The 52,872-nt window shown below is 64.8% G+C and carries 64 protein-coding genes and 1 other RNA gene (1 of these 65 only partly in view); 39 read left to right on the forward strand and 26 right to left on the reverse strand.

Going from position 1 to position 52,872, the window contains the following annotated elements; all coding sequences use genetic code 11:
• The first annotated feature begins 362 nt into the window (after positions 1–362).
• The 10 genes from rpmI (at position 363) to ACK4TE_RS07235 (ending at position 8,270) form a co-directional block, all read left to right on the forward strand.
• Complete coding sequence (gene rpmI / locus ACK4TE_RS07190) at positions 363–563, forward strand: 50S ribosomal protein L35 (RefSeq protein ID WP_409910816.1); 201 nt, start codon at positions 363–365, stop codon at positions 561–563.
• 44 nt (positions 564–607) lie between these two features.
• On the forward strand, positions 608–970 hold the full coding sequence (rplT, locus tag ACK4TE_RS07195; protein WP_409910817.1) for a 50S ribosomal protein L20: 363 nt from the start codon (positions 608–610) through the stop codon (positions 968–970).
• A 12-nt stretch (positions 971–982) separates the two neighbouring features.
• On the forward strand, positions 983–1,144 hold the full coding sequence (locus tag ACK4TE_RS07200) for a hypothetical protein (RefSeq protein WP_409910818.1): 162 nt from the start codon (positions 983–985) through the stop codon (positions 1,142–1,144).
• Between the two features lie 76 nt (positions 1,145–1,220).
• Positions 1,221–2,264, forward strand: a complete 1,044-nt coding sequence (locus ACK4TE_RS07205) for an SMI1/KNR4 family protein (RefSeq protein WP_409910819.1) — start codon at positions 1,221–1,223, stop codon at positions 2,262–2,264.
• Between the two features lie 75 nt (positions 2,265–2,339).
• The gene (gene pheS / locus ACK4TE_RS07210) at positions 2,340–3,416 is read left to right on the forward strand and encodes a phenylalanine--tRNA ligase subunit alpha (protein WP_409910820.1); all 1,077 of its coding nucleotides are present in this window, start codon (positions 2,340–2,342) and stop codon (positions 3,414–3,416) included.
• Positions 3,416–5,809 (forward strand): phenylalanine--tRNA ligase subunit beta, encoded by a 2,394-nt coding sequence (gene pheT, locus ACK4TE_RS07215; protein WP_409910821.1) that lies wholly within the window; start codon positions 3,416–3,418, stop codon positions 5,807–5,809. Before pheS ends, pheT begins: the two co-directional genes overlap by 1 nt.
• A gap of 25 nt (positions 5,810–5,834) precedes the next feature.
• Complete coding sequence (locus ACK4TE_RS07220; protein ID WP_409910822.1) at positions 5,835–6,650, forward strand: ion transporter; 816 nt, start codon at positions 5,835–5,837, stop codon at positions 6,648–6,650.
• Entirely contained in the window at positions 6,647–7,480 is an 834-nt protein-coding gene (gene dapB / locus ACK4TE_RS07225) for a 4-hydroxy-tetrahydrodipicolinate reductase (protein WP_409910823.1), read from the forward strand. The genes ACK4TE_RS07220 and dapB overlap by 4 nt, the downstream gene beginning before the upstream one ends.
• A gap of 92 nt (positions 7,481–7,572) precedes the next feature.
• Positions 7,573–7,983, forward strand: coding sequence for a PTS sugar transporter subunit IIA (locus ACK4TE_RS07230; protein ID WP_409910824.1), 411 nt, complete (start codon positions 7,573–7,575; stop codon positions 7,981–7,983).
• Positions 7,983–8,270: an HPr family phosphocarrier protein gene (locus tag ACK4TE_RS07235; RefSeq protein WP_409910825.1), complete on the forward strand. Its 288-nt coding sequence runs from the start codon at positions 7,983–7,985 to the stop codon at positions 8,268–8,270. Before ACK4TE_RS07230 ends, ACK4TE_RS07235 begins: the two co-directional genes overlap by 1 nt.
• On the opposite strand, the gene ACK4TE_RS07240 is transcribed toward ACK4TE_RS07235, so the two are convergent.
• The 3 genes from ACK4TE_RS07240 to ACK4TE_RS07250 form a co-directional block, all read right to left on the reverse strand.
• Entirely contained in the window at positions 8,267–9,823 is a 1,557-nt protein-coding gene (locus ACK4TE_RS07240; RefSeq protein WP_409910826.1) for a 2-isopropylmalate synthase, read from the reverse strand. The genes ACK4TE_RS07235 and ACK4TE_RS07240 overlap by 4 nt on opposite strands.
• A 154-nt stretch (positions 9,824–9,977) precedes the next feature.
• Positions 9,978–10,721 (reverse strand): TVP38/TMEM64 family protein, encoded by a 744-nt coding sequence (locus ACK4TE_RS07245; protein WP_409910827.1) that lies wholly within the window; start codon positions 10,719–10,721, stop codon positions 9,978–9,980.
• A 59-nt stretch (positions 10,722–10,780) separates the two neighbouring features.
• Positions 10,781–11,752 (reverse strand): oxidoreductase, encoded by a 972-nt coding sequence (locus tag ACK4TE_RS07250; RefSeq protein ID WP_409910828.1) that lies wholly within the window; start codon positions 11,750–11,752, stop codon positions 10,781–10,783.
• Between the two features lie 142 nt (positions 11,753–11,894).
• Between ACK4TE_RS07250 and ACK4TE_RS07255 the strand changes: the two genes are divergently transcribed.
• On the forward strand, positions 11,895–12,488 hold the full coding sequence (locus tag ACK4TE_RS07255; RefSeq protein WP_409910829.1) for a tetratricopeptide repeat protein: 594 nt from the start codon (positions 11,895–11,897) through the stop codon (positions 12,486–12,488).
• Here ACK4TE_RS07255 and ACK4TE_RS07260 read toward each other — a convergent pair whose 3' ends face one another.
• The gene (locus ACK4TE_RS07260) at positions 12,489–12,980 is read right to left on the reverse strand and encodes a polymer-forming cytoskeletal protein (protein ID WP_409910830.1); all 492 of its coding nucleotides are present in this window, start codon (positions 12,978–12,980) and stop codon (positions 12,489–12,491) included. It lies immediately after the preceding gene.
• Positions 12,981–13,069: 89 nt separating this feature from the next.
• Between ACK4TE_RS07260 and ACK4TE_RS07265 the strand changes: the two genes are divergently transcribed.
• Positions 13,070–13,735 (forward strand): GH25 family lysozyme, encoded by a 666-nt coding sequence (locus ACK4TE_RS07265; RefSeq protein WP_409910831.1) that lies wholly within the window; start codon positions 13,070–13,072, stop codon positions 13,733–13,735.
• Here ACK4TE_RS07265 and ACK4TE_RS07270 read toward each other — a convergent pair.
• The 7 genes from ACK4TE_RS07270 to miaA all read right to left on the reverse strand — a co-directional run bounded on the left by ACK4TE_RS07270 (position 13,732) and on the right by miaA (position 20,218).
• The gene (locus ACK4TE_RS07270) at positions 13,732–14,283 is read right to left on the reverse strand and encodes a GNAT family N-acetyltransferase (protein ID WP_409910832.1); all 552 of its coding nucleotides are present in this window, start codon (positions 14,281–14,283) and stop codon (positions 13,732–13,734) included. The genes ACK4TE_RS07265 and ACK4TE_RS07270 overlap by 4 nt on opposite strands.
• 12 nt (positions 14,284–14,295) lie before the next feature.
• A complete protein-coding gene (ilvC, locus tag ACK4TE_RS07275) occupies positions 14,296–15,315 on the reverse strand; it encodes a ketol-acid reductoisomerase (RefSeq protein ID WP_409910833.1) in 1,020 nt (339 codons plus the stop codon).
• A gap of 55 nt (positions 15,316–15,370) precedes the next feature.
• Entirely contained in the window at positions 15,371–16,012 is a 642-nt protein-coding gene (locus ACK4TE_RS07280; RefSeq protein ID WP_409910834.1) for a hypothetical protein, read from the reverse strand.
• Positions 16,009–16,578: an acetolactate synthase small subunit gene (ilvN, locus tag ACK4TE_RS07285; protein WP_409910835.1), complete on the reverse strand. Its 570-nt coding sequence runs from the start codon at positions 16,576–16,578 to the stop codon at positions 16,009–16,011. The genes ACK4TE_RS07280 and ilvN overlap by 4 nt, the downstream gene beginning before the upstream one ends.
• Entirely contained in the window at positions 16,575–17,267 is a 693-nt protein-coding gene (locus ACK4TE_RS07290; RefSeq protein WP_409910836.1) for a hypothetical protein, read from the reverse strand. The genes ilvN and ACK4TE_RS07290 overlap by 4 nt, the downstream gene beginning before the upstream one ends.
• 22 nt (positions 17,268–17,289) lie before the next feature.
• Positions 17,290–19,083 (reverse strand): acetolactate synthase 3 large subunit, encoded by a 1,794-nt coding sequence (locus tag ACK4TE_RS07295; protein WP_409910837.1) that lies wholly within the window; start codon positions 19,081–19,083, stop codon positions 17,290–17,292.
• Positions 19,084–19,267: 184 nt separating this feature from the next.
• Positions 19,268–20,218, reverse strand: a complete 951-nt coding sequence (gene miaA / locus ACK4TE_RS07300) for a tRNA (adenosine(37)-N6)-dimethylallyltransferase MiaA (protein WP_409910838.1) — start codon at positions 20,216–20,218, stop codon at positions 19,268–19,270.
• A gap of 73 nt (positions 20,219–20,291) precedes the next feature.
• Here miaA and serB point away from each other — a divergent pair, with 73 nt between their 5' ends.
• Together serB and ACK4TE_RS07310 are read left to right on the forward strand one after the other, a co-directional pair.
• Positions 20,292–21,200, forward strand: a complete 909-nt coding sequence (serB, locus tag ACK4TE_RS07305) for a phosphoserine phosphatase SerB (protein ID WP_409910839.1) — start codon at positions 20,292–20,294, stop codon at positions 21,198–21,200.
• 5 nt (positions 21,201–21,205) lie between these two features.
• Entirely contained in the window at positions 21,206–21,679 is a 474-nt protein-coding gene (locus ACK4TE_RS07310; protein ID WP_409910840.1) for an NUDIX domain-containing protein, read from the forward strand.
• Here the strand turns inward: ACK4TE_RS07310 and ACK4TE_RS07315 are convergent.
• The 3 genes from ACK4TE_RS07315 to ACK4TE_RS07325 form a co-directional block, all read right to left on the reverse strand.
• On the reverse strand, positions 21,631–22,374 hold the full coding sequence (locus ACK4TE_RS07315) for a murein L,D-transpeptidase family protein (protein WP_409910841.1): 744 nt from the start codon (positions 22,372–22,374) through the stop codon (positions 21,631–21,633). The genes ACK4TE_RS07310 and ACK4TE_RS07315 overlap by 49 nt on opposite strands.
• A 279-nt stretch (positions 22,375–22,653) precedes the next feature.
• The gene (locus ACK4TE_RS07320) at positions 22,654–23,295 is read right to left on the reverse strand and encodes a CDP-alcohol phosphatidyltransferase family protein (RefSeq protein WP_409910842.1); all 642 of its coding nucleotides are present in this window, start codon (positions 23,293–23,295) and stop codon (positions 22,654–22,656) included.
• Between the two features lie 81 nt (positions 23,296–23,376).
• A complete protein-coding gene (locus ACK4TE_RS07325; protein ID WP_409910843.1) occupies positions 23,377–25,242 on the reverse strand; it encodes a ubiquitin-activating E1 FCCH domain-containing protein in 1,866 nt (621 codons plus the stop codon).
• 147 nt (positions 25,243–25,389) lie between these two features.
• Between ACK4TE_RS07325 and ACK4TE_RS07330 the strand changes: the two genes are divergently transcribed.
• Positions 25,390–26,184, forward strand: coding sequence for a thymidylate synthase (locus ACK4TE_RS07330; RefSeq protein ID WP_409910844.1), 795 nt, complete (start codon positions 25,390–25,392; stop codon positions 26,182–26,184).
• A gap of 6 nt (positions 26,185–26,190) precedes the next feature.
• Here ACK4TE_RS07330 and ACK4TE_RS07335 read toward each other — a convergent pair whose 3' ends face one another.
• Positions 26,191–26,862, reverse strand: a complete 672-nt coding sequence (locus ACK4TE_RS07335; protein WP_409910845.1) for a hypothetical protein — start codon at positions 26,860–26,862, stop codon at positions 26,191–26,193.
• A 34-nt stretch (positions 26,863–26,896) separates the two neighbouring features.
• On the opposite strand from ACK4TE_RS07335, the gene aqpZ reads away from it, so the two are divergent.
• Positions 26,897–27,577: an aquaporin Z gene (gene aqpZ, locus ACK4TE_RS07340; protein WP_409910846.1), complete on the forward strand. Its 681-nt coding sequence runs from the start codon at positions 26,897–26,899 to the stop codon at positions 27,575–27,577.
• 144 nt (positions 27,578–27,721) lie between these two features.
• Here the strand turns inward: aqpZ and ACK4TE_RS07345 are convergent, their stop codons facing one another.
• Positions 27,722–28,390, reverse strand: coding sequence for a hypothetical protein (locus ACK4TE_RS07345; protein ID WP_409910847.1), 669 nt, complete (start codon positions 28,388–28,390; stop codon positions 27,722–27,724).
• A 161-nt stretch (positions 28,391–28,551) separates the two neighbouring features.
• On the opposite strand from ACK4TE_RS07345, the gene ACK4TE_RS07350 reads away from it, so the two are divergent.
• On the forward strand, positions 28,552–29,082 hold the full coding sequence (locus ACK4TE_RS07350) for a dihydrofolate reductase (protein WP_409910848.1): 531 nt from the start codon (positions 28,552–28,554) through the stop codon (positions 29,080–29,082).
• Positions 29,083–29,161: 79 nt separating this feature from the next.
• Positions 29,162–30,085, forward strand: coding sequence for an SMP-30/gluconolactonase/LRE family protein (locus ACK4TE_RS07355; protein ID WP_409910849.1), 924 nt, complete (start codon positions 29,162–29,164; stop codon positions 30,083–30,085).
• 3 nt (positions 30,086–30,088) lie between these two features.
• Here the strand turns inward: ACK4TE_RS07355 and ACK4TE_RS07360 are convergent, their stop codons facing one another.
• The 4 genes from ACK4TE_RS07360 to ACK4TE_RS07375 form a co-directional block, all read right to left on the reverse strand.
• Positions 30,089–30,769 (reverse strand): hypothetical protein, encoded by a 681-nt coding sequence (locus tag ACK4TE_RS07360; RefSeq protein ID WP_409910850.1) that lies wholly within the window; start codon positions 30,767–30,769, stop codon positions 30,089–30,091.
• Positions 30,770–30,772: 3 nt separating this feature from the next.
• Complete coding sequence (locus tag ACK4TE_RS07365) at positions 30,773–30,964, reverse strand: hypothetical protein (RefSeq protein WP_409910851.1); 192 nt, start codon at positions 30,962–30,964, stop codon at positions 30,773–30,775.
• 158 nt (positions 30,965–31,122) lie between these two features.
• Complete coding sequence (locus ACK4TE_RS07370) at positions 31,123–31,581, reverse strand: RidA family protein (RefSeq protein WP_409910852.1); 459 nt, start codon at positions 31,579–31,581, stop codon at positions 31,123–31,125.
• 9 nt (positions 31,582–31,590) lie between these two features.
• Positions 31,591–32,799, reverse strand: coding sequence for an Mrp/NBP35 family ATP-binding protein (locus ACK4TE_RS07375; RefSeq protein ID WP_409910853.1), 1,209 nt, complete (start codon positions 32,797–32,799; stop codon positions 31,591–31,593).
• A 179-nt stretch (positions 32,800–32,978) separates the two neighbouring features.
• On the opposite strand from ACK4TE_RS07375, the gene hflK reads away from it, so the two are divergent.
• The 11 genes from hflK (at position 32,979) to ACK4TE_RS07430 (ending at position 42,307) form a co-directional block, all read left to right on the forward strand.
• The gene (gene hflK / locus ACK4TE_RS07380) at positions 32,979–34,151 is read left to right on the forward strand and encodes an FtsH protease activity modulator HflK (RefSeq protein WP_409910854.1); all 1,173 of its coding nucleotides are present in this window, start codon (positions 32,979–32,981) and stop codon (positions 34,149–34,151) included.
• Positions 34,151–35,047: a protease modulator HflC gene (gene hflC / locus ACK4TE_RS07385; protein ID WP_409910855.1), complete on the forward strand. Its 897-nt coding sequence runs from the start codon at positions 34,151–34,153 to the stop codon at positions 35,045–35,047. The genes hflK and hflC overlap by 1 nt, the downstream gene beginning before the upstream one ends.
• Positions 35,048–35,059: 12 nt before the next feature.
• On the forward strand, positions 35,060–35,260 hold the full coding sequence (locus ACK4TE_RS07390) for a DUF2065 family protein (protein ID WP_409910856.1): 201 nt from the start codon (positions 35,060–35,062) through the stop codon (positions 35,258–35,260).
• An 88-nt stretch (positions 35,261–35,348) separates the two neighbouring features.
• Positions 35,349–36,806 carry a Do family serine endopeptidase gene (locus ACK4TE_RS07395; RefSeq protein ID WP_409910857.1) on the forward strand — a complete coding sequence of 486 codons (1,458 nt, stop codon included), beginning with the start codon at positions 35,349–35,351 and terminating at the stop codon, positions 36,804–36,806.
• 237 nt (positions 36,807–37,043) lie between these two features.
• The gene (locus ACK4TE_RS07400) at positions 37,044–37,418 is read left to right on the forward strand and encodes an ArsR/SmtB family transcription factor (RefSeq protein WP_409910858.1); all 375 of its coding nucleotides are present in this window, start codon (positions 37,044–37,046) and stop codon (positions 37,416–37,418) included.
• Positions 37,415–38,452 carry an ACR3 family arsenite efflux transporter gene (gene arsB / locus ACK4TE_RS07405; protein ID WP_409910859.1) on the forward strand — a complete coding sequence of 346 codons (1,038 nt, stop codon included), beginning with the start codon at positions 37,415–37,417 and terminating at the stop codon, positions 38,450–38,452. Before ACK4TE_RS07400 ends, arsB begins: the two co-directional genes overlap by 4 nt.
• Positions 38,449–38,871: an arsenate reductase ArsC gene (locus ACK4TE_RS07410; RefSeq protein WP_409910860.1), complete on the forward strand. Its 423-nt coding sequence runs from the start codon at positions 38,449–38,451 to the stop codon at positions 38,869–38,871. Before arsB ends, ACK4TE_RS07410 begins: the two co-directional genes overlap by 4 nt.
• A gap of 3 nt (positions 38,872–38,874) precedes the next feature.
• Positions 38,875–39,276, forward strand: coding sequence for an OsmC family protein (locus tag ACK4TE_RS07415; protein WP_409910861.1), 402 nt, complete (start codon positions 38,875–38,877; stop codon positions 39,274–39,276).
• Between the two features lie 250 nt (positions 39,277–39,526).
• A complete protein-coding gene (locus tag ACK4TE_RS07420; RefSeq protein WP_409910862.1) occupies positions 39,527–40,516 on the forward strand; it encodes a calcium/sodium antiporter in 990 nt (329 codons plus the stop codon).
• Positions 40,513–41,265, forward strand: coding sequence for an SDR family oxidoreductase (locus tag ACK4TE_RS07425; protein WP_409910863.1), 753 nt, complete (start codon positions 40,513–40,515; stop codon positions 41,263–41,265). Before ACK4TE_RS07420 ends, ACK4TE_RS07425 begins: the two co-directional genes overlap by 4 nt.
• Positions 41,266–41,272: 7 nt before the next feature.
• Positions 41,273–42,307, forward strand: a complete 1,035-nt coding sequence (locus ACK4TE_RS07430; RefSeq protein ID WP_409910864.1) for a threonine aldolase family protein — start codon at positions 41,273–41,275, stop codon at positions 42,305–42,307.
• Between the two features lie 17 nt (positions 42,308–42,324).
• Here ACK4TE_RS07430 and rnpB read toward each other — a convergent pair.
• Positions 42,325–42,703: RNase P RNA component class A (gene rnpB, locus ACK4TE_RS07435), an RNA gene on the reverse strand.
• A 417-nt stretch (positions 42,704–43,120) separates the two neighbouring features.
• Between rnpB and ACK4TE_RS07440 the strand changes: the two genes are divergently transcribed.
• Positions 43,121–43,537: a hypothetical protein gene (locus tag ACK4TE_RS07440; protein ID WP_409910865.1), complete on the forward strand. Its 417-nt coding sequence runs from the start codon at positions 43,121–43,123 to the stop codon at positions 43,535–43,537.
• 212 nt (positions 43,538–43,749) lie between these two features.
• A complete protein-coding gene (locus ACK4TE_RS07445; RefSeq protein ID WP_409910866.1) occupies positions 43,750–44,610 on the forward strand; it encodes a YhjD/YihY/BrkB family envelope integrity protein in 861 nt (286 codons plus the stop codon).
• Here ACK4TE_RS07445 and ACK4TE_RS07450 read toward each other — a convergent pair.
• From ACK4TE_RS07450 to ACK4TE_RS07460, 3 genes are read right to left on the reverse strand one after another with little or no spacing between them, the layout of a single operon-like run.
• Positions 44,577–45,302, reverse strand: a complete 726-nt coding sequence (locus ACK4TE_RS07450; protein ID WP_409910867.1) for an N-acetylmuramoyl-L-alanine amidase — start codon at positions 45,300–45,302, stop codon at positions 44,577–44,579. The two genes, ACK4TE_RS07445 and ACK4TE_RS07450, sit on opposite strands and share 34 nt — an antisense overlap.
• Positions 45,302–46,204, reverse strand: a complete 903-nt coding sequence (locus ACK4TE_RS07455) for a DMT family transporter (protein WP_409910868.1) — start codon at positions 46,202–46,204, stop codon at positions 45,302–45,304. The genes ACK4TE_RS07450 and ACK4TE_RS07455 overlap by 1 nt, the downstream gene beginning before the upstream one ends.
• Before the next feature lie 50 nt (positions 46,205–46,254).
• Positions 46,255–47,121, reverse strand: coding sequence for an MBL fold metallo-hydrolase (locus tag ACK4TE_RS07460; RefSeq protein WP_409910869.1), 867 nt, complete (start codon positions 47,119–47,121; stop codon positions 46,255–46,257).
• A gap of 75 nt (positions 47,122–47,196) precedes the next feature.
• Here ACK4TE_RS07460 and ACK4TE_RS07465 point away from each other — a divergent pair, with 75 nt between their 5' ends.
• The 7 genes from ACK4TE_RS07465 (at position 47,197) to ACK4TE_RS07495 (ending at position 51,590) form a co-directional block, all read left to right on the forward strand.
• Positions 47,197–47,511 carry an ArsR/SmtB family transcription factor gene (locus ACK4TE_RS07465; protein ID WP_409910870.1) on the forward strand — a complete coding sequence of 105 codons (315 nt, stop codon included), beginning with the start codon at positions 47,197–47,199 and terminating at the stop codon, positions 47,509–47,511.
• A gap of 3 nt (positions 47,512–47,514) precedes the next feature.
• On the forward strand, positions 47,515–48,045 hold the full coding sequence (locus ACK4TE_RS07470; protein WP_409910871.1) for a rhodanese family protein: 531 nt from the start codon (positions 47,515–47,517) through the stop codon (positions 48,043–48,045).
• A 1-nt stretch (position 48,046) separates the two neighbouring features.
• Positions 48,047–48,844 (forward strand): sulfite exporter TauE/SafE family protein, encoded by a 798-nt coding sequence (locus tag ACK4TE_RS07475; RefSeq protein ID WP_409910872.1) that lies wholly within the window; start codon positions 48,047–48,049, stop codon positions 48,842–48,844.
• A gap of 113 nt (positions 48,845–48,957) precedes the next feature.
• Complete coding sequence (locus tag ACK4TE_RS07480) at positions 48,958–49,680, forward strand: hypothetical protein (protein WP_409910873.1); 723 nt, start codon at positions 48,958–48,960, stop codon at positions 49,678–49,680.
• Entirely contained in the window at positions 49,677–50,303 is a 627-nt protein-coding gene (locus ACK4TE_RS07485) for a class I SAM-dependent methyltransferase (RefSeq protein ID WP_409910874.1), read from the forward strand. Before ACK4TE_RS07480 ends, ACK4TE_RS07485 begins: the two co-directional genes overlap by 4 nt.
• Complete coding sequence (locus ACK4TE_RS07490) at positions 50,300–51,130, forward strand: heme-dependent oxidative N-demethylase family protein (protein WP_409910875.1); 831 nt, start codon at positions 50,300–50,302, stop codon at positions 51,128–51,130. The genes ACK4TE_RS07485 and ACK4TE_RS07490 overlap by 4 nt, the downstream gene beginning before the upstream one ends.
• A gap of 22 nt (positions 51,131–51,152) precedes the next feature.
• The gene (locus ACK4TE_RS07495; protein ID WP_409910876.1) at positions 51,153–51,590 is read left to right on the forward strand and encodes an EVE domain-containing protein; all 438 of its coding nucleotides are present in this window, start codon (positions 51,153–51,155) and stop codon (positions 51,588–51,590) included.
• Positions 51,591–51,598: 8 nt separating this feature from the next.
• Here ACK4TE_RS07495 and ACK4TE_RS07500 read toward each other — a convergent pair whose 3' ends face one another.
• Together ACK4TE_RS07500 and ACK4TE_RS07505 are read right to left on the reverse strand one after the other, a co-directional pair.
• Entirely contained in the window at positions 51,599–52,039 is a 441-nt protein-coding gene (locus tag ACK4TE_RS07500) for a hypothetical protein (protein ID WP_409910877.1), read from the reverse strand.
• A 60-nt stretch (positions 52,040–52,099) separates the two neighbouring features.
• Positions 52,100–52,630, reverse strand: a complete 531-nt coding sequence (locus ACK4TE_RS07505) for a D-glycero-alpha-D-manno-heptose-1,7-bisphosphate 7-phosphatase (protein ID WP_409910878.1) — start codon at positions 52,628–52,630, stop codon at positions 52,100–52,102.
• A 146-nt stretch (positions 52,631–52,776) separates the two neighbouring features.
• Between ACK4TE_RS07505 and ACK4TE_RS07510 the strand changes: the two genes are divergently transcribed.
• Positions 52,777–52,872, forward strand: the 5' portion of a protein-coding gene (locus ACK4TE_RS07510; RefSeq protein WP_409910879.1) for a hypothetical protein. 177 nt of this gene lie beyond the right edge of the window; the window shows 96 of its 273 coding nt (coding positions 1–96); its start codon is at positions 52,777–52,779; its stop codon lies beyond the right edge, outside the window.

Here is a 52,872-nt window from a genome sequence, read left to right on the forward strand (position 1 = left end):
CAGCGCTTTCCCGGACCCGCATACGCCGCTTGAGGCTGAACAATACGATTCGGCACTCAAGGCCAGCGAGGCGCGCCTCCGGAAAATCACCGGACGCTGAGCGGGGGATGTCCGGAGCGAATTTCCCCTGACACGCGAAAAAGCTCCACTGTCCACACACGAGCGTCTGGACAGTTTCTGGACGGGCTTTAAGGCCGAATTCCACAGGCAACCCCGCCTCATTCACCCGCCCCCTTGATTCTTGCCCGCGCCTCCTTCATAAGCCGCCACTTGCCGACAACCGGGGCGACGGCATTGCCCCCTTGTCCGCGTCTATCGGGCCGCCGGATCTGGTGTGAGCTCTACAGTTTGAGGAGAAAAACATGCCGAAGATGAAGACCAAGAAGGCCGCTGCAAAGCGCTTCAAGATCACTGCGACAGGCAAGCTGAAGCACGGCGTCGCCGGCAAACGCCACCGCCTGATCAGCCATAACGCGAAATACATCCGCCAGAACCGCGGCACGACCGTCGGCGCCAAGGCGGACGAAGCCCGCGTCAAGAAGTACCTGCCTTACGGCCTGTAACTTCCAACTCATTGATCTTTAAGCAGACCTAGCAGGAAGCCCCGATGCCCCGTTCCCGCGCCAAAGTGCCCGCACACGCCCGTCACAAGAAGATCCTGAAAGCCGCCAAAGGCTTCCGGGGTCGCCGCAAGAATACCTTCACCAACGCCCATGCCGCCGTCTGGAAAGCCGGCGAGTACGCCTATGTCGGCCGCAAGGTGAAGAAACGCGAATACCGCTCGCTCTGGATCCAGCGCATCAACGCCGCTGTCCGCATCCATGACGACGCGCTGACCTATTCAAGCTTCATCAACGGCCTGACCAAGGCCGGTGTGGAAGTTGACCGCAAGGTCATGGCCGACCTCGCCGTGCGCGAGCCGGAAGCCTTCGGCGCCCTCGTCGCCCAGGCCAAAGCAGCGCTCGCTTAAGGAGACCCCGACATGAGCAAGTCCCCGAACAGCGTTCTGGATGCCGGCAAGAAGCCCCGCGTGAAGCGGCGCAATGCCAAATGGACCAGCAACCTTGCCAAGCGCGCAAAGGTGCGGGTTTTCGGTAACACGAAGAAAGCCCGTCTCGCCCGCAAGAAAGCTGCCCGCGCTTAATCTGAGTGCGCGCACTGGCAGTTACTGCCCGGCTGAATTAAGTCTCCGGACACCCTTGTCTCCGGAGGCTTTTTTCATGGGCGTATCGACGCTGAGCGCAGCCCTGCGGATATCGCTGGGACTTGCCCTCACCGGCTTTGCGCTGGCGGCGGGGCTGTGGCAGCGCTCGCCGTGGATCTTGCCTTTCATGGCGGCGGGCTTCACGTCCGCCTACCTGTTCGGCCAGCTGCGGCTCTGGCGCGTGGCGCGCAATTCCGGCAAGCTGAAACGCTACTGGCTGCAGCTGCCGGGCGATTTCACCGTGCAGCTGATCCTCGTCTCGGTGCTGTATCTGGTCGGTTTCGGCCTCAGCGCGCTGTTCAGCGGCGGGGTGAGCGTTGCGCCCTTCGCGCCGGGCGATGCCATCTGGCCGCTGGGCGTGGGCGCGGCAGCCTCTATCCTTGGCCTCTATATCGACCGGGTGGAAGGCAGGCCCTCCAGCTTTTTCCCGGCCTGGATGACTGGCAAGGATGATGATCCGGACAACCCGGACCGGACGCATATCCGCATCCTGCCGGGGCAGGTGTCGGTCGACTCCTTCTATGCCTTGCAGGTGTCTGCACCGGCAGACGAGGGCGCGGGGGTCGAGGTTCAGCCGGTTTCCCCTCGCGGTCTCAGTGAGGATGACATCACCCGAGCCGAGGCCCGCCTCGGACGGGCCCTGCCGGATACGCTGATCGATCTCTACCGGCGCCAGAATGGCGGGCAGGTCGCGCCGCTGTGCATTCCCTTGCCGGAACATCCGGAGGCGAAGCGATATGAGCATGTGCTGATGCCTTTCGGCAGTTACAATGATCTAGTGCCCGCAGAGCACCTGCGCACGGTGCTGGAGACGGTCCGTGACTATGCCGATCCGGATGTGCCGGGCGAGGCCTATGTGCCGGAGGGGGCCGCGGCGATGATCGTGCTCGCCCAATGGTACAGGGAGACGCTGTTTCTCGACTATAACCAGCCTGGGGCGCCGCGGGTCGGCTTTACCGATCTTGACCGGTTCGATCTGGAGGGGCGGCCGGACGAGGTCACCTGGTGGCCGGATTTCGAGGCATTTTTCGCGGCCCTGCGCCATTACGATCAGGTTTAGGCCCGCGCGAGGCGGGTTGGCGAGGCGGGCGGACGCCGTTAAACACCGCCCTTGGTTTTCCGGAAGGGGCAGACATTGTCCGATATCAGTTCCATCGAGCAGGAAGCGCTGGCCGCGATCACGGCAGCAGCGAGCCTGGAAGCGCTTGACGCGGTGCGCGTGGCCGAGCTGGGCAAGAAGGGCCGGGTGTCCGGCCTGATGGGCACGCTGGGCGCGATGGCGCCGGAAGAGCGCAAGGAGAAGGGCCCGGCGCTCAACGCCCTGAAAACCCGCATCGAGGATGCCGTGCGCAGCCGCAAGGGCGCGCTGGAGGCCGCCGCGCTTGAGGCACAGCTGGTGCGCGAGAAGGTGGACCTGACCCTGCCGGCGGCGCCGTCGCCGGGCGAGGGCGCGCTGCACCCTGTGATGCAGGTGTTCGAGGAGATTGCGGCGATCTTCGGCGATATGGGTTTCCGCGTGGCGGAAGGGCCGGACATTGAAGACGACTGGCATAATTTCACCGCGCTGAATTTCCCCGAAGGCCATCCGGCGCGGGAGACGCACGACACGTTCTTCCTGAAGGCCGGCGACAATGCACTGCCGAAAGTGCTCCGTACACATACGAGCCCGGTTCAGGTCCGCACGATGATGAGCGAGAAGCCACCGATCCGCATCCTGGTGCCGGGCCGCGTGTTCCGCAATGACTGGGACGCGACGCATACGCCGATGTTCCATCAGGTCGAGGGTCTCGTCATCGAGGAGGGCATCCATATGGGCCACCTCAAGGGCTGCCTGATCGATTTCGTCAAAGCCTTCTTCGAAGTCGACAATGTCACTGCGCGCTTCCGCCCGCACTTCTTTCCGTTCACGGAGCCTTCGGCCGAGATGGACGTGCAGTGCCAGCGCTCCGGCGGCGTGGTCGAAGTGGGCAAGGGCACGGACTGGCTGGAAGTGCTGGGCTGCGGCATGGTGCATCCGAACGTGCTGCGCAATTGCGGGCTTGATCCGGCCGTGCATCAGGGCTTCGCCTTCGGTATGGGCGTCGACCGCCTTGCCATGCTGAAATACGGTATGCCGGACCTGCGCCCGTATTTCGAGGCGGACCCGCAGTGGACGCGCCATTATGGCTTCGTGCCGTGGCTGACACCGTCCGTGAGCGGAGGGCTCAGCTGATGAAATTCACCCTCTCCTGGCTCAACGATCACCTCGTCACTAAGGCGAGCCTTGAGGATATCCTTGCCTATATGGGCAAGGCCGGTCTTGAGGTGGAGCATGTGCTGGACCCGCGCACGGCGCTGACGCCCTTCACGGTGTGCAAGGTGCTCGAAGCCGAGCAACATCCTCAGGCGGACAAGTTGCGCGTCTGTAAGGTGGACACGGTTGACGGCATCAAGCAGATCGTCTGCGGCGCGCCGAATGCGCGGGCCGGCATGACGGCCATCTATGCGCCGCTCGGCACCTGGATTCCGGGCCTCAACATGGCGCTCGACAAGAAGCCGCGCGCCATTCGCGGCGTCGAAAGCCATGGCATGATGTGCTCCTCGCGCGAGCTGGAGATCGGCGACGACCATGACGGCATCATCGACCTTGACGGCGACTTCGCAGTCGGCGCGCCGGCAGCCGATGCGCTTGGCCAGTCCGACCCGGTGATCGATTTTGAAGTGACGCCGAACCGGCCTGACTGGCTGGGTGTGCAGGGTATTGCGCGCGATCTCGCCGCGGCGGGAGCAGGGCGTTTCCTCCGCAATGACGCGAAGAAAGTGCCGGGCAGCGGCGATTGTCCCATCGAGATCCGGCTCGAAGCGCCGGAGGCCTGCCCGAAATTCGCAGGTGCGCTGGTGCGCGGCGTAACCAATGGTCCGTCCCCGGACTGGATGCAGGCGCGCCTGAAGGCGGCCGGCCTTCAGCCGAAATCGCTGCTGGTGGATATCACCAACTATATCTCTCTCGACCGGGCGCGCCCGCTGCATGTCTACGATGCGGCGAAACTTTCCGGCGCGGTGGTGGCCCGCCTCGGCCGGAAGGGCGAAAGCCTGGAAGCGCTGGACGGAAAAACCTATCAGATCACGGAAGACATGTGCGTGATTGCGGACGGCTCGGGCGCCATCGGCCTCGGCGGCGTGATGGGCGGTGTTTCGACAGCGGTCTCAGCTGAGACGACGGACGTGTTCATCGAGAGCGCCTGGTTCGATCCGCTGCGCACGGCGCGCACGGGCCGCGCAACCGGGATTCACTCGGATGCGCGCTACCGGTTCGAGCGCGGTGTTGATCCGCAAAGCTGTGTCGACGGGCTCAATCTCGCGATTGCGCTGATCCTCGAATATGGCGGCGGGACGGCCACGAAGGCGCGGATCGAAGGTTCCATCCCGGCGCGCACGCAGAAGGTCACCTTCTATCGCGGCGATGTCGAGCGCCTCACGGGCCTCGTCGTGAAACCCGCCGAGATGAAGCGTATTCTCAAGGACCTTGAAATCGACATCGAGGATGCGGGCGATGCCTGGTATCTGATGCCGCCTTCGCACCGGTTCGATATTGACCGGTCTGCGGACATTGTCGAGGAGATCGCGCGGCTTGTCGGTTATGACCAGCTGCCGACCACGTCGCTGCCGATGACGGCCGGCATGAAGCAGGGCGTTGCAGCGACGCGCCAGACACGCGTGGCAACCGCCCGGCGGGCGATGGCGGCGCGCGGCTTCCTCGAAGCGGTGACCTGGAGCTTCATGGCGAAGGAACACGCGGCCCTGTTCGGCAAGACCGAAGAGGCGCTGACCGTGGCGAACCCGGTGGCCAGCGAACTCAACTACATGCGCCCGTCCGCGCTCGGAAACCTCGCGCAGGCGGCGCAGCGCGCGGCCAATCGCGGCGAGCGCGGGATCCGCCTGTTCGAAGCAGGGCCAATCTATCTGGGCGATGGCCCGAAAGATCAGCGTACGGTCATTGCCGGCCTCGTGCAGCCCGCGCCTCAGCGCCACTGGCAGGGCGCGCCGAGACCGTATGATGCCTATGCGGCCAAGGCCGATCTCTTCGCCCTGCTCGCCGCGCTCGGTCAGCCGGGCGAGAAATTCCAGGTCGGCCCCGCAACGCAGCCCCACTGGCATCCCGGCCGGTCCGCAAGCCTGAAGCTTGGCCCGAAGATGACGGTGGCGAATTTCGGCGCACTGCATCCGGCGGTGCTGAGGGCGCTGGATGTGGATGGGCCGGTCTATGCGTTCGAGCTGAACCTCAACGCGCTGCCGGTGATGAAGGCGAAGGCGACCAAGACCAAGCCGGTGCTGGAACGCGCCGACCTGACGCCGATCCGGCGTGACCTTGCTTTCGTGGTCGATGCCGATCTCGCGGCGGGCGAACTGGTGCGCCATGCTCAGGGTGCGGAGAAACAGCTGATCGCCAAGGTCGATGTGTTCGATGTCTATCAGGGCACGGGCGTGCCGGAGGGCAAGAAGTCGGTCGCGTTCGAGGTGACGATCCAACCGCGCGAGGCGCTGAAGGACGATCAGATACAGGCGATCATGGACCGCGTGATCGCTTCGGTGCAAAAGGGAACGGGCGGCGTGCTGCGCGGCTGAAGATGGCCGGGGAAGGGATCGGGCGATGGGTGTGAGGCGGCGGCTCTACGAGGCACTGGCGCCCGAAGCGCGCGCGCCCGGCACCGGCCTGTCGAAGACCAACCTTGCAATTGTTGCGCTGGTGCTGGTCAGCTTCCTGTTCCTTGCGCTCGAAACCGAGCCCGTGATGACGGCTCAACCCGTGTGGCAGCAAACCTTTGCGATCTTCAATATCTCCGTCATTGCGATCTTCGCAGTAGAGTATCTGCTGCGCGTGTGGACCGCGGGCGAGGATCCGCAATATCGCGGCCTTTCCGGGCGCTGGCGGTACATCACGCGCTTCTATTCGCTCGCCGACCTTGCGGCCTTCCTGCCGGAACTGATCGTGATGGTGACCGGCGCAGGCACATCGCTGTTGGTGCTGCGCGTTCTGCGTCTGGCGCGGCTCGTGAAGATTGCGCGCTTCATTCCGGCGTTCGAGGCGCTCGGCGCGGCGATGAAGCGGGCAAGCTCGCTACTTTATACATCGCTCGCGCTGGCGATCACGCTGGTCTATGTCGCTGCCGTGCTCCTCTATTTTGTCGAAGGCATCGGCGGCAATCAGCAGGACGCCTTCTCGTCCATACCGCGGGCAGTCTGGTGGGCGGTGGCGACGCTTACGACGGTAGGCTATGGCGATGTCTATCCGGTCACCGCCCTCGGCCGGTTCTGTGCCGGTATCATTGCCATCGCCGGCATCGGCGTCGTCGCGCTGCCGGCGGGCGTGTTTGCCAGTGCATTTTCCGACGAACTGCGCGAAAGGGAACTGGCGAAGCTGAAACAGGAACTGGACGATGTCCGCAGCGAGGAGACAGGCCAATGAGCAGTGCTGAAGGCAAGCCCATGGCAGTGGCGATCGCCGGCATCGCTGGGCGGATGGGGCGCCAGCTGGCGGCAACCGTGATTGACCGTGGACTGACATTGGCCGGCGGCTCGGAAGTTGCCGCAGCGGGCGTGTTCGATGAGGATATCGGCACGCTGGCAGGGCGGCGTGCTGTGGGGCTGTGGCCATCGCCTAAGCCGGCAGAGGCGGCGGCCAGCGCGGATGTGTGGATCGATTTCACCCGGCCGGAAGCGACGATAGCGGCGCTCGGTGCGCTGAAAGCAGCCCCGGTGCGCGCGGTGATCATCGGCACGACCGGGTTCACGCCGGAGCAGGAGGCGATGATCGGCAAGGCCGCAGGGCGCTTTGCCATTGTCAAGGCGGGCAACTTCTCACTCGGTATCAACCTCCTGCAGGCGCTGGTGAAACAGGCTGCCGCAAGCCTCGGCACCGACTGGGACATCGAAATCCTCGAATCGCACCACCGGCTCAAAGTGGATGCACCGTCCGGCACCGCGCTGATGCTCGGCGAGGCGGCGGCGGCAGGTCGAGGTAAATCGCTGAAGGCGCTGCAGGCCGCGCCCTATCTCGGCGCGGATGCCCAGCGCAGGGAGGGCGAAATCGGCATGGCCGTGCGCCGGGCCGGGGGCATTTATGGTGAACACGAAGTGATGTTCGCCTCGGCCCGCGAGACCCTGCGGCTGTCGCACATGGCGCTCGACCGCACGGTTTTTGCCGAGGGTGCGGTCCATGCCGCGCTCTGGGCGGCGGGGCAGAAGCCCGGCCTGTACAGCATGAACGATGTGTTGGGCCTCGGCCACACCGGCTGAGGAAAGCGCCTTTGTCACGGCCGATTGCGGCTTGACGCGCCGCAGCATCATGCCAACCTCACATTTCTGTAAAGGTTGAGCCTGTCCGCCGTATGATCGGTATTGTTGTCGTCAGCCATGGAAGATTGGCCCACGAGCTCGTCGCCGCCGCCGAGCACGTCGTGGGCCGGCTTTGGCGTACGCGGGCCGTTTCCATTGATGCCGATGAAGACCTGGACATCAAGCGTGAGGCGATCTTCGAAGCCGTGAAGGCCTGCGATGCGGGCCGGGGTGTTGTCGTGCTGACCGACATGTTCGGGGGCACGCCGTCGAACCTGGTGCTGTCGCTGCGCAGCCGGGCGCGGCTGGAAATCGTCTCCGGCGCGAATCTGCCGATGCTGATCAAGCTCGCCCAGATCCGCGAGCAGCTGTCGCTGGAAGAGTGCGCGCAGGACGCTGCCGAGGGCGGGCGCAAGTATATCGCCATCGCCTCCGACATTCTTGCCAAGCTGCCTTCCTGCTGATGAGTGAACCGTTTACGGCCCATCGGCGCGCCACCATTGTCAATCGAAAGGGCCTGCACGCGCGGGCGTCTGCAAAGCTCGCCAAGGTCGCGGCCGAGTTCGACGCGCAGGTGTTTGTCAGCCATGAGAGCGAGACGGCGGATGCCCGCTCGATCATGGACCTGCTGATGCTCGTCGCACACACTGGCTGCACGGTAGAGATCAAGGGAAGGGGACCGCAGGCGGATGCTGCGGTCGATGCCATTGTCCACCTGATCGAAGACGGCTTCGGCGAAGACCGCGGCTAAGCCGCCTTGCGTTTCGCCTTGCGCACTTCGTACTTGTTGAGGGCGTGCAGGTAGGCCTTGGCGCTGGCGACCAGCGTGTCGGGGTCGGATGAGCGGCCCGTTGCCATGATGCCGTCGCCGTTGAGACGCACCGACACGGTCGCCTGCGCATCCGTTCCGCCGGTGACCGCGTGCACCTGGTAGAGTTCCAGAATGGCCGTATGCGGAACAATCTGGCGGATGGCGTTGAACACCGCATCCACAGGGCCGTTGCCGCGCGCGATGGCGAACTTTTCCTCGCCGTCGACCACCAGATCGATTTCCGCCGTCTGCGGACCATCCGTGCCGGCGACGACGCGCAGGCGCTTGAAACCAATCCGCTCGCCTTCCGCCGCGAGCTGTTCATCGACAAGGGCGATGATGTCATCATCGAAGACATGCTTCTTGCGGTCGGCGAGATCCTTGAAGCGTTTGAAGGCGTCGTTCAGCGCCTCGCCCTCGATGAAATACCCCACCGATTCAAGCTTGTCGCGGAAGGCATTGCGGCCCGAAAGCTTGCCCATCACGAGCGAGGTCTTGGCGACGCCGACATCTTCCGGCTTCATGATCTCGTAGGTTTCGGAATTCTTCAGCATGCCATCCTGGTGGATGCCGCTTTCGTGCGCGAAGGCGTTCTTGCCGACGATGGCCTTGTTGTACTGCACCGGGAAACCAGTGATGCGGCTGACCATCGCCGAGGCGCGGGCGAGATAGGAGGAGTCGATGCCGGTCTCGTAGGGCAGCGTGTCGCCGCGCACTTTCATCGCCATCACGATCTCTTCCAGCGCTGCGTTGCCGGCGCGTTCGCCGAGGCCGTTGATCGTGCATTCGATCTGGCGCGCACCGTTCGCCATGCCGGCGAGGGAGTTGGCAACCGCGAGGCCGAGATCGTTGTGGCAGTGCGTGGACCAGATCACCTTGTCCGAGTTCGGAATGGTTTCGATCAGCCTGCGGATCAAGGCGCCATACTCGTCCGGGTGCGAATAGCCCACCGTATCTGGCACGTTGATGGTGGTGGCGCCGGAGGCGATGGCGGCGTCGATGCATTTGCAGAGGAAGTCGAACTCGGTGCGGGTTGCGTCTTCGGCGCTCCATTCGACATCATCAACGAGGTTGCGGGCCTGCGCGACCGAGCGGCCAACCGCTTCGAGCACGGCGTTCGGGCCCATCTTCAGCTTGTGCTTCATGTGCACGGGGCTGGTCGAGATGAACGTGTGGATGCGCGGGCGCGCGGCTTTGCGCACGGCTTCACCGCAGCGGTCGATATCGCTGGGCGTCGAGCGGGCGAGGCCGCAGATCACGGCGCTTTTCGACTGGGCGGCAATAGCGCTGACGGCGGTGAAGTCGCCTTCGGAAGCGGCCGGGAAGCCAGCTTCGATGATATCGACGCCCATCTCCTCGAGCACGCTGGCAAGGTCCAGCTTTTCATTGTGCGTCATCGAGGCGCCGGGCGACTGTTCGCCGTCGCGCATCGTGGTGTCAAAGATCAATACGCGGGGCTTCGTCGCGGATTTCGCGGTGGATTTAGAGGTCATGGCGGTGGGGGCTCGGGGTCGTAATGTCGTTGGGAGGGCTCAAGTCGCGTGTTGGACACCCCTGACCGCGCGTTCGCCCTATCGGGGGGCGACCGGCTCCGGCCAGGGGCCGGTAAGAAGCAGAAGAAGGGGCAGGACTTTGCGCATGGGCGGACTATTCGCCGTGTTTCTGCCCGCTGTCAATCGTGGCAGCGGCGCTCTCGGGAATATCTTGCCACGCCTTCCGGGCCCGGCGTACGACGAAAAAGGCGATGCCGGCATAGAGAGCCACCGCGCCGAGACCGAACAGGCTGGCCATCACGGGGTTGCCTTCGAAGGCGGTGACCACGGTTTTCCAGCCAACGGCCACGAGGGCGATCTTGGGTATGATTCCCAGACCCATCCCGATCCAGTAATCGCGGAACTTCGCCGCGCTGGCCCCGAACACCATGTTGACGATCAGGAACGGGCCGGCCGGCACGCTGCGGACCACGGCGCTGGCGATCAGGGCATTCTGGCCGATCAGGCGCGACAGTTTCTGCGCGCGGGGGCCAGCATAGCGTTTCACCGCCGCCTCGCCGCCTGCCCGACCGATCCAGAAGGTCAGTGCGCCTGAGATCATGTTGGCGACCCAGGCATAGACGGCGCCCGGCAGGGGACCGAACACGGCGATCGAGGCGGCGATCAGTGCGAATTGAGGCACCCCGATGAAGGCGGCGACGCAGAAGATTGCGACCACCGCCGGAAGGCCCCAGGGGCTTCCGGCGAGGTTGCGCAGCCAGGCTTCGGACTCTTCCAGTCCCGGCAACAGGCCGGACTTGCCGGCAAAGAACACCGCCAGCACAGCCGCCAGCAGGCCAAGCCCCAGATAGAGGGCGCGCCGGGAAATCTGCGGGGTGGCGGGCGTCGTTTCGGTCATCGCGGCTTCTGGTGCGCCTCGCGGGGCGCGGCGTCAATCTGGCGGTGGCAGGGGCGCTGTCAGGCGTCCGCCAGCATCTTCTCGCTCATCGCCCAGAGCTTCTCGGCGCGGGCGTCATCGCTGATCCATTCGCGGGCATGTTCGTATCGCTGGCTCTCGGGCGTGGCGGCTTTGGCGATGTCGCAATCCTCGCAATAGACGCCGCCCCTGCCGGCGAGCTTCGGCGCGGTGGCAGCCCAGACGCTGGTAGAGGCGCCCTGTTCGGGCGTCTTGAAGGATTGCTTCACGCGCTCCGGCAGCGTGCCGTCGGGATTTTTCCAGCCGAGCACGACCATCTCTTCGTCCGGCAGGTGGCGCTGGAGGTTGGTGAAGATACCGCCCGGATGCACCGAGAAGGCGCGCACGCCGACATCACGGCCGAGCAGGTCGACACCCAGGGCGAAGAGCGCGTTGGCGGATTTTGACTGTCCGTAGGCGACCCATTTGTCATAGGCGCGCTTTTCGAAATGCGGGTCTTCCCAGATCACGTCGGAAAGCGTGTGGCCGGTGGAGGAGAGGGCCACGACACGCGCGCCTTCAGCTTCCTGCAGTTGCGGGGCGAGTTTCATCGCGAGCGCCATATGGCCGAGATGGTTGGTGCCGAACTGGCTTTCCCAGCCCTTGCCGACGCGGGCGAGCGGGCATGCCATGATGCCGGCATTGTTGATGAGAATATGCAGGGGCCGTTTTGTTTCCGCATACTGATCGGCAAAGCGGCGCACGCTGGCGAGGTCGCCGAGGTCCATCGCAGCGATCTCGATCTCGCCGGCGACACCGGCAAGCGCTTCGGTGGCGGCGTCCGTCCGGCGTGCGGGAACGGTGACGCGCGCACCTGCAGCGGCGAGGGCGCGGACAGTTTCGAGGCCGATGCCGGAATAGCCGCCAGTCACAATGGCGTTACGGCCGGCAAGGTCGATGCCGTTCACCACTTCGCGCGCCGTGCTCTTTGCGTGGAAACCCGAACCGATCGGCACCTGGTCTGCTGCAGCCATGACTGTTCCTCCTCTGGCACCCCGCCGCGAATGAGGTTAGCGCTCTGACCCTGCAGCCGCCACTGTATTCTGCGCGTGGCGGCCTGCCCCTTCCTTGCCTAAATTCAATGTTATCTCTTCTGGCCTGAATGGAGACCCGATCATGAAACTGCATATGATGCTGGGCGCCCTCCTCGTGAGCTGCGCCCTTGCGCTGCCCGCCTCCGCCCAGTTCGGACGCGTCGAGCGCTCGAAAGCCGAGATCGCGCTGGAGCAGTCTCAGACGCAGATCGAGAAGGACAAGACCGCGCGCGAGGCGGCGCTCGCGACATGTTCCGCGACGAACCTCGAGGCGTGTTTCACGCTCGCCGACATGCAGCGCACAGGGCGCGGCGGGCCGCAGGACCTGAAAGGGGCTGCGAGAACCTACAAGACCATGTGCAGCGCGAAAGACGGACGCGGCTGCGCGGGACTCGCTTACCTGACGGTGCAGGGCCGCGGCGTTGCCGAGAGCCAGGCCGAAGGCCGGGCGCTGTACAAGAAGGCCTGTGACTATGGCGATCTCAGCGGCTGCGCGGCGTTCGGCAACATGGCCTATACCGGAACTGGCGGCCGCAAGGATGTGACGGCGGGCATCAACGCGCTGACACAGGCCTGCGAAAAGGGCTATGAATGGTCGTGCGAGCGGATGCGCCAGCTCGGCGTCTATGACCCGAAAGACCGCCCGTTCGAGCGGCTGCGCGACCTGAAAGGCTGATCAGCCCGCAGCGGTGCGGGCGCTGTCTGCCGAAGCAGCCGGCACGTCTGCGCGGGCAGGGGCCAGCGGCGCAACGTTCGACAGATCGGGGACCGAGGCGGCGCGGTTGATGTGCGCCACAGAACGCTCCGGCGCGATCAGGATGTCGGCGCTGACGAATGTGCGTTCCTCGACCCGCATGGACGGCGCGAAGGCCGAGCCTTCGAGGCGCCCGCCAGTACAGACTTCCAGCGACTTGCTGGCTTCAACATCGCCGCGCGCAGTGCCGTGCACGATAACGGTGGCGGCGCGGATTCGGCCTTCAATGCTGCCGGAAACCTCGATCAGCACCATGTCATCGGTTTCGACATCGCCGCGCACCTGGCCGCCGACGATGACCGGCCCGACGAAGCGGAACTTGCCCTCGAACTGGCCGCCGGTGGCGAGCGAGTTGCCAAGGCCGCTTTTCGCGGGCTTCTGCGGCGCTTCTGTCCGGTTGGGTGTCGATGCCATCGTCAAGGTCCTTGTGTCCGCCCCGTTTTCACAGGTTAACCTATTGTTAACTGAAGAAGAAGGGCACCGGTAGGATGGCTGCAAGATTCATGCGGCGCGGACTATGGCCCGGGCTCGCCGGCGCAATCCTCCTGCTGGCCGGGTGCATGCCGGCCTCGCGGCCCCCGGAGGCATCGCCGCTTCTGCCGCCGGGCGCGGAAGGCATCGACCTGTCGCATCACAATGGCGCGGTGGACTGGACGCTGCTTGCCACCGAGCCGTTCGAGTTTGTCTACCTGAAAGCCAGCGAGGGCACCGGGCACGCCGACCCGCAATTCCAGACCAACTGGGCATCCGCCACGCGCATCGGCTGGCGGACCGGCGCATACCATTTCTACCTGCTCTGCCGACCCGGCCTCGCGCAGGCGGAGAATTTCATCCGGCAGGTGGAAGTGCGCGCCGGCACGCTGCCGCCCGCCGTTGACCTTGAGCATGCCCATAATTGTGCGGCGCCCGGCACCCGCGCCGAAACGATGGGCGAGCTGCGCGCGTTCCTCGCTGCGGTGGAGGCGGAGTATGGGCAGACGGCAGTGATCTACACGACGCCCGCCTTCCATGCCGAATGGCTGGCGGGCGAGGACTTCGGGCGCCATCCGCTCTGGGTCCGCTCCCTCAGCGGACCGCCTGACCTGACCTATGCGATCTGGCAACATTCGATGAAGGGCAGGGCCAGGGGCATTGACGGCCCGGTCGATCTCAACCGGGCGGCGGACTAGATCGTCTTGCCCATCCTCAGGCCCGGCACGTCCACGCCGCCGGCGGAGGCGCTGATCATGTGCTCGATCGGCTCATAGCCGCAGGCGCGGTAGAGCGGTTCGCCGGCGAGGGTAGCCATCAGTTCGACACGGGTGAAGCCGGCCTTGCGCGCGGCGCCTTCGCAGATGGCGAGCACATACCGGCCAAGGCCGCGCCGTGTGAAGTCCGGATGCGTGTACATGGCGCGGATGCGGGCCGCGTCTGTGCCCATCTTCAGGAGCGCGGCATTGCGCTGCGCGGTCGAATGGTCGCCGCCATAGAGCGTGGCGCGCGGACTCCAGCCGCCGGAAGCGACCAGTTGCCCGCTGGCAGCATCATGCACGGCGAAATATGTTCCGTCCACGATCAATTGCCGGTCAAGCCCCATGATGGAGCGCGACAGGGCGACCTGTTGCGGTGTCAGGAAAGCGGGAAGCAGGGCGCTGATGGAAAGCTCCATCAGCGCCGCAATCGCGTCTTCGTCGGCGGGCAGCGCGCGGCGATGCGTAAACCCCGCAAGGCTCGCCATGCGCTATGCCTTCTAGTTCCGGCTCTTGTCGACGAGGCGGTCGTTCTGCGCCCAGTGCATCATTCCGCGCAGCTTTTCGCCGACGGCTTCGATCGGGTGGCTGGCCATGCGCTGGCGCATGGCGTGGAAGCCCGGCGCGCCGGCCTGGTTTTCCAGCACCCAGTTGCGGGCGAAGGTGCCGTTCTGGATATCTTCCAGCACCTTCTTCATCTCTGCCTTCGTCGCGCTGTTCACGACACGCGGGCCGGTGACATATTCTCCGTACTCGGCCGTGTTCGAGATCGAATAGTTCATGTTGGCGATGCCGCCTTCATAGATCAGATCGACGATCAGCTTGGTCTCGTGCAGGCATTCGAAATAGGCCATTTCAGGCGCGTATCCAGCTTCAACCAGCGTCTCGTAGCCGGCCTTGATCAGCTCGACGATGCCGCCGCAGAGCACGGCCTGCTCGCCGAAGAGGTCGGTCTCGGTCTCTTCGCGGAACGAGGTTTCGATCACGCCCGCGCGGGTGTTGCCGATGGCCTTGGAGTAGGAGAGGGCAACCGCCTGCGCCGTGCCGGTCGCGTCCTGGTGGATGGCGATCAGGCCCGGCAGGCCGAAGCCGCGCTGATACTGGTCGCGCAGCGTGTGGCCGGGGCCCTTCGGGGCGGAGAGTGACACGTCAATGTCCGCCCGCGGGCGGATCAGGTTATAGTGGATATTGAAGCCGTGGCCGAACATCAGATGCTGACCGGCGCGCAGGTGCGGCTCGATCTCGTTGGCGAAGAGGACGGCCTGCTTCTCGTCCGGCACGAGGATCATCAGCACATCGGCCCACTTGGCCGCTTCTGACGGCGTGATCACGTCAAGGCCGGCGGAGGTCGCTTTCTTGCGCGAGGCGGAGCCTTCCTGCAGTGCGACCTTGATATTCTTCACGCCGGAATCCTTGAGGTTCAGCGCATGGGCGTGGCCCTGGCTGCCATAGCCGACAACAGCGACCTTCTTGGACTGGATCAGTTTCAGGTCGGCGTCTTGTTCGTAGTAGATTTTCATGTGGGTTCGCAGGCTCCGGTGAAGGGGTGGGGAAGGGCTTGATTGTAGGTGCTGATCAGGAGGCGTTGCAGACCCAGCCGGGGCTGACATTTGCAATGCCGATGACGAGATTGTTCAGCCGGCTGACGGGATCATCCGATCCTGAATGCCGGGAAAAGTTGCGCGCGCCCACCGCCGTTTCGGCGCGGGTGATGATGTCGTGACTGTCGAAGACGAGCCGGACGCTGCGTGAGCCGTCCGGATTGATCGTCACGTCTTCGCGCGGGCCATATCCGGGTACGGACGGATCGCTTGCGCTCGAGAGCAGCGTGGTCAGCTCATTCGCCTTGTCTTCCGCCAGCGGCACCTGCAGCCGGCACCGCGGACCCTTGCCATCCGGCACAGAGCGCGCATCCAGCGTCAGCTTCCCGTCATCCGCCAGCACGTTATAGACATAGGCCGCGCCGCTCGGGGAGGCGGTGTCGATGATCTCGACCATGGAGTCAAAGCGCAGGCCGTAAATCTGGCGGGCCCGGTCGCGGATGCCGGCCGCGCGGTCGATATCGCAGCTGAGGCGGGCTTCATCGGGATTGGCGCCGAGCGTGTAGGCCGCGTTCTGCAGCGCCGTCTCGCAGGCTGACGTCTGGGCAGCCGCCATGAGGGGCAGGGCGAGCAAGGCCAGACCCGCGAGCGTGCTGCGCGAGAGACAGGGTTTCATCCTTTCTCCTTTCCGCGTTTGATCGACAGGACCCCGGTGCGGCTGACCTCGACCAGGCCCAGCGGGCGCATCAGGTCGATGAACTGGGTCAGCTTGTCCGAGGCGCCCGTGACCTCGAAAATGAAGCTCTCATTGGTGGTATCTATCACATGTGCGCGGAAAATCTCAGCGATGCGAAGCGCCTCGACACGCTTTTCTCCGGTGCCTGCAACTTTCACGAGGGCCAGCTCTCGCTCGATCCCGCGCTTGGAATTGGTGATGTCGATGACTTCGGCCACCGGCACGAGGCGCAGGAGCTGGGCCTCGATCTGTTCAAGGATGTGCGGCGTGCCTTGCGTAACAATGGTGATGCGCGAGCGGTGCTGGCTGGCATCCACTTCGGCTACGGTGAGCGAATCGATGTTGTAACCCCGGCCGGAGAAGAGGCCCGTGACCCGCGCCAGGACGCCCGGCTCGTTGTCGACCAGTACCGCCAGTGTGCGCCGTTCGATGGCTTCATCCTCGTGCGCAAGGAAGTAGGCCGATTTCGGCGAGCCGTTGTTCGGAGGGGTCTGGCCGTCGCTCATTGAAGCCTCTGGGATTGTGCAGCTGCGGCGGCGCCGAATTTCTGACCGGGCCGGCGGGATTCGAGTTTGGATTTCAGCGCCTCGGTCTGGGCAATCGCGCCGCGCCGGGCTTCACTTTCCTGGTCGTCATAACGCCCGACGATTTCGTCCATGCGGCGCGGATCGAGATGCGCCTGCAGCTCCGAGACAAGCAGGCGGCGGCATTCGTCGATATAAAGGCCGCTGTCTTCGGAGGAGGGGCCGCCTTCGCGGGTCATCGCGTCCAGCTCGTGATAGGCCCACATCAGCGCATCGAGGATCGGAGGGCGGTGGCCGCGATAGGCGCCTTCCTTCTCCGCGCCTTTCTTCTCCGGGTCGAGGTTCGGGAAAAACATCCGCCCCCGGTCGACCAGCGTGGAGATGGCGACCATCAGGTTCGCCTTGTTGGCGAGGAAGGCGCCGTCATTGGCCTGCATGTTGCGGGTGCGCGCAAACATGGCGGCCCGGGCGAGAATGTCGATGGCGGCATTGCCCCAGTCGAGACTGGCCGCATCGATGCTCTGGCGCAGGCGTTCGGTCTGCAGCTTGCGCTGGCGGCGGGTCTCCCCGCGCGCGATCAGGGCGCTGATGATGGCGACAAAGGCAGAGACCACGGCGATGATCACATCGGCATGGGTCTGCCCGAAGGTGAGCAGGTTCGTCGTGTCCATCACCGTCCCCGTATCTGCCCTGTCAGACGAGCTTGCGGCCCGCTTCCCCGATCTCGTTACCCGTTATCTCGCCGAGAATCATCTGGTTGTGCGCAGAGCCCGACGGGATCATTGGCAGGCAGTTTTCCGCCCGCTCGACCCGGCAGTCGAATAATACCGGGCCCGGATGGTCAATCATTTCAAGGATTTTCGCGTCCAGTTCGTCCGGCTTGTCGCAGCGGATGCCGTGCCCGCCGAGGGCTTTGGCCAGCATCACGAAGTCCGGCAGGCTTTCCGAATAGGAGTGCGAATAGCGCTCGCCATGCAGCAATTCCTGCCACTGGCGCACCATGCCCATCCACTCATTGTTGAGGATGAACACTTTCACCGGCAGCTTGTGCTGCACTGCGGTAGAAAGCTCCTGCATCATCATCTGGATCGAGGCTTCGCCGGCAATGTCGATGACGAGCGCGTCCGGATGCGCCGCCTGCACGCCGACCGCGGCCGGCAGGCCGTAGCCCATCGTGCCGAGCCCGCCCGAGGTCATCCAGCGGTTTGGTTCCTCGAAATGATAGAACTGCGCCGCCCACATCTGGTGCTGGCCGACTTCGGTGGTGATGTAGGTCTTGCGATCCTTCGTCAGCGCATAGAGGCGCTCGACCGCGTATTGCGGTTTGATCACGTCTTTCGAGTTGGCGTAGGCGAAGCAGCGGCGCGCGCGCCAGCCCTCGATCTGCTCGCGCCAGGCGGTCAGGTCCGGCAGCTTGCGCTTCAGCGCCTTGATCTCGGCAATCAGCGCTTCCAGCGCTTCGGCGCAGTCTCCCAGCACCGGCACATCCACCCGTACGATCTTGTTGATCGAGGAGGGGTCGATGTCGATGTGGATCTTCTTCGATTTCGGCGAGAAGGCATCGATCCGGCCCGTTACCCGGTCATCAAAGCGGGCGCCGACGCAGATCATCAGGTCGCAGTCATGCATCGCATTGTTGGCCTCGTAGCTGCCATGCATGCCGACCATGCCCAGCCAGTCAGGATGCGAGGCCGGGAAGGCGCCGAGGCCCATCAGCGTCGAGGTCACCGGAAACCCGGTCAGCTCCTGCAACTCGCGCAGCGCGGCGGAGGCGCGCGGGCCGGAATTGATAACGCCGCCGCCGGTATAGAAGACCGGCCGCCAGGCCTTGGTCATCAGCTCTGCCGCCGCCTTGACCGCTTCGCGCTTCGGGATCGTCTCGGGCACATAGGTCGGCTTGAAGATGCCGTCCTTGCCGACATAGGGGCCGGTGGCGAACTGGATGTCTTTGGGAATGTCGATCAGAACCGGGCCTGGCCGGCCGGTGGTGGCGACATAGAAAGCCTCATGGATCGTGCGCGCCAGCTGGTTTACGTCGGTGACAAGGTAATTGTGCTTCGCGCAGCTGCGCGTGATGCCGGTCGTGTCGCACTCCTGGAAGGCGTCCGTGCCGATCAGGTGGGTGGGCACTTGCCCGGTAATCACCACCATCGGGATGGAATCCATCAGCGCGTCGGTGATCGGGGTCACCATGTTCGTCGCGCCGGGACCGGATGTGACGAGGGCGACCCCCGGCTGGCCGGTGGAGCGGGCATAGCCTTCGGCGGCATGCCCTGCGCCCTGCTCGTGGCGCACGAGGATATGGCGGATCGCGTCCTGTCCGTAGAGCGCGTCATAGATCGGCAGCACGGCGCCGCCCGGATAGCCGAACATCACCGTGACACCCTGCTCGCGCAGCGCTTCCACGACGATCTGCGCGCCGGTCATCATGCGCGGGCCGGTTTCGGCAGTCGTGGGGGCAGGCTTTGCCTTGGTCCTGGTGGTCATCGGAGAGCTCTGGGAGGGAGTGGAGGGTTGGTAAAGGGTCAGGTTTCCGCCAACAAAAAAGGGCCTCCGGAGGAAGCCCTTTTCTGTGCGCACCCGCAACCGCCTGAGGGGATCAGGCAGCTACGGGCGCCGAAGGATTACTACGGTCATTTTGCGCAAGGGGCGTTTCCTCGAATTCAGGTGCTCAGGCATAATCTTCCGCTTGAGCTGTGTCAATCTCCCTATAAAGGGCAAAAATGACCCTCAGACGGTCTCCCATCTCCGGGGAAGGGATGCGCGGCCAGAACGGAAACTGCCGTCCGATCCAGGTGAATTGCCGTTTTGCATAGCGGCGCGTGTCGCGCTTTGCATTTTCGGCGGCTTCCTCCGCGCTCATCTCGCCCCGGGCAAAGGCCGCGAGCCAGGGCATGCCGTGGGCCTTCATCGCCGGCAGTTCCGGATCGAGCCCTCGCGCTACCAACGCCCGCGCCTCCGCCATCGCGCCCTGCATCAGCATGCCCTCGAAGCGCCGGTCGATCTTCTTGTAGAGCGCCGCGCGGGGAGGGGTCAGGGCGACCCCCATCCAGCGGCCTTCCTCCAGAACGGGCGGCTGGCGCTCGGTCTGGAAGTCGGTCAGCGGCCGGCCGGTGGCGAGCCACACCTCATAGGCGCGCGCAAGCCGCTGGCGGTCGCCGGTCCCCAGCCGTTCAGCCAGTTCCGGATCATGCGGCATCAGCCGTGCGCGCAGGCCGTCGGCGCCTTCCGCGTCGTTGATGGCCTTCACCTCGGCGCGGATTTCCTCGGGCACCGGCGGGATGTCCGACAGACCCTGGGTCAGCGCCAGAAGGTAAAGCCCCGTGCCACCGACAAAGATGGCATGCTTGTTCTGCCGTTCCAGCCGCTTGATCACCGCGCGGGCTGCCTCCAGCCATTCGCCGGTCGAAAAGCGCGTGGCGGCGTCGACATGGCCGAACAGGTGATGCGGCACGCCGGCCATTTCCTCTTCGGTCGGTCGGGCGGAGATCACCTGGAGGTCGCGGTAAACCTGCATGGAATCGGCATTGATCACCTCACCGCCGAGGCGGCGGGCGACTTCAATGGCGAGGGCCGACTTGCCGGAGGCCGTGGGCCCGTGAATGAGGATCACAGGATGCATTCCCCACACCTAAGGGCTTGCCCGCCGGGAGGAAAGACTCATAGAGACAGACCGTCCTCCGGAGTGCTTGCCCGTGAACCATGACTGGATCGTCGCCGGTGTCTGCCGGGAAGGCGCGTGTGACCTTCAATCGCTGCTGCCGGCCTTTGTCGGCCTTGCCGGTGCGCAGCCGGCAGGCTGGATGGATCTGACCTCCGGCGCCCCGCTGACCGCCGCTGCCATGCCCTTCCGCGGCCCTGAGGACGCGGCGCAGAAACTCCGCACGGTCATCGCCCAGCACAATCTGCCAATCGATGCAGCGGTGATGCCCGCCGCGCAGTTCCGCCGCAAACGCCTGCTGATCTCGGACATGGACTCCACCATCATCGGCCAGGAATGTATCGACGAACTGGCCGATGCCGTCGGCCTGAAGCCGCAGATTTCGGAGATCACAGAACGCGCCATGCGCGGCGAGCTGGATTTTGAAGCCGCGCTCACCTCGCGCGTTGCCATGCTGCGAGGTCTGCCGCTCAGCGAACTGGACCGCACCCTGCGCGAGCGTATCACGCTGAACGCAGGCGCCCGAACGCTGATCGCCACGATGAAGGCGCATGGCGCAGCCACGCTGCTCGTCTCCGGCGGCTTCACCTTCTTCACCTCGCGGGTCGCGGAGATGGCGGGCTTCAATGCGCACCTTGGCAACCTGCTCGCCGATGACGGGCTCGCCCTGACCGGCGAGGTCGGCCACCCGATCATCGGGCGCGAGGCGAAGCGCGAAGCCCTGCTCGAAGCCGTCTCGCAGCTCGGGATCGGAACGGACGATGCCATCGCCATGGGCGACGGCGCCAACGACCTCGACATGATCCGCGCCGCCGGCCTCGGCATTGCCTACAAGGCGAAGCCCCTGGTTGCCGCAGAGGCGAACGCTTCCATTCAGCATACGGATCTGACGGCCGCGCTGTTCTTCCAGGGCTACAGAGCCTCAGACTTCGTACACGGATAAAACACATGCCCTCGCTTCGCACGCTCGCCTTCCAGGCCTGGTTCCGCATCAGCCGTCCGATGACGCTGGGCGTGCGTGCGGCAGTCGAGAATGAGAATGGCCACATCTTTCTTGTGCGCCACACCTATACCCGGGGCTGGTTCATGCCGGGCGGCGGCGTCGAGCATGGCGAACCGGCGCTGGAGGCGCTGCGCCGGGAACTCGTCGAAGAGGGCGGCATCCGGCTCACCGCCGAGCCGCAAGTGTTCGGTTTCTATTCCAACCACCACAATTTCCGTAACGATCACGTCCTGCTCTACCGCGTGCCCTTCGGCAGCTGGGAACAGGTGGGCGCCACCAGCGCAGGTGAAATCGCGGAGACAGCATGGGTCGATCCGCTTGATCCGCCTGCGGACATAACGGCCGGCAACCGCCGCCGCCTTGAGGAGCTCTATCGCGGCGCGCCAGTTTCGCCCTGGTGGGCACCGAGAACCTCATAGGCCTTGCCTGAAACCTTCACACGCGGCACGCGGGCCGTCTGGTCAAACTGTATCCAGGCAGGCGCAAGGCTCTGCCAGAAGGCCGCATGTTCACTGGCTTCATGTGCCTTCAGATTGGCGGTAGTCATGGGGAAGGGGAAGATGTGGACATTCACCGCACTCTGCCCATTCTCATAGGCGGCCTGCATCAGCGTCCAGATTTCCTCGATTCCCGCATCCGTCATTGCAAAACAGCCGACCGACACGCAGCTGCCATGCACCATCAGGAAACTTCCCGTGCGGCCATGGGCGCGGTCGAAAGCGTTCGGATAGCCGAGATTGAAGGAGAGATGGAAGCTGGAGGCCGGGTTCATCTGTGCGGGCTTCACCACATAGAAGCCCTCCGGGGCCTGCATGTCGCCTTCCTTCTGCTTCGGCCCGAGTGATCCGGATACGGAGCAGACCGGCCAGGTACGGAAGGCTTTGAAGTCGCCCTTCGCATCGGCGACATAGGCGGTCAGTTCAGCAGGCTGTTTGGTCAGGCGCAGGTACACCGGATTGCCAAGCGCGAGGCCCTTGGCGGCGAGCGCCTGTTCCAGCGCCGGTTTCGTCTTCGCATAGGCCGCATCGGAGCGCTTCGTCGCCGGAACCGTGTCAGCGTGCGCAAAGGCAAAGAGCGCTGGCAGGCAAAGGAAGGCGAGCGCAGCCAGCAGCACAGCAATAATGTTCGGTCGTTTCCCGGCCCGGTGTCTCATGTGTGCCAGACTGGAACGCAAATCATGGCAGCAGTCGGGCAGCGCTGCGCCTTGCGTGCGGCAGTATGAAAATTTCCGGGCCTCTGATTCACGATTTGTTGAGGCTGGCGCGCTACTCTTTTTGTGTGGCGTCCCCTGCGCCACTCGGAACTACCGGCGGGCCGGGACTTCTCCCTCCAACCCACCCTGATCCCACCGCTGGCTGCGCCGGCTCCCATGTCCCCGGGGGCCGGCGTTTCCTTATGCTGCGTGGCGGATCGCGCGGACATATTGCGCCGCCGTCAGCAATGACAACGCCGCCGCCAGCCAGAGCATGCACACGATCAGCGCAGCCGCACCAACGGCCAGCGGGTCAGCGCCCTGCGCCGCCTCAACCGTGGACGGCGCCAGCGCGAAGGGCAGCATCAGGCCGGCAATCGTGACCATCTCTACCGCTGTCTTCACCTTGGCGAGATTGCTGGGCACGACAACGCTTGCTGCTTCGGGCCGCGTGCGCAGCCAGGTCATGAACACATCGCGCGCAATGATCAGCGCGGCCGGCACGTAGATCAGCCAGGATTTCAGCGTTATCGCCACGCCGAGCAGGGCGAAGCCGACCAGCAGCTTGTCGGCAATCGGGTCCAGCCAGATGCCGAACCGGCTTTCCGCTTTCAGGGCACGGGCAGCCCAGCCGTCGATGAAATCGGTGAGCGCGCCGGAAATGAAGGCGAGCAGGGCGAACTGGTGCCAGAGCTGCGCCATCGTCGCAAAGCGCAGCGCCTCATCCCCGCTGGCAGCGGCCTGCGCAGCGCTTATGCCGGCCGCCTGCAGCGCGCCGAACAGCACCAGCACGGCGAACACGCAGCGCGACAGGGTCAGGGCATTGGGAATCCAGACGAGCATCGCCCAGTCCTAGCCACCCGGAGCCCCCGGCCGCAAGCGCTGCTTGCCAGCGCTGCAGCCGGGATTACAGGTGCTGAGCGATCAGCGCGTCAGGCGGACTTCGTTGATCGAGCGGGCAATCGCCTGGAACACTTCGCGCAACTGGGCAGAGCCCGAGGCGAGGTAGGCATGGCCGGGGCTGGTCGCGCAGTCGTTCAGCAGGCTTTGCGCCGCCGCGATGCTCCCGACCTCGAACCCGATCGTGTAGATAATGATGCCATTGTCCTTCATCGCCTGGCAGTAGGCGCGCGCCTGCTGATAGGAGGTGCCATTTGTGGCGTTGCAATTGTTCTGGTCAGCGGTCGAACCCGAACCCGACGTCGAGTTGCCGGCGATCACGCCGTTACAATAGGCCGTGTTGAAGTCACCGTCGGTCATGAACACGGCGATCTTGAACAGGCTGCGCGTGTTGTACGGGCCAGGACGGCTGCCGGCCGGGAAGATTTCGCCGAAGTTCGGCGACAACGTGTACCAGCCCCACACGGCGCCCATGTGTCCGGCCGTCGAGCCGACCTCGTCCAGGGCGCTGATCGCGTCCTTGAGGGTCGTCTTGTTGCTGGTCAGTGGCACGATCGGGTTGGCGGTCGTGCACGGGTTGCCCGACGGCGGATAGTGCAGGCCGACAAGCGCTTCGCTCGGGCGGCGGTCGGTCAGGGCATCGGCGCCCGTGCGCTCGGTTGCGCAGGTCGAGACTTCATGCACACGCTGCGCGTTCGAGGCCTTGTTGAGGAAGCGGAAATAGCGGCAGCCATAGGTCGTGCACCAGATCGAGCCGCCATTCGTGTAGGCGCCCGAGGACGGGGCGACCGATCCGGTCGCGACAAATGTATTCGCCGTGCGGTTGGCCACCACCCAGGTCACGTTCGCACCCGTGTTGAGGCTCGTCATCCCGTTGACGCCGTTGACGACGACATGATCGCCGTTCTGGAAGCCGTGGTTGGCCGATGTCACTGTGGGGGCGCAGCCGGCGTTGAGGCATTTGCGGATCTGGCCGCCGCTGGAATAGCTGCCCCAGCCGGAGCTGTTGGTGCTCCGCAGGCGGAAGGTGTTGGTGGTCACGCTGGCGACCGTATAGGCCTTGTTGTTGACCTGCGTCATGCCGGTGACGCCGCTGATCCATACGGAGTCACCGTTGGCATAGCCATGATTGTTGGAGGTCACGACGGCCGGGTTTGCCCTTGTGATGCCGGTGATGTTCCTGACCGTGGCGCCATCCTGCCAGACCGCATTGGTGATCGCCTTGCTGCCGGGAATGGCGCCGCGGACCGTGTCCGCATAGTCGCCCACAGCCACGGCGGCCGCGTAGGGAACAATCGATGCCTTGGAATAGAACGGCACCTGCACGTCCTGGATAACAATGTCGATGAAGTCGGTTGCCGCTGCCTTCAGCGCCGTGATGCGCGAGCCGGACATCGACCCCGTGATGTCGAGGATCAGGGACACTTCCAGGGAACCCTGGCCGTAGGTCGCAGCAGAGGACACGGTAAATTCAAGGTATTGCTTGCCGGCGATCTTGGAGAGCGTCGTCTCGTTGGTGCAGTAGACAGAGGCTTCGAGTTCCTCATTGTCCTCGCCGAACACAAGGTTCAGCGGGCCGCAATCGAGGAAGGTATCATTCTTCAGGCCGAGGATTTCGCGGAAATAGGCGTTCGCCTCGACCGTCACCTGCTCCTTCGGCGCGTTGGCCTCGAGCGATTTCACGGCCGAAAGCACCGCCCCGTCCACAGCGTACTGGACCTTGCTCTTCTTGGTCACGGTCATCTGGAAGTCGAGCGCAAAGCCCGCCACCGTGATGATCGGAATGACCGCCAGCGCCGCGATGATCGCGACATTGCCGCGCTCGCCCCTGGCAAACTTTGAAACAAAGCTGCCCGCCGTGTTGATGAAGCCCCGGATACCCATCGCCATACGCCCTTGTTCGCGGACTCGCCGCAGAATGTATCAGGGCAGATATGACAGATGGGGCTTTCGGTCTGGTTTCCGGGCTTCCGCAAATTATGACCGGCATGGTAGGGTCCGGTTAACCCTCCACTTCCCGATTCGGCGGAGCCCGGCATGCAGCAGTACCATGATCTCCTGCAGGATATCCTGCAGAACGGCCTGGAACGCGGCGACCGTACAGGGGTGGGCACGCGCGGGGTTTTCGGCCGCCAGATGCGGTTCGACCTCGAAAAGGGCTTTCCGCTGCTGACGACGAAGCGCCTGCATGTGCGCTCTATTATCATCGAGCTGCTTTGGTTCCTTCGTGGTGAAACAAATATTGCCTGGCTGAAGGAAAACGGCGTCTCGATCTGGGATGAGTGGGCCGACGAGCACGGCGATCTCGGCCCGGTCTACGGCAAGCAGTGGCGCAGCTGGGCCGCGCCGGACGGGCGTACCATCGACCAGATCCAGTGGGTGCTGGACGAGATCCGCACCAATCCGAACTCGCGCCGCCTGATCGTGTCCGCCTGGAATCCGGCGGACGTGAACGACATGGCCCTGCCGCCCTGCCACTGCCTGTTCCAGTTCAACGTGGCCGGCGGCCGCCTCAACTGCCAGCTCTACCAGCGCTCGGCAGATGTCTTCCTCGGCGTGCCGTTCAACATCGCCTCCTATGCGCTGCTGACCCACATGATGGCCCGCGCCACGGGCCTGCGCCCCGGTGAGTTCGTGCACACGCTCGGCGACGCGCACCTCTATCTCAACCATCTCGAACAGGCGAACCTGCAGCTGACGCGCGAGCCGCGCGCGCTGCCCACCCTCTGGATGAACCCGGACAAGAAAGACCTGTTCGGCTGGACCTATGAGGATTTCCGGATCGACAATTACAATCCGCATCCGCACATCAAGGCCGCTGTCGCGGTCTGATCCGGCCTATTCGCCCTTCAGGGTGCAGTGAACGGTCCCGCCGGTTTCCACGGCAATCGGCAGCGCCTCGTCAAAGCCCTTGCAGACCATCTTGTCCTGCGCCTGAGGCGAGCGGACCGCATAGGCCGTCACCTGCACCCGCGGATCACCCACGACTTCGCGCGCCACCCGCGCCGCATCGAACTGGCCCTTCAGGGTGAGCGAGCGCGGGGCCGCGCCGATCGTTTCCATCTCTCCTCCAAGCCAGACGCCGAGGTCCGGATCCAGTCCGTCTGCGGACGGGTTCTTCGGCGCGCCGTAATAGTCCGCCGTAACCCCCAGCAGCCCGCCCGTCTCCTGCAGCAGCGTCAGCGCCTTGGCGGAGTAGGTGACATCCACACGGAAGGGCAGGGACACGATCTTCGCCTCATGCTTCTGCGCGGCCGGCGTCCCGGGACTTGCCGGCGCGGCGGTCACGGGCACCGCTTCGGCGGCAGGCTTTTCCTGCACGGACTTGCATCCCGTGACAGCCAGTGCGCAGGCCATGAGCAGGGCGGGGAGGGCATTTGCCTTCATCGGAACATCCTTCATGCAGAACGGGATCAGCCCTGATTGTGTTGCCGCATCAGGCCCGAAAGGCAAGCGCTTGCCGCCGTGCCCGAAGCCCGTCATCCTGCCTGAACGTGCCGAGGCGGGCATTCAGATCCTCCCGGTCGTGCCAAGGAGGCATCACATGAAAATCTTTCTCGCCGAGCTTATCGGCACGTTCACCCTGGTCCTGTTCGGGTGCGGCTCAGCCGTCCTCGCGGGCGGCGATGTTGGCCAGCTCGGCATCGCCTTCGCCTTCGGCCTCGCCATCGTGGCCATGGCCTATGGCATCGGCCCGATCTCGGGCTGCCATGTCAACCCGGCCGTCAGCTTCGGCGCGTTCATCGCCGGGCGGATGGATATGAACACTATGCTTCGCTACTGGGTTGCCCAGTTCATCGGGGCGTTCCTCGGCGCAGCCGTGCTCTGGCTCATCGCCACCGGCCAGACCGGATACGATCTCGTCAGCAATGGCCTCGGCCAGAACGGATGGGGCCCCGGCTATCTCGGCGAATACTCGCTCGCCGCAGCGCTCGTCTTCGAAGTGGTGGCGACCTTCCTCTTCCTGGTCGTGATCCTCGGCGCGACACAGAAGTCCGCACCCGGAATGGTTGCCGGCCTCGCCATCGGCCTGACGCTGGTGGTCATCCACATCGTCGGCATCCAGGTGACCGGCGTGTCGGTGAACCCGGCCCGCAGCTTCGGCCCGGCCGTCCTTGTCGGCGGAGCGGCCCTGTCCCAGCTCTGGCTGTTCCTGATCGCCCCGCTCATCGGCGCGGCGCTCGCCGGCTTCCTGTTCAAGCAGAAACTGCTCGAGACGGAGTAACCTGAACCGGTCGCCCCGCTTCATCCGAGGCGGGGCGCCCCACAAGCAAAGCGTAGGCTCAGGTGCCGCGAGCGTCAGCTCGCGATCAGCACCGAGCAATCACAAGCAAATCTCAGGCGAGGGATCAGCTGCGAGCAATCAGACTCACGCCTCATGCGGCGAGATCAGCCCGGCATCCTCGCGTTTGCGGATGATGCGCGAGACGATCACCGCGCCGACCATCTTGCCGATCACGAACACGATCCAGTTGGCCACATGCAACGAGTTGCCGGGGTCCATGCCCAATTCCATCTGCTTGGCGAGGTCGGCGCCATAGAGGAACACGGTCGTATCCACCGGCGCGGCCACCGCGCTCGACAAAAGGATGCGCGTCGACAGCCGGTATTTCGTGAACGTGAACAACAGCCAGTCGACTCCTTCCGAAATCGCGAAGGCAATCCCGCTCGCCAGCGCAATGACCGGCCACGCATAGAAGAACGACCAGGCCACCGCGATCGCCATCAGGATCAGCACCCGGTGGCCCATCTCCCGCTGCACGAAATCGCGGATCACGAACACCATGCCGGTCACCATCGTCATCGGGTGCAGCGACACGCCCTGCCGGAACACGTCATCGCCCGGTGCGACAATCGGAAATTCCGGGATCACTCCGAAGCTCCAGTTCAGGAACGGGATCAGCACCACATAGAGCAGCGCCCAGGCGCGGCCCTGCAGGTGCCAGATCGCCGCGAAGGTCAGTCCCAGCGCTGCCAGTGCCGGCAGCAGCAGGCCGGGATGGCCATTGGTCAGAATGGAAGCCAGATCAAAGCCCATGAGATATCGCCAACCCCCGTGCCAATAGCAGCGGTGGCTGCCAATGCATCTTGCTTAACGCGTCGTGTGCGGCGCACAAGGCGCCCCTCTTTTGCCCTATGGTTAAAGCAGCGCCGCTCCGGGCTTGCGAATCCCGTCCGGTGCTGCAGGAAGTGCTCCACATGACCGAACCTGTCCGTCTCAGCCTGATTGTTGCCCAAGGCCGAAATAGAGTGATTGGCACCGCCGGCCAATTGCCCTGGCGGCTGAAGGATGATCTGGCGCATTTCAAGCGCACGACGATGGGCGCGCCGGTCATCATGGGACGCAAGACCTGGGAAAGCCTGCCCAAGCGACCGCTGCCCGGCCGTCCGAACATCGTGATCAGCCGGGACTGGAATTATGACGCCGCCGAAGCGCGCGTCTATTCCAGCTTCGTCCCGTCACTGAACGCCGCCAAGGCGATGGCCCTGCGCGCCGGCCAGCCGGAAGTCTTCGTCATCGGCGGCGCCGCCATCTACGCCCTCGCCCTGCCGCTGGCCGACCGGATCTATCTCACCGAAGTCGATGCCGCGCCCGAAGGCGACGCATTCTTCCCGGCGCTCAATCCGGCCCACTGGCATGAAACCTCTGCCGCCCGCATCGAAGCAGGGGAGGGCAATGACTACGCCTTCACCGTGCGCGTGCTCGACCGCGTGACCGCGCCCGCCTGAACGTCCCTGACCCTGCGACAGCAATGGACGCGCCCCTAAGCGGCGCCTAGCCTCCCGCAAAAATTCGGGAGGATCACCCATGCAGTTCGACGTCTTCGCCTCCGGCCTCGGCTTTCCCGAAGGCCCGGTTGTCATGGCCGATGGTTCGGTCATCATCGTGGAGATCCAGCGCGGCTGCATCACGCGCCTCTGGGGCAATGGCAGGAAGGAAGTCATCGCCACGCCCGGCGGCGGCCCCAACGGCCTCGCCATCGGCCCGGACGGCGCGCTCTATTGCTGCAACAATGGCGGCTTCGAATATCACGAGGTCGGCGGCCTCACGATCCCCGGCAATTGCCCGCCCGACTATTCCGGCGGCCGTATCGAACGCATCGACCTCTCCACCGGCAAGGTCGAGCGCCTCTATGAGGACGTCGGCGGCAACAAGCTGCGCGGCCCCAACGACATCGTCTTCGACACCTCCGGTGGCTTCTACTTCACCGACCTCGGCAAGGGCTTCTCCCGCACCCGCGATCATGGCGGCGTCTATTATGCCAAGCCCGACGGCTCCTTCATCAAGGAAGTCGACTATCACCATATCTCACCGAACGGCTGCGGCCTCTCACCGGACGGAAAGACGCTCTACTTCGCCGACACGATGACCGCCCGTCTCTGGGCCTTCGCGCTCACTGGCCCCGGCGAATATAAGCCGCACAAGCCGCCTTTCCTGCGCGGGCGCGTGGTGACGGGGCAGACGGAGCTTTGCTATTTCGACAGCCTTGCGGTGGCCGCCTCCGGAAACGTCTGTGTGGCAACAATCCTGAAAAATGGCGGCTATGGCGGCATCACCACCATCACGCCGGACGGCCACTCCACCTTCACCGAAATTCCCGACCCCTTCGTCACCAACATCGCCTTCGGCGGCGCCGAGATGAAGGACGCCTACATCTGCGCCTCCGGCACCGGCCAGCTGATCAGGACCAGATGGCCGGAAGCAGGGCTGAGGCTGAACTACAACGCCTAGGGCTCAGGGCGCGACGCATCTGCCGCCGAGCTGGCGGTAGGGGCGGGCGCACTGCCATCCGTCCCCGGATGAATTGAGGTGGGCGAATTCCGGCAGCACAACCTTCACGCAGGCCGTGGATGTCGCGGCATATCCCCGGTCGCAGGCCCAGCCGGGGCCGGATGAGCTGTCGGTGATATAGGCATTCCTGGGCAGGGCGATCTTGGCGCAGGCCCCGCGATCCGGCCGGTAGCCGCGCTCGCAGGCCCAGCCGCTGCCATAACTGGAATAGGTCAGGTAGCCATTGGCCGGCACCTTGATGGCGGCGCAGCTGTTGCCGTCGCGGGCATATCCGCGGTCGCACTGCCAGCGCGTGCCGGACGCATCGAGATAGGCATTTTCCGGAACATTGACCTTGACGCAGATGTCGCCCGACCGGTCATACCCGTAATTGCATTCCCAGCCAGCGCCATAGACGGCGCCTGTCAGGAAGGCATTCTCGGGCAGCGCAACCGCGTGACAGGCGCCACTGGCTTCGCGGTAGCCCTTGTCGCAGCTCCAGCCGCTGCCATACGCTTTTGCAACCGAGTTCGGCGGCGATCCGCTGCCGGAAACCTGTGTCTGGGTTTGTGCCAGTGCCGGCAATCCGCAGATCAGGACGCAGGCGGCCACGAGGGCGGCGAGGCGCAGGGGAATGTGAAACATCGGCTAGTCCTTTTCCGGGCGGTCTTGCGGCTCAGACGGAATATCGGTGCCGGGCAGTTCATCCGTTTCCGGATCAATCAGGTCGTCATCGGCGGGCGCGGCGCGCAGCCTGCCATAGTGCATGGTCCGGGGCGGTGAGGGCTTGCCATACTGGCGTGACGGCGGCCCACCCGTGCCGGACTTCTTTCTGGGCATCCGGGCGCGCTTTCCTGACCTGAGGACGCGGCGTCCTCCCAGATCAGGTGAGCCCTGCGTCGGCATAAAGCAAGCTGTTGAAAATATTTATATTTTTTGCCCGGCAAAAACCGTATCGAAACAAGGTGCGCCGTGTGCCCGGCTGCGTTCCGGCCGGCCTAGTCCGCCCGGGAAGCGCTGGCCGCGGCGATACACTCGACCTCCACCAACGCCCCGAACGGCAAGGCGCTCACCGCAATCGCTGTGCGCGCAGGCGGGGCTGTGCCGGTGAAATACTCCGCATACACCTCATTCATCGGGCCATACTGCTCGATGTCGGTCATGAACACCGTGCATTTCAGAAGGTCCGCCATCGTGCTACCCGCCTTCTCGATGTTCGCCTTCACCGCATCCATCGCCTGCCGCGTCGCTTGCCTGACATCGCCCGTCTCACTGCGCCCGATCACACCGGCAAGATAGATCGTATCCCCCTGCCGCACCGCCGCGCTGTATAGATGATTGCCCGGCACCAGCACCGTCTTGGCTGCCGGCGCCGCCGCAACCGGCGCCTCCGTCACAGAAACACACCCGCCGAGGAAAGCCGCGCTGATTGCGGCAACAGGAACTGAGAATCTCATAGCCGTCCCTCACTCCTCAAACACAATTTCCGGCGGCGCCTTCGTCACCAACTCGTCCAGCGCAATCGCAACACTCCGCGCCAGCCGCAGGAAAACGTCCGCAGGCGGACCACCGGCCATCGCTGCCGGCGTGCCCGCGTCGCCGCCTTCGCGGATCGCCTGCAGCATCGGAATTTCTGCCAGCAGCGGCAGGCCGAGCGCAGCGGCCATCTTCCGCCCGCCGCCTTCGCCCATCAGGTAATTGCGGTTGCCCGCGGCGTCCTCGAACCAGCTCATCGTCTCCACGATGCCGATCACCGGCACATGCGTCTTGGCAAACATTGCCGCCCCGCGCCGCACATCCGCCAGCGCCACTTCCTGCGGCGTCGTCACGATTAGCGCCGCCGTCACCGGCACCTTCTGCGCAATCGCCAGCTGCGCATCGCCCGTGCCCGGCGGCGTGTCGATGATCAGCAGGTCCAGCGGGTCCTCCCGTGTGCCCCATTCGGCATCGTTCAGCAGCTGCGTGATCGCCGACATCACGATCGGCCCGCGCCAGATCATCGGCGCATCCGGGTCAGACAGGTATCCGATCGACAGCGTCTTCATCCCGTGCGCCTCGACCGGCACCAGCTTCTTTGCCGGCGAGGTGCCCGGCTCTGCGCCCACCGTGCCCAGCATGGTCGGGATGGAGGGTCCATAGATGTCCGCATCGAGCAGGCCGACCTTCATGCCCGCCTTCGCCATCGCGGCGGCGAGGTTCACGGCGACCGTCGATTTGCCGACCCCGCCCTTGGCGCTGGCCACCACGAGGATGCGCGCGATGCCGGGGATGGGTTTCAGGCTCGCTGCAGGGGCCACGCTGCCCTGGCTCAGCGCCTCGTCAGACAGCCGGGCGCCCTTGGTCACGCGGCGCGGGGAAGGGGTAAGCGGCAGGGTCTGCTTGCCATGCGCATGTGCATGGTCGCGCTCATGGTCATGCGTTCGTGGGGAGCTCGCCTGCCGCTCCGCCGTCACCACGCTGCGCACGGCGGTAATGCCCGGAATGCGCGCGGCATAGTTCTCCGCCTCGATCCGGCGCGGCTCCGCCGCCTCCGGTCCGCCCGCCTCCACCCGGATGACCAGGAGGGCCCGCCCGTCATCGTCCACGGTCACGGCTTCCAGCCAGTCCGCATTGCCGAGCGCCTCGCGCACGGCCGCCGCCAGCTTTTCGCGTGTCTTCTGCTTTGACCCAAACATTGTCGTGCCGGCCCGGTCCTTAACTGCATTTAGTCCGCCGCCTACTCGCGCCGGGGGTGAAACTGCAAGCTTCTGGTGACGAAGTTGCGTCATTTTCGCCGCTTCTGCGCGCCGATTCAGGGTGCACACCTCACCAGAGGCCCTATATAGGCCCCAACCGAAGAATTCAGGAGGCGTCATTGCCCTGGGATGACAAGAGTAAAGGTTCCGGCCCTTGGGGCGGGGGCGGTTCAGGCGGCGGCAACGGCGGCGGGGGTGAGGGCGGATCGCCCTGGAACCGGCCGTCCGGCGGCGGCAGCGGCGGCTCCGGCGGGGGCGGCGGCAAGGACAATCCCGACCTCGAAGAACAGATGCGCCGGATGCAGGAACGGTTCCGCCAGCGCCGCAAGGGCAGCGGCGGGGGCGGTGGCGGCGGACGCCGCCGCGGCGGCGGTCAGATGCCGAACATTGGCCCGCTCGGTCTGATGGTCATTGCCGGCGTCGTGATCCTGTCCTGGCTCTCCACCAGCGTCGTGGTCGTGGACCCGACCCAGCAGGCGGCCGTGTTCCGCTTCGGCAAATGGCAGACGAATTTCGGCCCCGGCCTGCACTTCCACCTGCCGGCCCCGATCGAGAACCACGTCCTCATCCCGGTGGAACGCCGGAACGAGACGCGCCTCGGCTCGACGGCCAGCGAAAGCCTGATGCTGACGCAGGACGAGAACATCGTCGACATCCAGTTCTCAGTGTTCTGGAAAGTCGATACCGCGAACCCGGAACGCTACCTCCTCTTCGTGCGCGAGCCTTCCTCCGCCGTCGAACAGGTTGCCGAATCGGTGATGCGCGAAGTCGTCGGCAAGACGCGCCTTCAGAACATCATCACCACCGAACGGGATGTCGTGCAGCAATCGGTCGCCGCACAGATGCAGGCCCTGCTCAACGAGTATAATGCCGGTGTCGAAATCCTCTCGGTCCAGATCGACAAGTCCGATCCACCCCAGCCGGTGATCGAGGCGTTCAACGATGTGAACGTCGCCGAACAGGACGCTGAAACCCTCACCAACCAGGCCACGCAGTTCGCCAACCAGACGGTTCCGCAGGCCCGCGGTACGGCCTCGCGCCTGCAACAGGAATCGGAAGCCTACCGCGACCGCGTCATTGCCGACGCCAGCGGTGAGGCTGCCCGCTTCGACCAGATCTACGAGGAATACCGCAAGGCCCCGCGCGTCACGCGCGAGCGCATGTACCTCGAGACGATGGAACGGGTGCTTGAGCGGTCGGACAAGCTGATCCTCGATCAGAAGTCCGGCGCCGTGCCCTACCTGCCGCTGGAGCGTAACCGCCCGGCACCTACGACCACGGGAGACCGCTGATGCGCGCGCTTGGATGGCTTATCCTGATCCTGTCAGTCCTGGCACTGATCATCGCTTCGAACGTCTTCTTCATCGTGCGCCAGTCGCAGCAGGCCATCGTCCTGCAGGTTGGCCGCCCGATCCAGCTGATCAACGCCCCCGGCAAGGATGAGGCGGGTCTGCACATGAAGATCCCGATCATCCAGCAGGTCGAAATCATCGACAAGCGCAATCTCGGCCTCGACGTCGAAGGCATCCAGGTGATCGCCTCCGACCAGCGCCGCCTGCAGGTCGATGCGTTCGTCCGTTGGCGGATCAACGATCCGCTGCGCTACTACCAGCGTTTCCGCACGGAAGCCTCGGCCGAGTCGCAGCTCGAACGCATCACCACCTCCGCCATCCGCGAAGTGCTGGGCGATGTGCCCGTGCCGGAAATCGTCTCCGGCCAGCGCGCCCAGCTGATGAACCGCATCCGTACAAGCGTGAATGCCGGCCTCGCCACGGACGGCATCGACATCATCGATGTCCGCATCCGTCAGGCCGACCTTCCCTCGGAAGTCGCCGAAGGCGTCTACAACCGCATGCGCACCGCCCGTCTGCAGGAAGCCCAGCGCATCCGTTCGGAAGGGGAGGAGCGTGCCCGCCTCATCCGCGCACAGGCGGAACGTGAAAAGACAGTCATCGAGGCCCAGGCCCGCGAACTGGCAGAGAAGGTCCGCGGTGAAGGCGATGCCAAGGCCACGGAAATCTACGCCTCGGCCTATAACAAGGATCCGGAATTCTTCCGCTTCCAGCGCGCCCTGATCGCCTGCGAAACCGCCATCAAGACGGGTACACAAGTCATCGTCGGCCCGAACGAGCTGGGCATCTGTGACCAGTTCTTCGACAGCGCCCGCGCCGCCGGCGGGCCCCGCTAAACGGCGGCGCCGGTGAGCGGGTGGACGATCCTGCTTGCCGGCGCCGGCCTCTGGCTTCTGGTCGAAGGCGCGCTCGTCGCCCTCGCGCCGGATACGGTCCGGCGCATCACAAGGCTGATCTCTGAAACCCCGCCGCGCGAGCTGATCCTCTTTGGTCTGGGCGCCGCTGCCCTCGGCGCGCTCCTGCTGACGATTGCAGTCAACGCCGCGTGAGGCGGTTGCGCTCGGCCCGCAAAGCGCCATAGTCAGGCGGCAATCGGACCTTACGAGAATCCGAAGCCGTCCCGGAGCCTGACCTGACATGAACCGCACCGCCGCCCTGGCGATCCTGATCCTTGCCCTTCCGGCCACAGGCCTGCCTGCACTTGCCCAGGGGCAGGGCAGCCTGTCGAAACCTCCGGCTACGGTCGACATGAAAGCCGCCCCGGCCAGCTTCGCGGGCCTCTCCAAGCGCCTGATGCCGGCGGTCGTGAACATCTCCACCGAACAGGTCATCGCCTCGCGCATGCCGACCTTCCCGGAGGGCTCGCCGGCCGAACGCTTCAACGAATATTTCGGCCGCGACGGCGACGGCTTCCAGCGCCAGGGCTCGCTCGGCTCCGGCTTCGTCATCAGTGCCGATGGCTATATCGTCACCAACAACCATGTCATCGAGCAGGCCGACACGATCACCATCACCTTCTCAGATGGCCGCGAGTTGCAGGCGACCCTCGTCGGACGCGACCGCGACACGGATATCGCCGTGCTGAAAGTCTCCTCGCGCACGCCGCTGCCCTTCGTCGAGTTTGCCGACAGCGACAAGGCGGAAGTCGGCGACTGGGTGATCGCCATCGGCAACCCGCTCGGCTTTGGCGGCTCGGTCTCCGCCGGCATCATCTCGGCCACGCAGCGCGACCTGAACACCGGCCGGTCCGACAATTTCATCCAGACAGACGCTGCCATCAACCAGGGCAATTCCGGCGGCCCGCTATTCAATCTTGCCGGCCAGGTCGTCGGCGTGAACACCGCCATCATTTCCCAGTCCGGCGGCTCCATCGGCCTCGGCTTCTCGGTCCCGTCCAACACAGTGAAGCGCATCTCGCAGACGCTGATCAAGGATGGCCGCGTGCGCCGGCCCTGGCTCGGTGTTAACGCGCAGGATGCCGACGCCGCCCTCATCAAGGCCTACCGCGCCAAGGGCACCAGCGGGGTCATCATTACACGGATCACCCCGGACAGCCCCGCCGAAAAGGCCAAGCTCGAAGTCGGCGACCTGATCCTCACCATTGACGGCCGCGCCGTCGTCAGCGTGCGCGAGATGACGCGCATGCTGTCCGACAAGGCCATCGGCAAACCGGTCACCCTTTCTATCTCCCGAGACGGACGCACGCGCGATATCACCGCCACGCTCGCCGAGCTGAAAGATGACGCCGACACGCCTGCCAAAGCCGCCCCGGACACGGCTGCAAATTCCAACGACCTCGGCGCCGAGCTTGCTCCCATCGACGATGATGTCCGCCGCCGCTACTCGATCACCAAGGACATTTCCGGCGTCGTCGTCACCTCTGTCAGCTCGCGCGGGCGCGCCTATAACAAGCTGCGCCGCGGCGATGTCATCGTGGAAATCAACTTCCAGTCCGTCACCACGGTCACAGACGCCCTCGCCAAAGTCAAAACCGGTCTCGCTAACCCCGCCCAGCCGATCCTCATCCGCGTCAAACGCCGCGGCGAAACCGGCGCCTGGTTCGACCAGTTCGTCTCGATCGAAGTCACGAAATAGCAAGCCTGCCGGTCCTCTCATCCCGGCGAACGCCGTGACCCAGAGCGGTAAACTCAAACCCTGAGAAGCTCATCCTGAGCGACGTCGAAGGATAGAGCGGGCTCCCTGACGTTTCAGCGCATCCCCATCCTTCGACTTCGCTCAGGATGATCTCCGCAAGGAACGCCTCCTGCCGCACGCTCCACAAGCCCCCACCCCATCTTGACTCCCCACCCGCATTTCGACATTCGTTGAAATATGGAATCACAAGCCGCCATCGCCCGCCTCTCGGCGCTCGCCCAGCCCGGCCGTCTCGCCGTCTTCCGCCTGCTGGTGCGCGCAGGCCCCGAAGGCGTCGCCGCCGGCGACATTGCCGCGAAGAGACGCACCGCGCCCAACACACTCTCGGCGCAGCTCGCCGTCCTCGTCCATGCCGGCCTCATCTCCGGCACGCGCGAAGGCCGCTCCATCCGCTACGCCGCCCACCCCGAAGCCATCCGCGATCTCATCCTTTATTTGATGGACGATTGCTGCGGCGGCCACCCGGAAATCTGCGCGCCCGTGCAGGAAGCCGCCCGCGCCGCCTGCTGCGCGCCCAAAAAGACAAAATCCCGCAAGTCCGCCCGCCCATGAGCCTCTTCGAAAAATACCTCTCCCTCTGGGTCGCGCTCGCGATCCTCGCCGGCATCGCTCTCGGCCAGCTGTTCCCGTCCGCCTTCAGTGCGCTCGCCGCGTTCGAATACGCGAATGTCAATTTCGCCGTTGCCATCCTGATCTGGGCGATGGTCTGGCCGATGATGATCGGCGTCGAATTTTCCGGCCTGAAGAACGCCTTCGCCCGCCCCAAGGGATTGATCATTACACTGACGGTCAACTGGCTGATCAAGCCGTTCACGATGGCCGCGCTCGGCGTCCTGTTCTTCAACCATGTCTTCGCGGGCCTCATTCCGCCGGAGGATGCGAAGTCCTATATTGCCGGCCTCATCCTGCTGGGCGCGGCGCCCTGCACCGCAATGGTCTTCGTCTGGTCGCAGCTGACGAAGGGCGACCCCGCCTACACGCTCGCTCAGGTCGGCGTGAATGATGCCATCATGGTTTTCGCCTTCGCACCCATCGTTGCGCTCCTGCTCGGCATCACGGGCATCACCGTGCCCTGGGAAACGCTGCTGCTCTCGGTCGGCCTTTATGTTGTGATCCCGCTCATCGCCGGCATCGCCATGCGCCGCCATCTCATCCGCAAGGGCGGGGCAGGGGCGGTCGACGCCTTCATGGCGCGCCTGAAGCCCGCTTCCATCCTCGGCCTCCTCGCCACGGTCGTTCTCCTCTTCGGCTTCCAGGGGGGCGTCATCCTCGCCCAGCCGCTGGTCATCGCGCTGATCGCCGTGCCGATCCTGATCCAGTCCTACGGCATCTTTGCTGCTGCCTATGCGGCTGCCTTCGCCTGGAAAGTGCCCCACCGCGTTGCTGCGCCCTGCGCGCTGATCGGCACGTCCAACTTCTTCGAACTCGCCGTCGCCGTCGCGATCAGCCTCTTCGGCCTCAGCTCCGGCGCTGCACTTGCCACCGTGGTCGGCGTGCTTGTCGAAGTGCCGGTCATGCTCTCCCTCGTCGCCTTCGCCAACCGCACCCGCGCAAAGTTCGCCCCTTTCGAAAAGGAACCGGCATGAAGCTCCTCTTCCTCTGTGTCGCCAATTCCGCCCGCAGCCAGATGGCCGAAGGCCTCGCCCGCCACCTGCTCGGCCTCGGCGCCGAAGTGATGAGCGCCGGCTCTGCGCCCACCAGGCCCAACCCCTATGCCATCGAAGCCATGGCCGAGCGCGGCATCGACATTACCGGCCACACGTCCAAATCCTTCGACTCTCTGGACGCCACCGCCTTCGATTACGTCATCACCCTCTGCGCCGAGGAAATCTGCCCCTGGCTGCCCGGCAAGACCCAGCGCCTGCACTGGCCGACCGACGATCCCGCCAGCTCCGACCCTGCCCTCACGCCGGAAGACTTCCGCCGCCGCTTCGCCCGCGCTCGCGACGAGATCGAAGCCCGCATCCGCGCTTTTGCAGCCGAGTCGGGAATGGGTGTAAGCTGAGCCATGCTCACCTATTCGGTCACCGCCCACCGCATCGACGCACATGGTAGCGAGGCGCGGTGCAAAGAGGCGCAGCTTGTGATCGACACAGACCTTGCCGGCCGGCCTGACGCGTTTAATCCGGCCGAGCTGTTCCTCGCCTCGATTGCCGCCTGTATCCTGAAAGGGATTGAACGCGTGGCCCCGCTCCTGCAATTCAGCTTTGAGGGCGCGGAAGTGCGTCTGACCGGCACGCGCCAGGACGCGCCCCCGAAAATGGTCTCGGTCGTCTATGAAATTATCGTCGACACGGCCGAATCCGATGCGCGGCTCGAGCTCCTGCACAAGAACATTCGAAAGTACGGAACCATCTCGAATACGGTGGCCGAAGCCACCCGCCTGACCGGCACAATCCGCCGGAAATGAGCCCGGAAGGCCTTTCCGCAGCGGTAATCCGGGGCGGGCCCCCCTCAGAATCCTGCCGATCCATGCCGAATAGGCTCGCCAAGCGCGGCAACGCGCGCTAGGAGGGGCCAAATTGTGACACCCAGCGGGCTGAGAGACACCACCATGATCCATCCTTCGCTCATCGCCATTGCCGCCACCGTGCTTGTGTTCGGCATCCTGAACCTCATCGAGTTCAAACGCCTCGACTAGTCTTTCCGGGGCAGACCTCATGCCGGATCCTGTCCTGATTGCATCACTGGTTGGCGGGCTCCTGCTGCTGTTCCTCGGCGGCGACCTGCTCGTGCGCGGCGCCGTGCGAACCGGCCGGGCCATGGGCGCCTCGCCCCTCATCGCCGGCATTTTCATCGTCGCCCTCGGCACCTCGCTGCCGGAGATTATCGTCTCCGTGAACGCCGCCTTCACCGGCAGTCCCGGCCTTGCGGTCGGCAACATTGTCGGCTCCAGCATCGCTAACATCTTCTTCGTGCTGGCGGTTCCGGCCCTGATCTTCCCGTTCGCCGCCGGCGGGCCGGGCAGGGGCCGCGCCCTCTTCGCCATGCTGCTCGCCACCGCGCTGTGGATCGGCATGACCGCGATCATGCCGCTCACCCCGCTGATGGGCTTCTGCTTCCTCCTCGTGCTGATCGGCTATACCGGCCTCAGCCTGTTCTCTGCCGCCCGCGCCGAGGCTGCCGGTGAGCCGACCGGCGTGCGCGAACATGGCGGCTCCGGCCCGCCGCTCTGGCGGGCGCTGATCTACGTTCCGCTCGGCACAGCGGCCCTCGTCTACGCCTCCGAACTGGTCGTCACCGGCGCGGACGGCGTCGCGCGCAGCCTGCGCATCCCGGAAGAATATATCGGCCTCACCCTGCTCGCCGTCGGCACCTCGCTGCCGGAACTCGGCGCCTCCATCGCCGCTGCCTTCCGCCAGCGCGGCGACGTGCTGGTCGGCAACATCCTCGGCTCCAACACGATCAACATCCTCGGCGCGGGCGGCCTCATCGCCTTCGCCGGCCCGATCGAGCTGGCGCGTCTCTTCCATGCCTATGACCATTGGGTGATGGGTCTCTCGGCGCTCGTCATCGCCATCCTCATCCTCACCCGCGCCCGCATCGGCCGGCTCACCGCGCTGCTGCTACTGCTGCTCTACGCCGCCTATATCTACGGCCTCGTCAATGGCGTCAGCCTGCTTGGCCTCTACCAGGTCATCCGCGGATGATGCCCGGGGGCGCGCTCGTCACCGGCGCTGGTGCACGCCTTGGGCGCGCGATGGCCGAAGCCCTCGGCGCAGACGGCTGGGCCGTCGCGGTCCATTATCGCGGCTCGAAGACCGGCGCGGAAGAAACCGCCGCCACCATCCGCAAGTCCGGCGCCCGCGCTGAACTTCTCGCTGCCGATCTTGCAGACGAAGCCGCCCGTGCGCATCTTGTCGCGGACGCCGCCCGCCTCCTTGGCCGCCCGGTCACACTGCTCGTCAACTCCGCCTCCACCTTCGCCGATGATACGGCCACGGATCATTCCCGCGCCGACTGGGACCATCATATGGAGCCCAACCTGCGCGCGCCGATCCATCTTGCCCAGCAATTTGCAAAAGAGCTGCCCGCCGGCGCGAAAGGCCTTGTGGTCAACATCATCGACCAGCGCGTCTGGAAGCTCACCCCGCAATTCTTCACCTACACGCTGTCCAAGGCCGCGCTCTGGCAGGCGACCCAGACCCTCGCCCAGGCGCTTGCTCCGCATATCCGCGTCAATGCCATCGGCCCCGGCCCTACGCTGCAGAGCATCCATCAGTCCCCGGAAGAATTTGCTGCCGAGCAGGCCGCCACGCTGACCGGGGAAGGGGCAAGCCCCGAAGAGATCGTCCGCGCCCTGCGCTACCTCATCTCCGCCACCAGCGTCACCGGCCAGATGATTGCCGTCGATGGCGGCCAGCACCTGATGTGGCAGACCCCCGACACCCAGCTGTGATCTCCTGATGAACTTCTCTTCCGACACGTCCGCCCCGGCCCATCCTGCCGTCCTCGAAGCGCTGCTGAAGGCGAACACCGGCGCCGCCTCCAGCTACGGCGCCGACAAGGTCACCCAGCGTCTACGCGCCCGGCTTGCAGAGGTTTTCGAGACTGACGAGTTCGACTTCTGGCTCGTCGCCTCCGGCACAGCTGCCAACGCGCTCGCGCTCGCCTGTTTCTGCCCGCCCACCAGTTCCATCATCTGCCACCGCGAAGCGCACATCCAGATGGACGAGCGCGGCGCCCCGGAATTCTTCACCGGCGGCGGCAAGCTCCACCTGATGGACGGCGAAGGCGCAAAGATCGACTTTGATCCGCTCAAGGATTATCTCGACGAATTCGATCCCCGCAACGTGCACGCCACGCCGCCTGCCGTCCTGTCGCTGACCAATCTCACCGAATGCGGCCGCGCCTACACGCCCGCCGAAATCGCCCGGCTTGCCCAGCGCGCAAAATATGCCAGCCTCGCGGTGCATCTCGACGGCGCCCGCCTCGGCAACGCCCTCGTGCATACCGGCGCCACGCCCGCCGAGATGACCTGGAAAGCCGGCGTCGACGTGCTCACCCTCGGCCTCACCAAGACCGGCGCCATCGGCTGCGAGATCATTCTCCTGTTCGGCGGGGCGAAATCGAAGGGCAGGGAGTTGCAGGCCCGCGCGAAGCGCGCCGGCCATATGCCCGCCAAGATGCGCTTCCTCGCTGCGCAGGCTGAAGCCATGCTGACGGATGGCCTCTGGCTCAAACTCGCCGCCCATGCCAACGCCATGGCACAGAAAGCCGCCGCCGCCTTCATCGAGGATGGCCACGATCTCGCCTGGCCGGTCGAAGGCAACGAAATCTTCGTCACGCTTGACGAGCAGGCCTTCAACGACCTGCAGGAAGACGGCGCCCAGTTCTATGAATGGCCGGGTGGTTCCCACCGCTTCGTCTGTTCCTGGGCCACCACCCAGAAGGACATCGACGACCTCACCGCGTCCCTCAGCCGTCCGATGCGGCGCTGAACTGCGGCGGGATAAATAGGACCAGAAGGCCAATAAGCCGGGTTCTGTTCGCCCCTTTCGGGGTCTGGCAGCCATTCCTCTGGGACACTCATTGCTGAGTGCCTCACGCGACACACCCGGGGCACGGGCATAAGACGGCCCATATGTGCCCCCTACTTGGTCTTGCTCCGGGCGGGGTTTGCCGTGCCGGTCCTGTTGCCAGTCCCGCGGTGGGCTCTTACCCCACCCTTTCACCCTTACCCTCCTTCGCCGAAGCTCCGGAGGGCGGTTTGCTTTCTGTGGCACTTTCCCTCGGCTCGCGCCGGGCGGCCGTTAGCCGTCGCCCTGTCTTCCTGGAGCCCGGACTTTCCTCCAGCATGGGGTTACCCCCATACCAGCGGCTGCCCGGCCTTCTGGTCCTGCGCGCCATATAGCCCCTCCCACCCCCCGGCGAAAGGGCAGGGCGGAGAAACCTGTAAAAAGCTGGAATCGCCTGTAACGGTCGGCAAGCCCGTAGGGTGCATTAAGGCCAAAGGCCGCAATGCACCGCCCCAAACCCCACCTTTCCCTTCCTTCGTCACCCTCGATGGCCGCAGGCCATCTGAGGGCCCATCTCCTGTCCCATCCCCGTCGCATAGCGGTGAGAGCACAGGAGCTGGGCCCTCAGACCGTCTGCGACGGTCGAGGGTGACGATGGAATGGAGAGGTCAAAATCAGGGACTTACGCATCAGCAGATCAGGCCAAACGCCAAAAATCCCCATACGGATCAACGCCCGGAAAGAAAAATCAGAAAACTTGCGCTACACCCCCACCACCGGGGTTACACTCCGCGCATGACCCCGATGCGTGCCCTCCGAGCCAACCCGCACTTCGCGCACCTTTTCGAGCGCGTTCACCCGCTCTGCTGGCCCATCCTCTGGTGGAGCCTCAACCGCCTGCTCGACTGGTACGAAAGCTCGGGCTACGAGGAAGTGCTCTACGAAACCAACTGTTGGGGCTTCATCCGCATCGCCTATTGCGGCGACCGGAAACCCGATCCCTCAGCCTGCAGACCATATGTTCTTGAACGGCCACGCTGGGATGACGCCTGCTGGGCAACCAACGTGCCCGTATGCATCCTCACTACCACAACGCTAAGGCTCGATCCCAATCCTCCCATGCGTAGCGGGGGAGGTGGCGGCCTGCGAAGCCTTCGGCGTAGCAGGCAGACGGAGGGGGCCTCTGCCCTCACCCCGCACAACACCTCCTAGATAAATCCGCGCATCCCCGCGAAGGCGGGGATCTCAGGCCGCTCTCGTGCCTGACCCGGTCCCCGCCTTCGCGGGGATAACCGGGGAAAATGGAAAGCTCAGTTCAAGCCAACCGGCCGGGAACCCCCGCGTCCGGGCGCACCCGCATGCGTCCACCTTAACACACCGCCCATTTGCCTTCGCCCCGCATCATGCCAAGCTCTGCGATGATGATGGATTGGCGCAGCGACCTTCTTCTTCCCGCCCGGCGCGCGGTGATCCGGCTCTTCCGGCCGGACGTGCGTATCGTGACCGGCGGCATTGCCTTCTACGCCCTGTTCTCGATCTTCCCGCTGATCTACCTGACGCTCACCCTGCTGACCGTCTTCCTGCCGCCCGACCTTGCCAAACAGCTCGCCACACCGATCAGCAATTTCTTCAGCCAGAACGTTGAACCGCTCACCGGGGGCGAAGTCGAGACCATCCGCGAGATGACCCCCGCCGGGCTCAGCCTGCGCGCCATCGGCGCCCTCATCCTTGTTCTGATCACGGCCACCTCCGGCGCCAAGGCCGCAATCACCGGTATCCGCATGATCGCCGGCACCGAAGGACGCACCCGCTTCGCGCGCTTCCAGGGTGTCTCGCTGCTGCTTACGGGCGCGCTTGTGCTGATGGTCTGGCTGCTTGGCGCCTTGCAGCTGACGGTGACGATCGTCTCCTCGAACACCGGCGACGAGCTTGGCCGGTTTGCCGGCACGATCGCCACGCTTGCCGATTCGCTCTGGATCTCGAAAGCCATAGCCGGTTTTGCGATCTTCTACCTGATCCTCGTGCTCAGCCTGCGCGGCCAGATACAGCGCGGCACGCGCGCCATCGCGGCCGGCGCGGCGGCGGGAACAGTGGCCTTCATCTTCGTCACCTTCCTGTTCCAGCTCTACCTGAATTATTCCGTACTCGGAACGCTTTACGGCGCGCTCGCCTCGCTCATCCTCGGTTTCGTCTGGCTGTCGGCTTCTGTCATGTCCCTGCTGCTCGGCGCCGCGCTTGCCACCGAATGGGCTCAGGCCTGGGGCGAAGAGGGCGCCGACGCGTAGAGCGCCGCAATCTGAGACAGCCGCCGCAAGGTCCGCGCATCCGCCATCCCCGTGATCGCATCCGGCAGCCAGCGCCGCTGGAAGGCCCGGATCGCGGCGGGCACATCGGCGATGTCATAGCCGATCGCGGCGAGTTGCCGGTTCACGCCGCCCGGATCGCCGCCCATCCAGACGCAGCCTGCGCCTGCTTCTTCTGCAGGCCAGAAGCCAAGCCCCGCCTCTGCCAGCCGGGGCCAGGGGAAATGCTCGCCCGGATCAATCTTGCGTTGCGGCGCGATATCCGAATGGCCAACGATGCGCGATTGCGGAATGCCGTGATGCGCCACGATCTCGCGCGAAAGCGCGATCACCGCCGCAATCTGCGCGTCCGGAAACGGCGGCAGCCCGCCGCCGGGCAGGGGAAAGTCATGCCCGCCATTGACGATCTCGATGCCGACAGAACGGGAGTTGAGATCGCTGTCGCCCTGCCAGCTGGACACGCCCGCATGCCAGGCCCGCCGGTTCTCCGGCACCAGCCGCGTGATGCGCCCGTCTTCCCAGACAAGGTAATGCGCCGAAACTTTCGCCTCCGCATCGATCAGCCGCCGGAGCGCCGCCTCACCGGACTCCATGCCCGTATAATGCAGCACCAGCATGTCCACGGCGAACTTTCGCTCGTCATGGTTGGGGCTCGGCACGTCCTCGATCTGCATCACGAATCTCCGGTCGCCATCTTCTTCGCCAGCGGCGCGTCTGGCAGCACGGTATTCGGCCTGATCGCAATGAGGAAGACCCCGGCCAGCGAGATCGCCCCGCCGATCACCAGTTTCCAGGTGAAGGGCTCGTTCAGAAGCGTCACACCGAACAGCACGCCCCAGAGCGGCGTCATCAGGGTCAGCGGCGAGAGCAGCGAGACATCGTATTTCTTGACCAGCACATAGAAGGCCGAGTGCGCAAAGATCGACACGCCGAGAATGGCGAACAGGCTCGACAGCCACACTTCCCAGCCGCCGTGGATATAGCTCTCCACCTGTCCGGTCTCGAACAGGAAGGAGAAGGCAAACAGCGGCGCGAAGCTGAACAGCCCGACCCAGGCCTGCAGGTTCAGCGCCTTCATCGGCGGCATGCGTTTCATGATGATCCCGCCCACCGATCCGAGGAACGCCGCGATCACGATCAGCAGGAGGCCGAAGGAAAGGCTGAATGAGTCCGGATCAAACGCGATCACCACGACGCCCGCAAAGGCGAGCGCGATTCCCATGCCCCGCCGCCAGCGGATTTTCTCGCCGAGGAAAGCCATGCTCAGCAGCGTCGAAATCGGCACGCCGAGCTGGCCGGTCACCGCGGCGGCGGAGACTTCGGCATTGGCAAGGCCGATGAACAGGAGCGCAAAGTTCAGGCAGCCGATCAGCATCGCGATCAGGAACAGCGTGAACAGGTTCGGTGGCACGGGCCGCAGGAACGGGATCAGGAAGGCCGCCACGCCGAGGAAACGCACCGCTGCAAAGAACAGCGGCGGCACCTCGTGATCGGCAACGACCCAGCGGGTCATCACCAGGTTCACGCCCCAGAAGAAGCAGCACAGGACCAGAAGGCCGAAATCACGCGCAGACATGATTTCGGCCCTATCAGGCTTTCACTGCGCTTGGCAGGGGGGACGCGGGGTTATCCCTTCCCCAACCGGTTCACCGGTATGCGCAGGTAGACCTGCCCGTCCGATTCCGGCGGAGGAAGGGCGCCGGCGCGGATGTTGACCTGCAGCGAGGGCAGGATCAGGCGGGGCGCGGCCAGCGTCTTGTCGCGGGCTTCGCGCATGGCGACAAACTCTTCTTCGCTGACACCGTCATGCATGTGGATGTTCTTCGCGCGCTGCTCGGCAACGGTTGTTTCCCAGCGGATTTCCGTACGCCCTTCCGGCAGGTAGTCGTGACCGACGAGGATGCGAGTCTGCGGCGGCAGGGCGAGAATCTTCCGGATCGAGCGATAGAGTGCGCGTGCATCGCCGCCGGGAAAATCGGTCCGCGCGGTGCCATAGTCCGGCATGAACAGCGTGTCGCCGACGAAGGCCATGTCATCGATCAGATAAGTGACACAGGCGGCGGTATGCCCTGGCGTGTGCATCACGGTGATCTTCGTATTGCCGAGGGGGATCGACCCGCCATCGTCCAGCAGCACGTCGAACACTTTCCCGTCGGGGTGGTCCTCCACGGGGCCGAAGACCGGCAGGAAGGTCTTCTGGATCTGTGTGATGCCGGACCCGATCACGATCTTGCCGCCGGTCTCCCGGCGCAGGTAATCGGCCGCCGACAGGTGATCGGCATGGGCGTGGGTATCGAGGATCCAGGTGATCTTCAGGCCCTGCTCGCGCGCGAAAGCGAGCACGTCATCGGCCGACCGGCTGGTCAGCCGAGCCGGCGCGGGGTCGAAATCGAGCACGGGGTCGATGATCGCCGCATCGCGGGTTTCCGGGTCCCAGACGAGATAGGTGACGGTGTTGGTTGCGCCGTCAAAGAAGGCTTTGAGGTCGGCCATGGGGCAAGCTCCTGTTGTTGCTGACGATCATATATTAGCACTTGCTAAATTAGCAAGACCTAATATATAGGGTCCATGAAACAGATGATCCTTGACCCCGCCCAGTTCCGCGACCGTGCCGGTGAGGCTGCAAAGCTTCTCAAGGCCATGGCCAGTGAGCACCGCCTGATGATCCTCTGCCGCCTCGGCGGCGGGGAGCTGACGGTGAGCGACCTTCTCGCCGGAACAACCCTGTCGCAGTCCGCGCTGTCCCAGCACCTCGCTGTGCTGCGCGAAGACGGCCTCGTGGCCACACGCCGGGAAGGACAAAGCATCATCTACCGGATTGCGGACCCCGCTGCCGTCCGCGTGATTGAAACACTGGCAGACATCTTCTGCCCTGAGGAGTGAATGATGAGTACACTGACGAAAATCGACGCCGCGAGCGTTGAGGCCGGCTTGAAATCCGGCCGCTACCACCTGATCGATATCCGCGAGCCGGACGAGTACGCCCGCGAGCACATTCCGGGCGCCGTGTCGTTTCCCCTGTCGCGCGCCGCTGCGGCGGATGTGAAGCTGGAAGCGGGCCGCACGGCCGTGTTCCATTGCAAATCCGGTATGCGAACGGAGACAAACTGCGCGATGCTGGCCGAAAGGGTGGAGGGTGAGGCGCTCATTCTCGAAGGCGGCATCGAGGCCTGGAAAAAAGCCGGCCTGCCGGTCACGGCGAATGCCAAAGCACCCCTGCCGATGAACCGCCAGGTGCAGATCACGGCGGGCCTCCTGGTGCTGACAGGTGCTGTTGTGGGTACGTTCGTGCACCCGGCAGGCTACGCGCTCTCGGGCTTTGTCGGCGCGGGCCTTACTTTTGCGGGCATTTCCGGCTGGTGCGGCATGGCGAATGTGCTGGCCCTGATGCCCTGGAACCGGGTGAAAGCGGCCTGACATGATCGAGATCACGCTCCCCGTCATCGTCGCGGCGCTCGCCAGCGGGGCCGTGATCGGCCTCTTCCTCGGATTGTTCGGGGGCGGAGGATCCGTGCTTGCCGTGCCGCTGCTGCTCTATGCGGTGGGCGTCACTGATCCGCACCTTGCGATCGGCACGTCGGCGGCGGCCGTCGCCGCGATTGCCCTCGTGAACCTGCGCGGCCATAGCCGCGAAGGCCGCGTGAAGTGGCCTTGTGCGATGATGTTTGCGGGCGCGGGTATCGTCGGTTCCCTGATCGGGTCCTGGCTGGCGCTACGGGTTCCGGGTGACTGGCTGCTTTTTGCCTTTGCCTTCGCAATGGCGGCCATCGGCCTGTCTATGCTCCGTCCTGCGGCGGGGCAGGGCAATCCCGACATCCACATCACGCGGCAGATGATGACGCGCCTGGTGCCGCTTGGCTTGCTGACCGGACTCGCGGCCGGCTTCTTCGGCATCGGCGGCGGTTTCCTGATCGTGCCCGGCCTGATGCTGGCGACCGGCATGACGCTGTCGCATGCGGCAGCCTCCTCGCTGGTCTCGGTCGCCGTGTTCGGCTCGGCCACCGCGCTTAATTACGGCCTGCACGGCGAGGTCGACCTGCGCCTCACCAGCCTCCTGCTGCTCGGCGGTGCCATCGGCGGCCTGATCGGTATCCGGCTCGCCCGGATACTCGCGCCCCGCGTCCGCCTTGCCCGCATCGGCTTTGCTGTCCTGATTGTAACGGTTGCCGCCTATGTCGGGTGGAAAGCCGCCGCCGCGCTCGGATGGACGGGTTGAACGATGCGCAGTCACATCTGCGAAAGGTTGCTAAAATCTGTGAAAGAGGGCTGATATAGGCGGCAGGTGGGTAAACCGGCGGCCGGCACGGCACGCTGCATGGGAGAGGTCTGATGAGCCTGATCTGGTGGGTACTGCCGTCGATTTCCGGCGTTCTTGGCCTCATCCTGCTGTTTGCGGGATTCGGCAAGCTGGCTGGCCTCAAGCCCTTCGCCGGCGTCGCGCGCCTGGCCTTCGGATCGGGTTTCCTCGGTCTTGCCGGCGTGATCGCCTTTGCCGGCCTGAATATCCAGACCTACAAACGCCTTACCTATGAGCGCCCGGTAGCGACCGTGAAATTCACCGCCGTTTCAGACCAGGAAAACGCCTACCGCGCGGATGTGGTTTTCTCCGACGGCCAGACTTTCCTGCAGGCCGATGGCACGGCGCCCGTGTTCCGCGGCAACGAGTGGCAGATCGGCGCCAAGGTCATCAAGTTCAAACCGATGGCGAACATCCTCGGCTATGATTCGATTTACCGGCTGGAGCATATGCGCTCGCTGGACGCCCACCAGTTCTCGTCCGACGCGGTGACCGAAGGCAAGATCGACGGCATTAAGATCGTGCCGACCGAGCCCGGCATCGACATCAGCGACCTTGCCGCGAAATACGGCTCGCGCTTCGGCATCGACGCGGAATATGGCTCGGCCACCTACCAGCCGATGGGCGATGGATACGAGTTCGAAATCTCGATCACGCAGGACGCGCTGATTGCCCGCCCGACACCCGGGACACGGGAGAAAATTCAGGAACAGTCCTATCCGGGCTTCAAGCCGATCGGCGGATCGAAGAAATGAATCCTTGGGAGCGCTATGTCGTTCCGAACCTGATCGCCTGCGCCTGCTCGACGCGGCCGATCATGAAACAGCGCGCGAAAGTTGTTCCGCAGGCGGACGGTGTCGTGCTGGAACTCGGCTGCGGGTCGGGCACCAATTTCGCGATGTATGATGCCGCCCGGGTCGAGAAGCTCTATGCGCTCGAGCCTGCGCCCGGCATGATGGTGAAGGCAAAGCGCACCGCTGGCGAACTGGGCATCGGCAAGAGCATCGATTTCCTCGAGACCGGCGCCGAGGCCATCCCGCTTCCGGACAAGTCAGTCGACACCGCCGTCATCACATTCGTCCTGTGCACGATTCCCGATTGGAAAAGCGCGCTTGCCGAAACGCGGCGCGTGCTGAAGCCCGGCGGAAAAATCCTGTTCTCCGAACACGGCCTTGCCCCGGATGAGGGCGTGGCGAAATGGCAGCGCCGGATCGAGCCTGTCTGGAAGCCGCTCGCGGGCGGGTGCCATCTGACGCGCGACACCTGCGCCATGCTGCGCGAGGGCGGGTTTGAGCCAGAGAATGCCGAGACGATGTACCTGCCGAACACGCCGAAGATCGCCGGCTATGTCAGCTGGGGCGCGGCGCGCCTCGTGTGACACTGGTGCGGCGCCCGCCTTACCTGCTGTTCCTGAACGGTCCCCTGAGCCTTGCGCCGGGGCTCAGGCCGATTGATCCGGACACCTGGCTCGCGCCGGATACAGAGGCGCATGTGCTGGAGGAAAAGCGCCTGTTGATGCGCACGCGCCGCCCGGATGTGCTGGCGCTGGACCTCGCGGAACGCGAACTCGCGCCGGTGGCAGAACTGGTTCTGGGCGGGCAGGCGCCGGCGGCGGGCCGGTGGCTGTCGGTCCTTGAAGCGGCTGCGGCCACGGTGTCGGATGACATCTGTGTACTGATGAGGGACGCGGACGGCGTGTGGCGCCTGCGGGCGGCCAGCCTCTGCGCGCCGACTTTCTGGCGCCTGTCCGAGAAGATCGGTGAGCCGCTTTCCGGCCTGCACCATCCGGTTCCCGGCGCGAACCCCGGTATGGTGGGCCGCATCCACCGGATGTTCGATGCGCTTCGCCCGGGCCAGGTGCTCGAGCGTTTCAACTGGACAGTCCAGCCGGGCCCGGACCGCTTCACGCCGGACCAGGCGCCATTCAAGGCGAAAGCGGCAGAGCTGCCGGAGGAGGGCGCGCTGGAGGCGCTCTGGTTCCGGGTCGAGCGCCAGACCATCCGCAAGACGCAAAGCGGCGCGATGATTTTCACCATCCGCGTTGCCATCGATCCCCTGCGCGCGGCGCTGCCGGATGCAGCCCATGCCGAAGCCTTCCGCGTCGCCTGGGACGGGATCGATCCGGGTCTCGCAGACTATAAGGGCTGGCCGCATTATCAGCGCCTCGTCCGCGCGGCGCTGGCCGAGGCGGGAATCAGCGGCTAAAGCGGGGGCAGGAGGGCCGTTGATGCAATACTGGCTAGTGAAATCCGAACCCGATGCCTGGAGCTGGGACCAGCAGGTCGCCAAGGGCGCGGCCGGCGAGATATGGTCCGGCGTACGCAACTATACCGCCCGCAACAACATGCGCGCGATGAAGCTTGGCGACCGCGTGTTCTTCTATCACTCGAACGAGGGGCTGGCGGTGGTTGGCGTCTGCGAGGTGGCGGAACTGTCGAAGCCTGATCCGACCACGGATGATGTGCGCTGGGATTGCGTCACCCTACGTGCGCTAGCGCCCGTGCCAAAGCCGGTGACGCTGAAGGACATCAAGGCGAATCCGAAGCTTGCGGAGATGAGCCTCGTAACCTCCTTCCGTCTTTCCGTGCAGCCGGTGACGGCTGCGGAATGGAAAGAGGTGTGCCGCATGGGCGGGCTCGATCCGAAAACGCTTAAGGCGGTATAGCTGCTTCGTTACTCAGTAGTCTGACAGGGGCCATCAAAGAGGAAGCCCGTATCGATATAGGCGGGCACCACGCGCCCGTCCTGGGTCTGATAATTTGCCTCGGCCCATACTGCCAGATCGTCGATGCTGCCACCGATGCGGATCTTGCCTTCGCGTACCGGACCATCGCGACAGGCATAGACGAGATCAATCATTTCGCCATCGCGCGCCTGACTTGTGATTTCGCAAGATGCTCCGCGAGCGGCCATAGCAAGAAAATCCGCAGGCGTGCGGCGTTCCCATTTTGTGGCGCAGAACTCGGACTCGTTCTCCTCTACATATTCTCCGTCCAGCATAAGGGTCTCGAACACCAACCACCGGCCCGGCTGCAACTCGAACGCCATCCTGTCCGTGCCGGTAAATGCGGTGAGCAGGAGGAATGCAGCAAGAGCGGTTGCAGGTCTTAGCATAGTAGTCTCCGGATTATGCCGTGTGCAGAGGAGCACATTCAAATGGCTGTTGTCACCCTTTCAACCCCGATTGCCGTCCTCGAATCCCGCGAGCGTCCATTCGGCGAAGCTCGCAAGGTTGCCGCCGGTGAAGAGGAAGCCGGCGATGCCGGCCGCGCGGGCGGCTTCCATGTCGGCGTCCTTGTCGCCGATCATGAAGCTCTGCTCGCGCCGCACGGGAAAATCCGACATGGCACGCAGCAGCATGCCGGGCTTAGGCTTGCGGTCGAAACTGTCGCGCCGGTAGTGGGGGTTCTCACCCTCTTCATGATAGGGGCAGTAATAGATCCGGTCGATCCGGGCGCCCTGCTCGGCGAGGCGCGCCTGCATCCAGTCGTGCAGGGCGTGCATGTCGTCTTCGCTATAGTAATTGCGGGCGATTCCGGACTGGTTGGTGACAACGAACACATACCAGCCACGCCGGTTGAAATTGGCTATGGCTTCGGCGGCGCCCTCGATCCATTCGAAATCCTCGATGCGGCTGACATAGCCCTTGTCGGCGTTGATGACGCCGTCGCGGTCCAGGAACAGGGCGGGTTTCAGGGAGGCCATGCCCCCTCTTGGCGTAACCCGGCGCCGCCCGCAATCCTCGCCGCACTGGCGAAGGCGATGGACCGCCGCCTGCCCTTGCGCCACCCTCCGCCGCGTGAAGGGCAGGCACAGGCCCTCACGGGAGGCAACCAGGGAGGAACCACACCATGGAACAATACATCCCGCTGCTCGTCAGCGCGCTCGGCGGCACCGTACTCGGGCCGGTCGTCTCCCGCCTCGTGGGCGGCAGCGGCACCGGCGGC

Source organism: Hyphomonas sp., assembly GCF_046313975.1.
Lineage (GTDB): Bacteria > Pseudomonadota > Alphaproteobacteria > Caulobacterales > Hyphomonadaceae > Hyphomonas.

What these genes read in the sequence shown, in the direction of transcription:
- ACK4TE_RS07265 (WP_409910831.1), top strand. Translation starts at nt 13,070, where the DNA reads ATGCGGCGCGGACTATGGCCCGGGCTCGCCGGCGCAATCCTCCTGCTG.
- ACK4TE_RS07200 (WP_409910818.1), top strand. Translation starts at nt 983, where the DNA reads ATGAGCAAGTCCCCGAACAGCGTTCTGGATGCCGGCAAGAAGCCCCGC.
- ACK4TE_RS07330 (WP_409910844.1), top strand. Translation starts at nt 25,390, where the DNA reads ATGCAGCAGTACCATGATCTCCTGCAGGATATCCTGCAGAACGGCCTG.
- ACK4TE_RS07375 (WP_409910853.1), bottom strand. Translation starts at nt 32,799, where the DNA reads ATGTTTGGGTCAAAGCAGAAGACACGCGAAAAGCTGGCGGCGGCCGTG.
- pheT (WP_409910821.1), top strand. Translation starts at nt 3,416, where the DNA reads ATGAAATTCACCCTCTCCTGGCTCAACGATCACCTCGTCACTAAGGCG.
- ACK4TE_RS07310 (WP_409910840.1), top strand. Translation starts at nt 21,206, where the DNA reads ATGCCCTCGCTTCGCACGCTCGCCTTCCAGGCCTGGTTCCGCATCAGC.
- dapB (WP_409910823.1), top strand. Translation starts at nt 6,647, where the DNA reads ATGAGCAGTGCTGAAGGCAAGCCCATGGCAGTGGCGATCGCCGGCATC.
- ACK4TE_RS07335 (WP_409910845.1), bottom strand. Translation starts at nt 26,862, where the DNA reads ATGCCCGCCTCGGCACGTTCAGGCAGGATGACGGGCTTCGGGCACGGC.
- ACK4TE_RS07475 (WP_409910872.1), top strand. Translation starts at nt 48,047, where the DNA reads ATGATCGAGATCACGCTCCCCGTCATCGTCGCGGCGCTCGCCAGCGGG.
- ACK4TE_RS07395 (WP_409910857.1), top strand. Translation starts at nt 35,349, where the DNA reads ATGAACCGCACCGCCGCCCTGGCGATCCTGATCCTTGCCCTTCCGGCC.
- ACK4TE_RS07240 (WP_409910826.1), bottom strand. Translation starts at nt 9,823, where the DNA reads ATGACCTCTAAATCCACCGCGAAATCCGCGACGAAGCCCCGCGTATTG.
- ACK4TE_RS07480 (WP_409910873.1), top strand. Translation starts at nt 48,958, where the DNA reads ATGAGCCTGATCTGGTGGGTACTGCCGTCGATTTCCGGCGTTCTTGGC.
- ACK4TE_RS07230 (WP_409910824.1), top strand. Translation starts at nt 7,573, where the DNA reads ATGATCGGTATTGTTGTCGTCAGCCATGGAAGATTGGCCCACGAGCTC.
- ACK4TE_RS07370 (WP_409910852.1), bottom strand. Translation starts at nt 31,581, where the DNA reads ATGAGATTCTCAGTTCCTGTTGCCGCAATCAGCGCGGCTTTCCTCGGC.
- ACK4TE_RS07260 (WP_409910830.1), bottom strand. Translation starts at nt 12,980, where the DNA reads ATGGCATCGACACCCAACCGGACAGAAGCGCCGCAGAAGCCCGCGAAA.
- ACK4TE_RS07290 (WP_409910836.1), bottom strand. Translation starts at nt 17,267, where the DNA reads ATGGACACGACGAACCTGCTCACCTTCGGGCAGACCCATGCCGATGTG.
- ACK4TE_RS07250 (WP_409910828.1), bottom strand. Translation starts at nt 11,752, where the DNA reads ATGGCTGCAGCAGACCAGGTGCCGATCGGTTCGGGTTTCCACGCAAAG.
- ACK4TE_RS07470 (WP_409910871.1), top strand. Translation starts at nt 47,515, where the DNA reads ATGAGTACACTGACGAAAATCGACGCCGCGAGCGTTGAGGCCGGCTTG.
- ACK4TE_RS07350 (WP_409910848.1), top strand. Translation starts at nt 28,552, where the DNA reads ATGACCGAACCTGTCCGTCTCAGCCTGATTGTTGCCCAAGGCCGAAAT.
- ACK4TE_RS07465 (WP_409910870.1), top strand. Translation starts at nt 47,197, where the DNA reads ATGAAACAGATGATCCTTGACCCCGCCCAGTTCCGCGACCGTGCCGGT.
- ACK4TE_RS07280 (WP_409910834.1), bottom strand. Translation starts at nt 16,012, where the DNA reads ATGAAACCCTGTCTCTCGCGCAGCACGCTCGCGGGTCTGGCCTTGCTC.
- ACK4TE_RS07220 (WP_409910822.1), top strand. Translation starts at nt 5,835, where the DNA reads ATGGGTGTGAGGCGGCGGCTCTACGAGGCACTGGCGCCCGAAGCGCGC.
- ACK4TE_RS07430 (WP_409910864.1), top strand. Translation starts at nt 41,273, where the DNA reads ATGAACTTCTCTTCCGACACGTCCGCCCCGGCCCATCCTGCCGTCCTC.
- ACK4TE_RS07460 (WP_409910869.1), bottom strand. Translation starts at nt 47,121, where the DNA reads ATGGCCGACCTCAAAGCCTTCTTTGACGGCGCAACCAACACCGTCACC.
- ACK4TE_RS07320 (WP_409910842.1), bottom strand. Translation starts at nt 23,295, where the DNA reads ATGCTCGTCTGGATTCCCAATGCCCTGACCCTGTCGCGCTGCGTGTTC.
- ACK4TE_RS07415 (WP_409910861.1), top strand. Translation starts at nt 38,875, where the DNA reads ATGCTCACCTATTCGGTCACCGCCCACCGCATCGACGCACATGGTAGC.
- ACK4TE_RS07360 (WP_409910850.1), bottom strand. Translation starts at nt 30,769, where the DNA reads ATGTTTCACATTCCCCTGCGCCTCGCCGCCCTCGTGGCCGCCTGCGTC.
- ACK4TE_RS07500 (WP_409910877.1), bottom strand. Translation starts at nt 52,039, where the DNA reads ATGCTAAGACCTGCAACCGCTCTTGCTGCATTCCTCCTGCTCACCGCA.
- ACK4TE_RS07345 (WP_409910847.1), bottom strand. Translation starts at nt 28,390, where the DNA reads ATGGGCTTTGATCTGGCTTCCATTCTGACCAATGGCCATCCCGGCCTG.
- ACK4TE_RS07450 (WP_409910867.1), bottom strand. Translation starts at nt 45,302, where the DNA reads ATGCAGATCGAGGACGTGCCGAGCCCCAACCATGACGAGCGAAAGTTC.
- ACK4TE_RS07355 (WP_409910849.1), top strand. Translation starts at nt 29,162, where the DNA reads ATGCAGTTCGACGTCTTCGCCTCCGGCCTCGGCTTTCCCGAAGGCCCG.
- ACK4TE_RS07235 (WP_409910825.1), top strand. Translation starts at nt 7,983, where the DNA reads ATGAGTGAACCGTTTACGGCCCATCGGCGCGCCACCATTGTCAATCGA.
- ACK4TE_RS07505 (WP_409910878.1), bottom strand. Translation starts at nt 52,630, where the DNA reads ATGGCCTCCCTGAAACCCGCCCTGTTCCTGGACCGCGACGGCGTCATC.
- rplT (WP_409910817.1), top strand. Translation starts at nt 608, where the DNA reads ATGCCCCGTTCCCGCGCCAAAGTGCCCGCACACGCCCGTCACAAGAAG.
- miaA (WP_409910838.1), bottom strand. Translation starts at nt 20,218, where the DNA reads ATGCATCCTGTGATCCTCATTCACGGGCCCACGGCCTCCGGCAAGTCG.
- hflC (WP_409910855.1), top strand. Translation starts at nt 34,151, where the DNA reads ATGCGCGCGCTTGGATGGCTTATCCTGATCCTGTCAGTCCTGGCACTG.
- ACK4TE_RS07205 (WP_409910819.1), top strand. Translation starts at nt 1,221, where the DNA reads ATGGGCGTATCGACGCTGAGCGCAGCCCTGCGGATATCGCTGGGACTT.
- ACK4TE_RS07400 (WP_409910858.1), top strand. Translation starts at nt 37,044, where the DNA reads ATGGAATCACAAGCCGCCATCGCCCGCCTCTCGGCGCTCGCCCAGCCC.
- ACK4TE_RS07445 (WP_409910866.1), top strand. Translation starts at nt 43,750, where the DNA reads ATGGATTGGCGCAGCGACCTTCTTCTTCCCGCCCGGCGCGCGGTGATC.
- rpmI (WP_409910816.1), top strand. Translation starts at nt 363, where the DNA reads ATGCCGAAGATGAAGACCAAGAAGGCCGCTGCAAAGCGCTTCAAGATC.
- ACK4TE_RS07455 (WP_409910868.1), bottom strand. Translation starts at nt 46,204, where the DNA reads ATGTCTGCGCGTGATTTCGGCCTTCTGGTCCTGTGCTGCTTCTTCTGG.
- arsB (WP_409910859.1), top strand. Translation starts at nt 37,415, where the DNA reads ATGAGCCTCTTCGAAAAATACCTCTCCCTCTGGGTCGCGCTCGCGATC.
- ACK4TE_RS07410 (WP_409910860.1), top strand. Translation starts at nt 38,449, where the DNA reads ATGAAGCTCCTCTTCCTCTGTGTCGCCAATTCCGCCCGCAGCCAGATG.
- ilvN (WP_409910835.1), bottom strand. Translation starts at nt 16,578, where the DNA reads ATGAGCGACGGCCAGACCCCTCCGAACAACGGCTCGCCGAAATCGGCC.
- ACK4TE_RS07420 (WP_409910862.1), top strand. Translation starts at nt 39,527, where the DNA reads ATGCCGGATCCTGTCCTGATTGCATCACTGGTTGGCGGGCTCCTGCTG.
- ACK4TE_RS07495 (WP_409910876.1), top strand. Translation starts at nt 51,153, where the DNA reads ATGCAATACTGGCTAGTGAAATCCGAACCCGATGCCTGGAGCTGGGAC.
- ACK4TE_RS07485 (WP_409910874.1), top strand. Translation starts at nt 49,677, where the DNA reads ATGAATCCTTGGGAGCGCTATGTCGTTCCGAACCTGATCGCCTGCGCC.
- ACK4TE_RS07440 (WP_409910865.1), top strand. Translation starts at nt 43,121, where the DNA reads ATGACCCCGATGCGTGCCCTCCGAGCCAACCCGCACTTCGCGCACCTT.
- ACK4TE_RS07365 (WP_409910851.1), bottom strand. Translation starts at nt 30,964, where the DNA reads ATGCCCAGAAAGAAGTCCGGCACGGGTGGGCCGCCGTCACGCCAGTAT.
- ACK4TE_RS07325 (WP_409910843.1), bottom strand. Translation starts at nt 25,242, where the DNA reads ATGGCGATGGGTATCCGGGGCTTCATCAACACGGCGGGCAGCTTTGTT.
- ACK4TE_RS07425 (WP_409910863.1), top strand. Translation starts at nt 40,513, where the DNA reads ATGATGCCCGGGGGCGCGCTCGTCACCGGCGCTGGTGCACGCCTTGGG.
- ACK4TE_RS07295 (WP_409910837.1), bottom strand. Translation starts at nt 19,083, where the DNA reads ATGACCACCAGGACCAAGGCAAAGCCTGCCCCCACGACTGCCGAAACC.
- ACK4TE_RS07245 (WP_409910827.1), bottom strand. Translation starts at nt 10,721, where the DNA reads ATGACCGAAACGACGCCCGCCACCCCGCAGATTTCCCGGCGCGCCCTC.
- ACK4TE_RS07270 (WP_409910832.1), bottom strand. Translation starts at nt 14,283, where the DNA reads ATGGCGAGCCTTGCGGGGTTTACGCATCGCCGCGCGCTGCCCGCCGAC.
- ACK4TE_RS07255 (WP_409910829.1), top strand. Translation starts at nt 11,895, where the DNA reads ATGAAACTGCATATGATGCTGGGCGCCCTCCTCGTGAGCTGCGCCCTT.
- aqpZ (WP_409910846.1), top strand. Translation starts at nt 26,897, where the DNA reads ATGAAAATCTTTCTCGCCGAGCTTATCGGCACGTTCACCCTGGTCCTG.
- ilvC (WP_409910833.1), bottom strand. Translation starts at nt 15,315, where the DNA reads ATGAAAATCTACTACGAACAAGACGCCGACCTGAAACTGATCCAGTCC.